Source organism: Pseudomonas sp. EggHat1 (assembly GCF_014892995.1).
Lineage (GTDB): Bacteria > Pseudomonadota > Gammaproteobacteria > Pseudomonadales > Pseudomonadaceae > Aquipseudomonas > Aquipseudomonas chaetocerotis.
This window is the reverse complement of sequence record NZ_JACKQK010000020.1, coordinates 1-57,317: the sequence shown is the minus strand read 5'-3', so window position 1 is coordinate 57,317 and position 57,317 is coordinate 1. Positions and strand designations below refer to the sequence as shown.

Sequence of the window (57,317 nt, the reverse complement as noted above, 5' to 3'; positions counted from 1 at the left end):
CCAGCGCTGCGGTCTTGGGTGCCTGGCCGGTCTTGCGAAAATAACTGGAGAGACGCTTCTTGAGGTTCTTTGCCTTGCCGACGTAGAGCAGACGGGTCTCGCCATCGAACATGCGATAGACACCAGGGCGACCGCTGCAGGTCGCCAGGAAGGCACTCGAATCGAATGGGGCGGACATTATTAGCTGACGGCGTCGACCATGCCGTGGCGAACCGCGAGCAGAGCCAACTCGACGTCGCTGGTGATGGAAAGCTTCTCGAAAATGCGGTAGCGGTAAGTGTTGACCGTCTTCGGCGACAGGCACAGCTTGTCCGAGATGTTCTGCACCTTGTGGCAGTTGGCGATCATCAGGGCGATCTGGATTTCACGCTCGGACAACAGGTCGAATGGCGAGCTATTGGTCTGCGGCTGGAAAGATTTCAGCGCCAGTTGCTGGGCGATCTGCGGATCGATGTAGCGCTGGCCGGCGAATACGAGGCGAATAGCCTGCACCATCTCATCCAGCGCCGCGCCCTTGGTCAGATAACCGGCGGCGCCCGCCTGCAGCAAACGCGTCGGGAAAGGATCTTCCTCGCACACGGTGACGGCGACGACCTTGATGTTGGGATGACTGCGCATCAGCTTGCGAGTGGCTTCCAGGCCGCCAATGCCGGGCATCTTGACGTCCATCAAGACGACATCAGGCTTGAGTTCGCGAGCCTTGAGCAGGGCTTCTTCGCCGGTGCAGGCTTCACCCACGACTTGCAGACCGTCGATATCGGACAGCATACGGGTGATGCCCGTGCGGACCAGATCGTGATCATCGACAACCAGGACCCTAATCAATCGCCACCTCGTTGCACCTTGTCAGCCACCGTGCAACGACGGTGAGATTGAACTTGCCGGTCACCTTAACAAAAAGCCAGGGCCTGACCTAGCTTGGCGCACGAGAGTCAAAAAGCAAGCGCCAGATTAAGATCAGCAATTGCGTCGTGGCAATTTAGAGAATTGGCGGAAGCGGTGAGATTCGAACTCACGGATAGTTGCCCATCGACGGTTTTCAAGACCGTTGCCTTAAACCACTCGGCCACGCTTCCAAATTCTGAGCGTGGAGGCCAGGACTGAAACCTCCACAGCAGTGCGGGCGGCAATCTTACCGGAACGCAACACACTGTCAAACTCTAAGTCTTGGCAGGCAATCCTGCTCTGTTATGATCCGATGCATCTAGATTTAAAGCCTCATAGCCACAGGAGCGTCGCCATGCAAGAGCGAGATTATGCACTCAACCATTCTCAGGTTGAGCAACAGGAAGTCAGCAGCGTTCTGCGCAATACCTACGGCCTACTGGCCATCACCCTGGCCTTCAGCGGTCTGGTTGCCTTCATCTCGCAGCGCGCCAACGTTCCTTACCCGAACATCTTCGTTGTGCTGATCGGCTTCTACGGTCTGTTCTTCCTCACTGCCAAGCTGCGCAACTCTTCGTGGGGCCTGCTTTCTACTCTCGCGCTGACCGGTTTCATGGGTTACACCCTGGGCCCGATCCTCAATCGCTACCTGGGCATGGCGAACGGCGCTGAAGTCATCAGCTCCGCCTTTGCCATGACCGCGCTGGTGTTCTTCGGCCTGTCTGCCTACGTGCTGACCACCCGCAAGGACATGAGCTTCCTCAGCGGCTTCATCACTGCAGGCTTCTTCGTCCTGCTGGGCGCCGTGGTTGCCAGCTTCTTCTTCCAGATCAGCGGCTTGCAACTGGCGATCAGTGCTGGCTTCGTGCTGTTCTCCTCGGCCTGCATCCTGTTCCAGACCAGCGCCATCATCCATGGTGGTGAGCGCAACTACATCATGGCAACCATCAGCCTGTACGTATCGATCTACAACCTGTTCGTCAGCCTGCTGCAGATCTTCGGCATCATGGGCGGCGACGACTGATAGCTTTCGTCCCCCTTCAAGCCCGCTTCGGCGGGCTTTTTCTTGTGCGCCTGTCTGCCTCCGCTGCAGTGATTCTTTGTTTACCAGCGGTCCTGGTCTTATCATTGGCATAGTTTTGCCTCGCCGGAAACGCCATGAAGTTTGCCATTGCCCTCTTCGCCGCCCCTCATCAGCCGGCCTCCCGCCGCGCCCTGCGCTTTGCCCAGGCGACATTGGCCGGCGGCCACGAAATCGTTCGCCTGTTCTTCTATCAGGACGGCGTGCACAGCGCTGCGAGCAACGTGGTCAGCCCTCAGGACGAGCTGGATCTACCCATGGAGTGGCGCGAGTTCGTCAGCGCCAACGGGCTGGACGCCGTGGTCTGTATTGCCGCTGCCCTGCGTCGCGGCGTGCTCAATGCCGAAGAAGCACAGCGCTATGCCAGGCCGGCTGCCAACCTCGGAGCTCCCTGGGAGCTATCCGGGTTAGGCCAACTGCATGAAGCGGCGCAACAGGCCGACCGACTGATCTGCTTCGGAGGCCAATAGTGAGCAAGTCCCTGCTGATCATCAGCCGCCAACCACCCTGGAGTGGCCCCGGCGCGCGCGAAGCGCTGGATATTGCCCTCGCCGGCGGCGCCTTCGACCTGCCAATCGGCATGCTGTTTCTCGACGACGGCGTATTCCAGCTGAGCAACTCCCAGCAACCTGGTGCGCTACAGCAGAAAGACCTTGGCGCGAATCTACAGGCTCTGCCGATGTTCGGCGTAGAACGTCTGTACGCCAGCCAACGCAGCCTGGCCGAGCGCGGCCTGAGCGATGCCGAACTGAACCTGGCGGTAGAGCGACTGGACGACAGCGCGCTGACCACCCTACTCGATCATTATGACCAGGTGATCACCCTCTGATGGCCACCCTGCACATGCTTTCCCATTCACCGTTTGCCGATAGCCGTCTGGCCAGCTGCCTGCGCCTGCTGGGCAATGCTGATGCCATACTGCTCAGCGGCGATGCGGTCTACGCGCTACAACCCGGCACAGCCAACCTGCAGGCGCTGCAATTGATGCCCGCCAGCGTTGCGCTATACGCCCTGGACGAAGATCTCACTGCCCGCGGCCTGCAGGCGCCCGAGCGCGCACAGGTCGTGGACTATCCAGGGTTCGTCGAGCTATGCACCCGCTACGCCAAGGTCAACAGCTGGTTATGAGCACGCTCAACGTCGCCGGACGTGAAATTGCCCTGGACAAGGACGGCTACCTGATCGACTTGCAGGATTGGTCACGCCCCGTAGCCGAGGCGCTGGCCGCAGCGGAAGCGTTGCAGCTGAGTGACGAGCACTGGGAAGTTCTCGAACTGCTGCGAGCCTTCTACGCCGAGTTTCAGCTATCGCCGGCCAACCGTCCGCTGATCAAGTACGCCGCCCTGAAATTGGGCACGGACAAAGGCAACAGCCTGCACCTCAATCGCCTGTTCAAGGGCACGCCCGCCAAACTCGCCGCCAAGCTAGCCGGCCTGCCGAAACCGACCAATTGCCTATGAACCTGATCACACCCGCCGAACACCCCTTCGCTCAATTCGTGCGTATTCTCGGCAAGGGTAAGCGCGGCGCACGCGGCCTGACTCGCGAGGAAGCCCGCGAAGCCATGGGCATGTTGCTCGCTGGCAAGGTCGAGGACACCCAGCTAGGTGCCTTTCTGATGCTGCTGCGGCACAAGGAAGAAAGCGCCGAGGAACTTGCCGGTTTCACCGAAGCCATCCGCTCCAGGCTCTCTGCCCCCGCCATCCAGGTCGACCTGGACTGGCCCAGCTATGCCGGCAAGAAACGCCACCTGCCCTGGTATCTGCTGGCGGCCAAGGCGCTGGCCGCCAGCGGCGTGCGCATCTTCATGCACGGCGGCGGCGCCCATACCGCAGGTCGTATGTATACCGAGCAATTGCTGGAGCAGCTGGATATCCCCAGCAGCGACGACTGGCAGGCAGTGGATGCAGCGCTCGCCAGGCGCAACCTGACCTACAGCTACCTGGGCAACTGGATGCCGGCGCTGCAACGCATGATCGACCTGCGTAACACCCTGGGCTTGCGCTCGCCTATCCATTCCCTGGCCCGCGTGATCAACCCGCTCGGCGCCCGCTGCGGGCTGCAGAGCATCTTCCACCCCGGTTATCAGGCCGTGCACCGCGAAGCCAGTCGCCTGCTGGGTGACCGCGTCATCGTGATCAAGGGTGAAGGCGGCGAGATCGAGGTCAATCCGGACGGAGCGTGCCATCTCCATGGCACCCTCGATGGCGAGGACTGGGACGAAGAATGGCCTGCGCTGTCAGCGCAGCGCCATGTCAAACCAGAACGACTCGACCCGGCCGTGTTGGGCGCATTCTGGCGCGGCGAGCACGATGATCCCTACGGTCGCCTGGCAGTGATCGCCACGATGGCCGTCGCATTGCGTGGCCTGGGTTTGGCCCGTGAAGAAGCGTTCCAGCAGGCCCAGCAGTACTGGGATGCACGCCTTCAATCTAGCCAGCCGATTATTTAAGCCAGCTTTTTCCACCGTTCAATCGAGTTCATGACGTTAGACTCCGGATTCACTCAAAACGGAGGCAAACGTCATGGGCTTGTTGATCGATGGACGCTGGCACGACCAGTGGTACAACACCGGCAACAGCGGCCGCTTCCAGCGCGAAAGCGCACAACGCCGCAACTGGGTAACCGCCGACGGCAGCACCGGGCCAAGTGGTGACGGCGGCTTCAAAGCCGAGGCCGGGCGTTATCACCTGTACGTCTCGCTGGCCTGCCCCTGGGCTCACCGCACCCTTATCCTGCGCAAGCTCAAAGGCCTCGAATCGCTGATCGATGTATCCGTGGTGAGCTGGCTGATGCGCGAACAGGGCTGGACCTTCGATCGCAACTTCGGCTCCAGCGGTGACCACCTCGACAACCTGAACTACATGCATCAGCGCTACACCGCCGATGATCGTCATTACACCGGCCGCGTCACTGTGCCCGTGCTATGGGACAAGCAGACTGGCGGTATCGTCAGTAACGAGTCGGCGGAAATCATCCGCATGTTCAACAGCGCATTCGATAGCCTCACCGGCAACGGCCTGGACTTCTACCCCGAGCCGCTACGCGAGCGCATCGACCAGCTCAATGAGCGCATCTATCCGGCGGTGAACAACGGCGTTTACCGCGCAGGCTTTGCCACCACCCAGGAAGCCTATGAAGAGGCCTTCGACGAGCTGTTCGCCATGCTCGATGAACTGGATGCGCTGTTGGGAGAGAATCGCTATCTGGCCGGCGAATACCTGACCGAAGCGGACATTCGCCTGTTCACCACGTTGATCCGCTTCGATGCCGTCTATCACGGGCACTTCAAATGTAACCTGCGACGCATCGAGGACTACCCGAACCTGTCCAACTGGCTACGCGAGCTGTACCAGTGGCCAGGCATCGCCGAGACGGTGGACTTCACCCACATCAAATCGCACTACTACGCCAGCCATGCCACCATAAACCCGACTGGCGTGGTTCCCAAAGGGCCGCAGCAGGATTTCACTCGCGCGCATGATCGCCAGCACCTGCCGGGTAAAGGTGTGTTTCAGCACTAGAGTGACGGCGGATGATGGCTGAAGCCCGATAACGAGGCTTCAGCCACAACGCGTCAGATGCGGTTCTGGGCGCCTTCGAACCAGGCCAGCTTGTCACGCAGGGTGACCACCTCCCCGACGATTACCAGCGTGGGCGCATGCACGTCGTGCTCCGCCACCAGTTGCGGCAAGGTTTCCAAGGTGCCGGTAAAAACCCGCTGATTCTGCGTGGTGCCTTGCTGCACCAGTGCCGCAGGCGTAGTGCCTGAACGGCCGTGAGCGATCAGCTGCTCGCAGATTCCCGGCAGGCCAACCAATCCCATGTAGAACACCAGTGTTTGCCCTGGCGCCACCAGGTCTTGCCACGGCAGGTTGCTGCTACCGTCCTTGAGGTGACCGGTGACGAAACGCACTGACTGCGCATGATCGCGATGGGTCAACGGGATGCCGGCATAGGCCGCGCAACCGGACGCAGCGGTGATGCCCGGCACTACCTGGAAGGGAATATCTTCCGCCGCCAGTTGCTCGATCTCCTCACCACCACGACCGAAGATGAACGGATCGCCGCCCTTCAGACGCAGCACACGCTTGCCCTGGCGGGCCAGGTCGATCAGCAACTGGTTGATCTGCTCCTGCGGCACGGCGTGATCGGAGCGGCGCTTGCCGACATAGATACGCTCAGCATCACGACGGCACAGCTCGATGATGGCGGGCGCTACCAGGCGGTCGTACAACACCACATCGGCTTGCTGCATCAGACGCAGGGCGCGGAACGTCAGCAGATCGGGATCGCCCGGCCCGGCACCGACCAGATAGACCTCGCCCAGCGCACGTGGCGCTGCGCCAGCCAGACGCTCCTCCAGCAAGCGCTCGCCCTCCTCCGGCTTGCCGGCAAACACGCTCTCGGCGATCTGCCCCTGGAAGACGTCTTCCCAGAACACGCGGCGCTGCTGCACATCGGGAAACAGCTGCTTGACCCGCTCACGGAAGCGCTTGCCCAGATTGGCCAATTGGCCGTAGGTAGCCGGAATCCAGGTTTCGATCTTGGCGCGGATCAGCCGTGCCAGCACCGGTGCATCGCCGCCACTGCTGACCGCGACGATCAAGGGCGAACGATCGACGATGGCCGGAAAGATCACGCTGCACAGCGCCGGCGCATCCACCACGTTGACGGGAATGCCCAGCGCCTGGGCCTCGGCAGAAATCTGTGCATTGAGCGGCACGTCATCAGTCGCGGCAATGACCAGGGCAATGCCCTGCAAATCGCTGCTCGCGTAGCCACGCAGGAAGATGCCGCCAGGGCCGGCCAGCTCCTGCAGCTCGCCACGGATCTCCGGGGCGACCACGCGCAAAACAGCACCAGCGTCGCTCAGCAGGCGCGCCTTGCGCAGCGCGACCTCACCACCGCCAATCACCAGTACCAGACGACCCTGCAGCTTGTGGAACAGCGGAAGGAATTGCATAAATCAGCCTCGAATGAGGTGGGAAGGCAAACGACGGGCTCGTAGGGTGCGCCATGCGCACCGAACCAGGCTGAAAGACCTTGGTGCGCACAGCGCACCCTACGCCCATCGCCAGGCGCGCCGCCTGTAAACGGGGCAGCCGCACTACCCCGCTTTAGTACCGGCTCAGCCGATCACTTCGATGCCGCCCATATAAGGCTTCAGAACCTCGGGCACGCGGATGCTGCCGTCGGCCTGCTGGTAATTCTCCAGTACCGCCACCAAGGTACGGCCGACCGCCAGGCCGGAGCCGTTGAGCGTATGCAGCAGCTCCGGCTTGCCGGTTTCCGGGTTGCGGTAGCGCGCCTGCATGCGGCGCGCCTGGAAGTCGCCGCAGTTGGAGCAGGAAGAAATCTCACGGTACTTGTCCTGGCTCGGCACCCAGACTTCCAGGTCATAAGTCTTCACCGCGGAGAAGCCCATATCACCGGTGCACAGGGCCAGCTTGCGATACGGCAGCTCCAGCAGTTGCAGCACGCGCTCGGCGTTTGCGGTCATGCCTTCCAGGGCCTCGAAGGACTGGGACGGCTCGACGATCTGCACCATCTCGACCTTGTCGAATTGGTGCTGGCGGATCATGCCGCGCGTATCGCGACCGGATGCACCCGCCTCACTGCGGAAGCACGGTGTGTGGGCGACGAACTTCAGCGGCAGCTGTTTGGCATCGAGAATTTCGCCGGCGACGATATTGGTCAGCGAGACCTCGGCAGTCGGGATCAGGTACAGATCGGCCTGGTCTTCACGGCCAATCTTGAACAGGTCTTCCTCGAACTTAGGCAACTGACCGGTGCCCTGCAGCGCCGGAGCTTGGACCAGGTACGGCGTGTAGACCTCTTCGTAACCGTGCTCGCCGGTGTGCAGGTTGATCATGAACTGCGCCAGGGCGCGATGCAGGCGGGCGATGGGGCCGCGCAACAGAGCAAAGCGTGCCCCGGAAAGCTTGGCAGCGGTCTCGAAGTCCAGCCAGCCGTGTTGCTCGCCCAGCGCGACGTGGTCCTTGATCTCGAAATCGAAGCTGCGCGGAGTACCCCAGCGCGCCACCTCGACGTTGTCGTCTTCATCCGCGCCGACCGGCACGGACTCGTGCGGCAGGTTGGGGATGTTCAGCAGCAGGTTGTCCAGTTCGTTCTGGATCGCGTCCAGCTCGCGCTTGCCGGCTTCCAGGTCGCTGCCCATCTGATCGACTTCCGCCAGCAACGGAGCGATATCTTCGCCGCGCGCCTTGGCCTGGCCGATGGACTTGGAACGGCTGTTGCGCTCGGCCTGCAGTTGCTCGGTGCGGACCTGCACCGACTTGCGCTGACTCTCCAGGGCCTCGAAGCGGGCGACGTCAAGGGCGAAGCCGCGGGTGGCGAGGCGCTCGGCGATTTCGGTGAGTTGCGTGCGGACAAGTTTGGAATCGAGCATGTTCGGGTCTCAATACATCGACGAAAAAAGTTGCGGCCACCAGCGTGACGCGGGTCGCCGAGTGTAAAGCTTTAGCGGGTCAGGATGCCAATCGGGCCAGGCTCAGACCAGCCCAGGCGGCCAGCAGCCCCCCCATGATACTGAGTGCCAGGTAGCCGAGCGCCTCAGGGGCGCGACCGCCCTCCATCAGCTTCATGATTTCCAGGCTGAAAGACGAAAAGGTGGTGAAGCCCCCCAGAACGCCAGTGATCAGTCCGGTACGCAGCTCCAGCGGCAGGTCGGTACGGGTGAGGAACAGACCGGACAGCAGACCAATCAGCAGGCACCCGATGATGTTTACCGCAAAGGTGCCCAGGTAGAAATGCCGGGGCCAGTTGCCCGCTACCCAGCTGGCAACCAGAAAGCGCATAACCGAACCAGCCGCGCCCCCCACAGCTACGGCAAGCGCCACACGAATCATCACGTTCTCCTCTGCTTAGGACTATTGGCGTCCAGACTACGCAGATGTTGCAATTTGTCGCGAATCTTCAACTCCAGGCCGCGTGGCACCGGGTCGTAATACTGACGCGGCTGCAGACTCTCCGGAAAATAATCCTCACCTGCGGCGTAAGCATCCGGCTCATCATGGGCGTAGCGGTATTCATCGCCGTAACCGAGTTGCTTCATCAGCTTGGTCGGAGCGTTGCGCAGGTGCAGCGGCACTTCCTGCGAACCCTGCTCAGCGGCATCACGCATGGCAGCCTTGAAGGCCATATACACCGCGTTGCTCTTCGGTGCGCAGGCCAGATAGACGATGGCCTGGGCGACGGCCAACTCGCCTTCCGGACTGCCCAGGCGCTCCTGCACGTCCCAGGCATTGAGGCACAAGGTCAGTGCGCGCGGATCGGCGTTGCCGATGTCCTCGCTGGCCATGCGCACCACACGGCGGGCGATGTACAGCGGGTCGCAGCCACCGTCGAGCATGCGTGCATACCAATACAGTGCGCCATCCGGGCTGGAGCCGCGTACCGACTTGTGCAGCGCGGAGATCTGGTCGTAAAAAGCCTCGCCACCCTTGTCGAAGCGACGCCGGCTATCGCCCAACAGGTTCTGCAGCAACTCCACGCCGATCTCGCCATTGTCCTCGGCAAGATCGGCGGCGTTCTCGAGAAAGTTGAGCAAGCGCCGGCCGTCGCCATCAGCAGCGGCCAGAAGAATCTGAAAGGCCTCGTCTGGCAGGCCGAGATGACGTTCGCCCAGGCCTTTCGGGTCGGTTAACGCGCGATTGACCAGTTTGCGCATGGCGGCTTCGTCGAGGCTCTTGAGCACGTAGACACGCGCACGCGACAGCAGTGCATTGTTCAGCTCGAATGAAGGGTTCTCGGTGGTGGCACCGATGAAGATCAGCGTGCCGTCTTCCACATAGGGCAGGAAGGCGTCCTGCTGGCTCTTGTTGAAGCGATGCACTTCGTCGACGAAGAGAATCGTGCGACGACCATATTGCGCAGCGTGCTGCTGGGCGACCTCGACCGCCTGACGAATCTCCTTGACCCCAGAAAGCACGGCGGAAATGGTTTCGAAATGCGCGTCGGTTACCTTGGCCAGCAGCCGCGCCAGGGTGGTCTTGCCCACCCCTGGCGGCCCCCAGAAGATCATCGAGTGCAAAGCCCCCTGCTCCAGCGCCTCACGCAACGGCTTGCCCGGCGCCAGCACGTGCTCCTGTCCGACGTATTCGTCCAGGCTGGTAGCACGTAAACGCGCAGCCAGGGGCTGCGCGACGGGTTGGCGACCGAACAGATCCACGCCTTACTCCTGGATGACGTCCGCGCCTTCCGGAATGTCGAAGGTGAACAGATGGTCTTCGACCGGCTCGTTCATCTTCACATTCAGGAAAAGGATGTTGGTGCGCTGGCCAATGCTGTCGATCAGTTGCATGTCGTTGAGGACGCGATTGCGGAACGACAGACGCAGGCTGTCGAACAAGCTGGCCTTGGCCTTGGGCTTGAGAATGAAGTCGACCACACTACCGCCTTCCTTGTAGTCGATCTCGAAGTTTTCGCGGATCTGCGAGACATCGCCAGAGAGCAACAACGCCGGGGTGTGGGTCAGGCGCTGATCGAGCGTCTGAATAGTGACCTGCTCCAGATCCGGATCGTAAAGCCAGACCTTCTCGCCATTGGAAACCAGCAATTGCTCCATGGGCTGGTCGGTGTGCCAACGGAACATGCCCGGACGCTTGAGCGCCAGTTGCCCTGAGGTTTCCTGCAGTTGAGTGCCGCTGGCGTCGAGGGTCAGCTGAGAGAAGCGCGCACTGATGGTTTGCGCCTGGCTGAGCAATTCGCTCAAGCGCTTGGTGGCCGCCTCTTCATCAGCCTGGGCGGTCAGCAGGGTAAAGCTCAAAGCAGCCAGCATCAGCAGGCGAATAACACGCATATAAACCCCTTGAGTCCGTATGAGAATGGCGAGGCGACTCCGTACCTCGCACTGCTCGGCAGCACCTTGGCTGCCGTGAATCCTGTAGACCGCGAATTCAGCGGTTTATCCACGAGGCGTAACACTCAGTCGCGGGATGAACCGGGTGCAAGCACCTCGCGAGATCCGTTGGTATTCATCGAGCTGACCACGCCAGCCATTTCCATCGCCTCGATCATCCGCGCGGCACGGTTGTAGCCGATCTTCAGCTTGCGCTGTACGGCGGAAATGGAAGCGCGACGGCTTTCCAGCACGAAGTTGACCGCTTCGTCGTACAACGGGTCTTCCTCGCTGCCCTCGCCGCCTTCACCACTGCCACCTTCGAAGCTGCCGCCACCCTCTTCGGCGCCGGCGAGAATGTCTTCGTTGTAATCCGGCGCACCGCGCAGCTTCCAGGCTTCGACCACGCGATGTACTTCATCGTCCGAGACGAAGGCGCCGTGAACACGAATGGGCAAGCTGGTACCCGGCGGCATGTAGAGCATGTCACCGTGACCGAGCAGCTGCTCGGCGCCACCCTGGTCGATGATGGTGCGCGAGTCGATCTTGCTCGACACCTGGAACGCCATACGGGTCGGGATGTTGGCCTTGATCAGACCCGTGATAACGTCCACGGATGGGCGCTGGGTGGCGAGAATCAGGTGAATACCCGCCGCACGCGCCTTCTGGGCGATACGGGCAATCAGCTCTTCGACCTTCTTGCCGACGATCATCATCATGTCGGCGAATTCGTCGACCACCACGACGATGGTCGGCAGAGGTTTGAGCAAGGGAGCTTCGTCGTCCATGCTTTCGCGGCGGAACAACGGATCAGTCAACGGCTCACCGGCCTCGATGGCGTCCTTGACCTTGCGGTTGAAGCCCGCCAGGTTGCGCACGCCCATTTTCGACATCAGCTTGTAGCGCCGCTCCATCTCGGCAACGCTCCAGCGCAGGGCGTTGGCCGCTTCCTTCATGTCGGTGACAACCGGGCAAAGCAGGTGCGGAATGCCTTCGTAGATCGACAACTCGAGCATTTTCGGGTCGATCATGATCAGCTTGGCGTCTTCCGGGCTCGACTTGAACAGAATCGACAGAATCATCGCGTTCACGCCCACCGACTTACCGGAACCGGTGGTACCCGCCACCAGTAGGTGCGGCATCTTGGCCAGATCGGTGATCACCGGTTTACCGCCAATGTCGTGCCCCAGCGCCAGGGTGACTGGCGACTTGGCATCGTCATATTCGGGCGTCGACAGCACTTCCGAGAAGCGCACGATCTGACGGTTCTCGTTGGGAATCTCGATACCGACAGTGGTCTTGCCCGGAATGACCTCCACGACCCGCACGCTGGTCACCGCCAGCGAACGCGCCAGGTCCTTGGCCAGGTTGGCAATGCGGCTGACCTTGACCCCGGCGGCCGGCTGGATTTCGTAGCGCGTGATCACCGGGCCCGGATGGATCGAGTCCACCGCGACCTCGACACCGAACTCCTTGAGCTTGATTTCCAGAAGGTGGCCGACGCCCTTGAGCGACTCAGGCGAGTACTCGACCTTCTTGGCCTCCGCCGGGTCGAGCAGGGAAATCGGCGGCAAGGTGCCTTCCACCGCGCTGTCGACGAACAGTGGCGCCTGCTTTTCCTTCTGCACGCGCTTGCTCGGCTCTGGCGCCTTGGCCACTGGCGGCGGCGCAATTACCGGCGCTGGACGTTTCTCGCGCTCGCTCATGTGCTTGCTCAGCGACTCTTCGCGTTCGAGCAGACGCTCCTTGACCTTGGCCTGCTCACGACGATCCGACACCACTGGCGCAGCCACCTCGGTGACCCGTTCGTCCAGCTCGCGCAGCTGAATCTTCATCTGTTTGCGCTCGCTACGGGCATTCCACCAGCCAGTGATGGCGCTATGAATCAGCTCGATCAGGTCGAGGGTGATCTTGCCGGTCAGATCCATCACGCGGAACCAGGACAGGTCGGTGAACACAGTCAGACCGAACAGGAACAGCGCCAGGAATAACAGCGTACTGCCCTGTACGTTCAGCGCATGCACGGCCAGATCGCCCAGGCTGGCACCGAGCATGCCGCCACCGGAGCCCTGCATGCCAGCGGCCGCTGCAAAATGAATATCGCCAAGCGCAGCACCGGAAAGAATCAGGAAGACCAGGCCGATGCTGTGCCAGGAAAACAGCCAGCCGTTCCAGTGCCAGGGTTGATTGCGGGTGCGAAACACCTGCCAGGTCTTGGCGGCCAGCAGGAGCGGGAAGATGTAGGCGAAGTAACCCAGCGCGCCGAACAGTGCGCTGGAGAGCCAGGCGCCAATGCTGCCGCCGGCGTTGATGATGCGCTCGACCTGCACACTGTTGTCCCAGGCCGGGTCGGCGATGTTATAGGTCAACAGTGCCATCAGCAGGTACAGGCACAGAGCGCCCAGGGCGATCAATGCGCCTTCCTTCAGTCGATACTGAAGCTTCTGACGCCAGTCGGTAATCTGGGTGGTGGAATTCTTCAAAACAGCCATTTCCTGCGCCCTTGGCGCGTCCATCTGATGGTTAACCGCGAAGCGGCCTATTGTAGGGCCAGCCTGACGCCCAGGCCAATTGCCAAGCTCCCGCACCCACCCCGCTTCGGTGTAGCATAGCCGCCAGCAGCTTCCATGCGGCTCAATTGGAGCACGCATTCTCTTTTGTGACAAAGGCTTATGGGGTTTTTTTATGAGCGAAGTCAAGCATTCCCGCCTGATCATCCTGGGTTCCGGCCCTGCCGGTTACAGCGCCGCCGTTTATGCTGCGCGCGCCAATCTCAAGCCCGTGGTCATCACCGGCATCCAGCCTGGCGGTCAGCTCACCACCACCACCGAAGTGGACAACTGGCCGGGCGACGTCGAAGGTCTCACCGGCCCGGCACTGATGGAGCGCATGCAGAAGCACGCGGAACGCTTCGACACCGAGATCATCTACGACCACATCCATACCGCCGAGTTGCAGAGCCGCCCCTTCGTGCTCAAGGGCGACAGTGGCACCTATAGCTGCGATGCCCTGATCATCGCTACCGGCGCCAGCGCCCAGTACCTTGGCCTGCCGTCGGAAGAGGCCTTCTCCGGCAAGGGCGTCTCCGCCTGCGCCACCTGCGATGGCTTCTTCTATCGCAACCAGGTGGTCGCCGTGATCGGCGGCGGCAACACCGCTGTGGAAGAGGCGCTGTACCTGTCGAACATCGCCAAGGAAGTGCATCTGGTGCACCGTCGCGACAAACTGCGCTCGGAGAAGATCCTGCAGGACAAACTGTTCGACAAGGTCGAGAACGGCAACATGCGTCTGCACTGGAACCACACCCTGGACGAAGTGCTGGGCGACCAAACCGGCGTGACCGGTATGCGCCTGAAAAGCACCCTGGACGACAGCACCAAGGAGCTGGATCTGGCTGGCGTGTTCATCGCAATCGGCCACAAGCCCAACACCGAGCTGTTCGTCGGCCAGTTGGACATGCATGACGGCTACCTGAAGATCAAGGGCGGCAGCGAAGGCAATGCCACTGCGACCAGCATCGAAGGAGTGTTCGCCGCTGGCGACGTGGCCGACCACATCTATCGCCAGGCCATCACCTCGGCAGGCGCAGGCTGCATGGCCGCCCTGGATGTCGAGAAGTTTCTCGACGGCAATTGATGAACAAGGGCGAGCGTCACCGCTCGCCCTACCCTCTTCCGCTGGACAAGCGCACATGCTGACCTGGCTGCAACGTGACTCACTGCAGTTTCCGCCACTGGCAAAAGCCATGCGTGAACCCAACGGCCTGCTGGCTGCCGGCGGCGACCTGAGCGCCGACCGCCTGATCAGCGCCTATCGGCACGGCTGCTTCCCCTGGTTTCAGGATGGCCAGCCGATTCTCTGGTGGTCGCCCGATCCGCGCACCGTTCTGTTCCCTGATGAGCTGCATGTTTCCCGCAGCCTGGCTAAACTGCTGCGCCAGCAGCGCTATCGCGTTACCTTCGACCAAGACTTCGCCGCTGTCATACAGGCCTGCGCCGAGCCACGCATTTACGCCGATGGGACCTGGATTACTCGCGACATGCAGGAGGCTTACCTACAGCTACATCAGCGCGGTATCGCCCACTCCGTGGAAGTTTGGAGTGGAGACGAGTTGGTCGGCGGACTTTACGGCCTGGCGATGGGGCAATTGTTTTTTGGTGAATCGATGTTCAGCCGCACCGACAACGCCTCCAAGGTCGGTTTCGCCACCTTGGCCGGCAAGCTGCGAGACTGGGGCTTCGTCCTCATCGACTGCCAGATGCCCACGCAGCACCTGCACAGCTTCGGCGCCAGGGCCATACCGCGCGCCAGCTTCGCCGAGTATCTGCAGCGTCATCTTGATCTGGCTTCCAGTGCAGACTGGCTCGCCTAGTCGATCTTCGCAGCCTGGCATACACTCTTATCAGGCTTCCCCGAGACACCGCCATGACCGAGCTGGCCCGCCTGAAGTTCTATGCCACTCAACCCCATCCATGCAGCTATCTGCCGGAAGAACAGGCCACCACCCTGTTTCTCGACCCCAGCCAGCCCATGGATGTGCTGGTTTATGCAGAACTTTCGGAAATGGGCTTTCGCCGCAGCGGCGACCATCTCTACCGACCGCATTGCCAGCAGTGCAGCGCCTGCATTCCTGCGCGCATTCCTGCTGCACGCTTCACACCTAACCGCCAGCAGCGACGCATCCTCAAACGCAATGAAGACATCGTCGTTCGCTGTGTGCGCCCGGTATTCACTGAAGAGTATTACGATCTCTACGTGGGCTATATCGAGCAGCGCCACGCTGACGGTGACATGTATCCACCGAGCCGCGACCAGTTCTCGACCTTTCTGATTCGCGATCTGCCGTTCTCACGTTTCTATGAGTTTCGTCTGCAGGGCAGACTGGTCGCCATCGCAGTCACTGACGTTCTGCCAAACGGCCTGTCGGCGGTTTATACCTTCTATGACCCCACCGAAGAACGCCGCAGCCTGGGGCGATTCGCCATCCTCTGGCAAATTGGCGAAGCCGAGCGCCTGGGGCTGGAGGCCGTCTACCTCGGCTACTGGATCAAGAATTGTCGCAAGATGAACTACAAGACCCAGTACCGCCCCATCGAACTCTTCGTCAATCAGCGCTGGACACTGCTCACCTAACCCCTCTGCCACCACCCCAGCCAGCTCGACACTCCAAGCCACTTGGCGCAGCCCCCTGTTTTCGGGCACAATGCACGCCGCTTTTGCCTGGCGCCAGTTGCACCGGGCCATTTCCTGGATACCGAGGGCTTTACTGCATGTCGAAAGAAGACAGCTTCGAAATGGAAGGCACTGTCGTCGACACCCTGCCCAACACCATGTTCCGCGTGGAGTTGGAAAACGGGCACGTCGTTACCGCGCACATCTCCGGCAAGATGCGCAAGAACTACATCCGCATTCTCACTGGTGACAAGGTGCGCGTTGAGCTGACACCTTATGACTTGAGCAAGGGCCGCATCACCTACCGCGCCCGTTAAGCCAAGCACCAAACGAAAACGCCCGGCATATGCCGGGCGTTTTCGTTGATTCACTGAAAGCCATCAAGGCTTTCAGTGAATCTGAGGCCATTCGATCAGGCGACTTCTGCCGCCGTCTCGAACTCGAAGCTGGGCTCACCATCCTTGACGTCGATGTGTACCACGCCGCCATGCTCGGCCAGTTCGCCAAAGAGGATCTCCTCTGCCAGCGGACGCTTGATCTTGTCCTGAATCAAACGCGCCATCGGCCGCGCGCCCATCATCACATCGTAACCACGCTCGGCCAGCCAGCCACGCGCCGCATCACTGACTTCCAGCGTGACACGCTTGTCTTCCAGCTGTGCCTGCAGTTCGGTGAGGAACTTGTCGACAATGCTCTTGATGGTCTCGTGACTCAGGCGGCCGAACTGGATGATGGTATCCAGACGGTTGCGGAACTCCGGCGTGAAGCTCTTCTTGATGACTTCCATGGCATCGGTGGAGTGATCCTGCTGAGTGAAACCGATCGACGCACGCGAGGCGGTTTCCGCACCAGCGTTGGTGGTCATGATCAGGATCACGTTGCGGAAGTCCGCCTTGCGCCCGTTGTTGTCAGTCAGCGTGCCGTGGTCCATGACCTGCAGCAGCAGGTTGAAGACTTCCGGGTGCGCTTTCTCGATTTCATCGAGCAGCAATACGCAGTGCGGCTGCTTGGTGATCGCCTCGGTCAGCAGGCCGCCCTGGTCGAAACCTACGTAACCGGGGGGCGCACCGATCAGGCGCGAAACGGTGTGGCGCTCCATGTACTCGGACATGTCGAAACGCACCAGTTCGATACCCATGGCCTTGGCCAACTGCCGTGCGGCCTCGGTCTTGCCCACACCAGTAGGGCCGGCGAACAGGAAGGAGCCGACCGGCTTGTCCGGCGCCTTGAGGCCCGCACGAGACAGTTTGATCGCGGTAGCCAGCGAATCGATAGCGGCATCCTGACCGAATACCGTGAGTTTCAGATCGCGCTCCAGATTACGTAGCAGCTCCTTGTCGGAGCTGGACACGTGCTTCGGCGGAATCCGTGCGATCTTGGCCACGATGTCCTCGACCTGCGCCACCTCGATACGCGCCACACGCTTTTCTTCCGGCTGCAGACGCTGGTAAGCCCCCGCCTCGTCGATCACGTCGATAGCCTTGTCCGGCATGTGACGGTCGTTGATGTAGCGCGCAGCCAACTCGGCCGCTGCACGCAGGGCTTCGTCGCTGTATTCGATGTGATGGTGCTGCTCGAAGCGCGCCTTGAGCCCCCTGAGAATACCCACAGTATCCTCCACCGAAGGCTCGACCACGTCGACTTTCTGGAAGCGCCGCGCCAGCGCGCGGTCCTTCTCGAAGATGCCGCGAAACTCCTGGAAGGTGGTCGAACCTATGCAGCGAATCTCACCGGACGACAGCATTGGTTTGAGCAGGTTGGATGCATCCATCACGCCGCCCGATGCAGCACCCGCACCGATGATGGTGTGAATCTCGTCGATGAAGAGGATGGCATGCGGCCTTTTGCGCAGCTCGTTGAGCAGCGCCTTGAAGCGCTTCTCGAAGTCACCACGGTACTTGGTACCCGCCAGCAGCGCACCGAGATCCAGCGAATACACCACGCTATCAGCCAGCAGGTCAGGTACCTGCTCGTCGACGATGCGCTTGGCCAGGCCTTCAGCGATTGCTGTCTTGCCAACACCGGCCTCACCTACCAACAGTGGGTTGTTCTTGCGCCGGCGAGCGAGAATCTGCGCAACGCGCTCGACCTCATGCTCGCGACCGACCAGTGGATCGATACGCCCCTGACGAGCCAACTCATTGAGGTTGCTGGCGTAGGCATCCAGCGGATTGCCAGAAGCGGATGACTCGCCGCCCTCATCATCCTGCATGTCCTGATCATTTTCGTGCTGATCGCCATGCCCAGGCACCTTGGAGATACCGTGGGCGATGTAGTTGACCACATCGATACGGGCCACGCTCTGCTGCTTGAGCAGGAACACGGCCTGGCTTTCCTGCTCGCTGAAGATCGCGACAAGCACGTTGGCGCCGGTCACTTCACGCTTGCCGGAGCTCTGCACATGGAATACCGCACGCTGCAGGACGCGCTGGAAGCCAAGCGTTGGCTGCGTTTCGCGGTCTTCATCATGCTGAGGAATCAGCGGCGTGGTGGAGTCGATGAACTCCTGCAAATCATGGCGCAGCTTGTCGAGGTTGGCCCCACAGGCCCTTAAAACGCTGGCCGCCGCTTCATTATCCAGCAAGGCGAGCAGCAGATGCTCGACCGTCATGAATTCATGACGCTTGGCACGGGCCTCCTTGAAAGCCAGATTGAGGGTGACTTCGAGCTCTCGATTCAACATAGCTTCACCTCATACCCAAGTGGCCGGCGTTAACCGTCCTTCTCTATTTCACAGAGTAGCGGATGCTGGCTCTCTCGCGCGTACTGGTTGACCTGCATTGCCTTGGTCTCCGCAATATCACGGGTGTACACACCGCACACCGCACGTCCTTCTGTATGGACGGCCAGCATGATCTTGGTCGCCAGCTCCCGGTTCATGCCGAAAAACGTTTCGAGCACTTCGACGACGAAATCCATCGGGGTGTAGTCGTCATTGAATAAGACCACCTTGTACATCGGTGGTGCCTGCAATGCTGGCTTGGATTCCTGAACAGCGATACCAGAGGAGTCATCCTCATGCTCTGCCGGGTGATCCTGATTGAATGTTAGTCGAATCTGGCTACTTGCATGCATGCTGAAATCAGAGGTTCAAGGCCGGGCGAACGGGGATGCTAGAGGGAGTTTGACTGAGTTCTCAGCCATCCGCCGTATAGCCTTGACTAACGGCAAAAGGGTGTTACAACAAATGAATACCCACTGGTGGGTATCAGGGATTCCACGCCTTCGCCCAGCCTGGTCGGTTATCGCGTGGAATCGAAGTGGATGATACTCCAGAGATGGAGTCCTTTGCAGAGGGATATCAGCATGCTCAGCGGTAAGGTCAAGTGGTTCAACAACGCCAAAGGCTATGGATTCATCCTGGCCGACGGCCGAGATGAGGACCTGTTCGCCCACTACTCGGCTATCCAGATGGACGGTTACAAGACATTAAAGGCCGGCCAGCCGGTCCGCTTCGAGATCGTGCAAGGCCCCAAAGGACTGCATGCCATCAATATCAGCGCGGTTACCGCCAACCAGGACGCCCCCGTGGCCGTACCCCAGGCGCAAAATATCGCGAGCACTGTCGAAGTCTGAGTCTCCTGCAGCCACAAAAACGCCGAGAGCGTTTTTGCGCGCAAGCCCCGCAGGGGCGAAGCACATGGATGTGCTGAACACAAAAAAGGCCGGTCATATGACCGGCCTTTTTCACACTGTCGATCAGCGAACTGATCACATATGGCTGATCATCGCATCGCCGAACTCGGAGCACGACATCAGCTTCGCACCCTCCATCAGACGCTCGAAGTCGTAGGTCACAGTCTTGGCGGCGATGGCGCCGTTGGTGCCCTTGATGATCAGATCAGCCGCTTCGGCCCAGCCCATGTGACGCAGCATCATCTCGGCGGAGAGAATGACAGAACCCGGGTTGACCTTGTCCTGACCGGCATACTTGGGCGCCGTGCCGTGAGTCGCCTCGAACATGGCCACCGAATCGGACAGGTTGGCGCCGGGCGCGATGCCGATGCCGCCAACTTCGGCCGCCAGAGCATCGGACAGATAGTCGCCATTGAGGTTGAGGGTGGCGATCACGTCATATTCGGCCGGACGCAGCAGGATCTGCTGCAGCATGGCGTCGGCAATCACATCCTTGACCACGATGTTCTTGCCGGTACGCGGATTCTTGAACTGCATCCACGGGCCACCGTCGAGCAGCTCGGCGCCGAATTCCTCGCGGGCAATCTCGTAGCCCCATTCCTTGAAGGCACCTTCGGTGAACTTCATGATGTTGCCTTTGTGCACCAGGGTCACCGAGCTGCGGTCGTTGTCCACGGCATATTGCAGCGCCTTGCGCACCAGGCGCTTGGTGCCCGCCTCGGAAACCGGCTTGATGCCGATACCGCACATATCGGTGAAACGGATCTTCTTGACGCCCATTTCCTCGGTGAGGAATTTGATGACCTTCTCGGCCTCGGGGCTGCCAGCTTTCCACTCGACGCCGGCGTAGATGTCCTCGGAGTTCTCGCGAAAGATCACCATATCGACGTCGCCCGGCTTCTTCACCGGACTTGGCACACCCTCGAACCAACGCACCGGGCGCAGGCAGACGTAGAGGTCGAGTTCCTGGCGCAAGGCCACGTTCAATGAGCGGATACCGCCGCCAACAGGCGTGGTCAGCGGGCCTTTGATCGAAACCACATAATCACGTACAGCCTCGAGGGTTTCTTTCGGCAGCCAGGTGTCCTGGTCGTAAACCTGAGTGGCTTTCTCACCGGCGTAAACTTCCATCCAGGAGATCTTGCGAGCGCCGCCGTAGGCTTTTTCAACGGCAGCGTCTACGACCTTGATCATCACCGGAGAAATATCGACGCCAATTCCATCACCCTCGATGAACGGGATGATCGGGTTATCCGGAACAGTCAGCGACATATCGGCGTTGACGGTGATTTTGTCACCGCTGGCTGGCACCTGGATCTTTTGGTATCCCATGCTGGACTCCATCTTGTGGTTAGACAGGCACTCCCGAGAGTAGCGCAAACCGCTCGCGGAGACACATGTGCAAAGGTCTTATGCAACTGGGCATTCTGTGGCGAGGTGTCGCAGTGGTATACTGCTTAGGTGACTAACGAGTCATAAGGGGTGACCTGTCTGGAACCAGGCAGCAACCTCTTGAAACCGGTTAACGGCCACCACTGTCTGCCGGCTCGAAATGCTCGACACTCTACGGGTGCATCCAACATCACCGCGGCGAGTCCTCGACCCGGCCCCGCCATCATGGGGCTCAAGCGCCTACCCGCGCAGGTCGAGTTTCTATGCGCGCTCAGCAAAGAAGAGAGTTAACCCTAAATGTCCACCCCTTCGAAGATCATCTACACCTTCACCGACGAAGCTCCGGCCCTCGCTACCTATTCGCTTCTGCCAATTGTAGAAGCCTTTGCCGCCTCGGCTGACATCTCCGTTGAAACCCGCGACATCTCTCTTGCTGGACGGATCCTGGCAAGCTTTGCCGACCGCCTGGACGCCGACAAGCGCATCGATGACGACCTGGCCAAACTGGCCGAGCTGACCCTGCTGCCGGACGCCAACATCATCAAACTGCCGAACATCAGCGCTTCCGTCCCTCAGCTCAAGGCAGCCATCGCCGAGCTGCAGGCTCAGGGCTACAATATTCCGGATTTCCCGGAAGATCCGCAGAACGACGAAGACAAGGAAGTTCGCGGCCGCTACGCCAAGATCCTGGGCAGCGCCGTGAACCCGGTTCTGCGTGAAGGCAACTCTGACCGACGCGCTCCAGCCGCAGTCAAGGCCTATGCCCGCAAGCACCCGCACAGCATGGGCAAGTGGAGCATGGCTTCGCAGTCCCACGCCGACTACATGCGCGGCGGCGACTTCTTCTCCAGCGAGCAATCGATCACCATGGCCAAGGCCGGTGACGTGCGCATCGAATTCGTCGGCAAGGACGGCAAGGTCGAAGTCAAGAAACAACTCGCCCTGCAGGAAGGCGAAGTGTTCGACAGCATGTTCATGAGCTGCCGCAAGCTGCGTGACTTCTTCGAGAAGACCCTGCAGGACTGCAAGGAAACCGGCGTGATGTGGTCCCTGCACGTCAAGGCGACCATGATGAAGGTCTCCCACCCGATCGTCTTCGGCCACGCTGTCAGCGTTTACTACAAGGACGTGTTCGACAAGTACGGCGATCTGTTCAAGGAACTGGGCGTCAACCCGAACAACGGTATCAGCAGCGTCTACGACAAGATCAAGTCTCTGCCAGCCTCGCAGCAGGAAGAAATCCTGCACGACATCCACGAGGTCTATGCCCATCGCCCGGAAATGGCCATGGTCGACTCGGTCAAGGGCATCACCAACCTGCACATCCCGAGCGACGTCATCGTTGACGCCTCGATGCCGGCGATGATCCGCAACTCCGGCCAGATGTGGGGCAAGGACGGCAAGCAGAAAGACACCAAGGCCGTCATGCCTGAGAGCACCTACGCTCGCATCTATCAGGAAATGATCAACTTCTGCAAAACCAATGGCGCCTTCGACCCGACCACCATGGGCACCGTGCCGAACGTCGGCCTGATGGCGCAGAAGGCCGAAGAATATGGCTCCCACGACAAGACCTTCGAAATGACCGCCGACGGCACCATGCGCGTCGTGGCTGCCGACGGCACCGTGCTGATGCAGCACCAGGTCGAAGCCGGCGACATCTGGCGCGCCTGCCAGACCAAGGACGCGCCGATTCGCGACTGGGTCAAGCTGGCCGTTACCCGCGCCCGTCAGTCCGAAACCCCGGCCATATTCTGGCTGGACCCGGAACGCGCCCACGACCGCGAACTGCAGAAGAAGGTCGAGCGGTACCTCAAGGATTACGACCTGACCGGTCTGGACATCCGCATGATGGGCTACAACGAAGCCATCCGCGTATCCATGGAGCGCATGATTCGTGGCCAGGACACCATCTCTGTGACCGGCAACGTGCTGCGTGACTACCTGACCGACCTGTTCCCGATCATGGAGCTGGGCACCTCGGCCAAGATGCTGTCCATCGTTCCGCTGATGGCTGGCGGCGGCATGTACGAAACCGGCGCCGGCGGCTCGGCACCCAAGCACGTGCAGCAGCTGGTCGAAGAGAACTACCTGCGCTGGGACTCCCTGGGTGAGTTCCTGGCCCTGGCCGTGTCGCTGGAAGAAACCGGTATCAAGACCAACAACGCCAAAGCCAAGGTACTGGGCAAGACCCTGGATCAAGCCACCGGCAAGCTGCTGGACAACAACAAGTCCCCGGCGCGCAAGGTCGGCGAGATCGACAACCGCGGCAGCCACTTCTACCTGGCCCTGTACTGGGCGCAAGCTCTGGCCGAGCAGAATGACGATGCCGAACTGAAAGCCCGCTTCGCCCCGCTGGCCAAGCAACTGACCGAGCAGGAAGCGACCATCGTCGGCGAACTGGCTGCCGTACAAGGCAAGCCGGTCGAAATCGGTGGCTACTACCGCTCCAACCCCGAGCTGACCAGCAAGGTGATGCGCCCCAGCGCCACCTTCAACGCCGCTCTGGCCGCACTGAATGCCTGATAAGGCCTTTGCGTGAAAAGAACCCCGGCCTCGTGCCGGGGTTTTTCTTTAGGCCAGGCCCCTTGTTTGATGGTTACAGACATAAAGATGGTGATAGTCGGTGCGCGCGGCGCACCCTACCCCGGAGGATTTCAGATGGTGTGGCAACCCCATATCACCGTGGCGACAGTGATCGAAGATGATGGCCGTTTCCTGTTCGTCGAAGAGTTCAAGGCCGGCCGCATGGTACTCAACCAGCCGGCCGGGCACCTGGAAGCCAATGAATCGCTACGCGAAGCCGCGCTGCGCGAAACACTCGAGGAAACCGGCTGGGACGTCGAGCTCACCGCCCTGCTCGGCATTTACCTCTATAGCGCGCCGAGCAATGGTGTGACCTATCAACGCGTGTGCTTCAGCGCCCGCCCCGTGCACCATGACCCAAAGCGCGAGCTGGACAGCGATATCAGCAGCATCATCTGGCTGACACGCGATGAACTGGCCGTACAGTCCGAGCGCTTGCGCAGCGAGTTGGTGCTGCGTTGCGTCGACGACTACCTGACCGGTATCAGCGGGCCATTGGAGTTGGTGCGCGATTGATCGCGAGCGTACGCCTTTGCGTAGAATGCGCCGTGCGCACCATCGATACCGTGCCGCCCACCTGGTGCGCACGGCGCAACCTACCTGAGGCGGGCTTTCTGGTAGACTCGGCAACTTTTCAGGCTTCACTCGCAGACTCCCATGCAAGCACCTAGCACCCAACGCGTGATCGTCGGCATGTCCGGCGGTGTCGATTCGTCCGTTTCCGCCCTGCTGCTCATCGAGGCGGGCTACCAGGTCGAAGGCCTGTTCATGAAGAACTGGGACGAAGACGACGGCACCGAATACTGCACCGCCATGGACGACCTGGCCGACGCCCAGGCCGTATGCGATCGCATCGGCATCAAGCTGCACACCGCCAACTTCGCCGCCGAGTACTGGGACAACGTGTTCGAGCACTTCCTGGCCGAATACCAGGCCGGACGCACGCCGAACCCGGACATCCTGTGTAACCGCGAGATCAAGTTCAAAGCTTTCCTCGACTACGCCCTGTCGCTGGGTGCCGATTTGATCGCCACCGGCCACTACGTGCGTCGCCGCGATATCGACGGCCGCACCGAACTGCTCAAGGGCCTGGACCCGAACAAGGACCAGAGCTATTTCCTGCATGCCGTCGGCGGCGAGCAGATCGCCCGGACCCTGTTCCCGGTCGGCGAGCTGGAAAAGCCACAGGTGCGCGCCATTGCCGAGAAATACGAGCTGGCCACCGCGAAGAAGAAAGACTCCACGGGTATCTGCTTCATCGGCGAACGCCGCTTCAGCGACTTCCTCAAGCAGTACCTGCCGGCCCAGCCGGGCGATATCGAAACCACTGACGGCCAGGTCATCGGCCGCCATCATGGCCTGATGTACCATACCATCGGCCAGCGCCAGGGCCTGGGTATCGGTGGTCTCAAGGACGCCGGCGACGATCCCTGGTACGTGCTGCGCAAGGACCTGACGCGCAACGTGCTGATCGTCGGCCAGGGCAACGAGCACCCCTGGCTGTTCTCTCGCGCCCTGCTCGCCTCGGACATCTACTGGGTCAACCCACTGGATCTGAGCAGCCCGCGCCGCCTGACCGCCAAGGTGCGTTACCGCCAGAGCGACCAGCGCTGCATCCTGGAGAAGACCGAGAACGGCTATCGTGCCGTGTTCGACGAGCCACAGCGTGCCGTCACGCCCGGTCAGTCCGTGGTGTTCTATGACGGCGAGGTCTGCCTGGGTGGCGGCGTGATCGAAACCGCAGAAGCCTGGTACGAGGACGCGCAATGAACCCGCTGCAGGAGCAACTGGTTGCGCTCGGCGCCGTCTTCGAAGCGGCCTCCCTGGCCGACAAGATCGCCCGTACCGGCCAGGTCAGCGAAGCCTCGATGGGCTGTATGCTCGGCAGCCTGCTGGTGCGCGACCCGAAAAGCACGCTGGACGTATACGGCGGCGATGACCTCAACCTGCGCGACGGTTATCGCGCGCTGATCAGCTCGCTGGAGCGCAATCCGTCTGCCTTGCAGCGCGAGCCCCTACGCTATGCACTGGCGATGATCGGTCTGGAGCGCCAACTGGACAAGCGCAGTGACATGCTACAGGTCATGGGCAGCCGCCTGGATCAGATCCAGCAGCAGGTCGAACATTTCGGACTGGTCCATGACAACGTCATTGCTGCGTGCGGCGGCCTGTATCAGGACACCATCAGCACCTTCCGCCAGCGGATTCAGGTGCATGGCGACATGCGCTTTCTGCAGCAGCCGAACAACGCCGCGAAAATCCGCGCCCTGCTGCTCGCCGGCATCCGCTCGGCGCGTCTGTGGCGCCAACTCGGCGGCCACCGCTGGCAGTTGGTATTCAGCCGCAGCAAGCTGCTCAAAGAACTCTACGAACTGACGCGAAGCTGACATGGAGCCCGCCAGCCGCAGTGTCAAACCCCTTCAGGGTGCCCTGCTGCTGGCACTGTCGGCCTTGTTGTTCGCCTTCACTGGGGTCGGCATTCGTGAGATATCCGTCAGCGTCAACAACGAGTCGGTGGTGTTCTTCCGCAACCTGGTCGGCGTGCTGTTCTTTTTGCCGTTGCTGCTGGTGCGCGGTGTGCGACCGCTGCGCACGACCCGACTGAAATCCCATCTCTGGCGCACCACCTACGGCCTGGCGGCGATGTACTGCTTCTTCTACGCCATCGCCCACCTGCCGCTGGCAGACGCCATGCTGTTCACCTATTCGGCGCCGGTGTTCACACCACTGATCGCACACATCTGGCTCAAGGAGCCGCTGACTCGGCGCATGCTGGTCTGCAGCCTGATCGGCCTGTGCGGTGTGCTGCTGGTGGCCAAGCCCAGCGCCGCCCTGTTCGAGGGGCCCGCGCTATTCGGCCTGGCAGCCAGCCTGCTGGCGGCCTTCGCCTTCGTTTCCATACGCGAAATGAGCGACAGCGAACCAGCCACCCGCATCGTCTTCTATTTCTCTCTGTTCAGCGCGCTGTTTTCCGCCATCCCGCTGACCTGGAGCTGGCAACCGCTCGACTCCACACAACTGAGCTGGCTGCTGGGCATCGGCCTGCTGGCCACCGCCAGCCAGGTGATCATGTCACGCGCCTACGGCCTGGCACCGCCAGGGCTGATCGGTCCAGTCGCCTACCTGGCCATCGTCTTCGCCGGTATCATTGCCTGGCTGCTCTGGGGCGAGACGCCGGACACCCTGTCGCTGCTCGGTGCGGCATTGATCTTCGCCGCCAGTCTGTTATCGGTCGCAAGACGCAGGGCATAGGCGGCCAAGAGCTGGTTTTCATGTATGATATGCGCCCTTTTCGTCAGAGGTCGTCCAGGCACCTGAGCCAGCGCCCGCTTCATCCAAGCCGGCACGATGCGCAGCGCCCCCGGATGGCTTTTCAGCCCGACAGCCCGAGAACGCCTACATGCAGCTTTCCTCGCTCACCGCGGTTTCCCCCGTCGACGGCCGCTACGCCGGCAAAACCAGCGCCCTGCGCCCCATCTTCAGCGAATACGGTCTGATCCGCAGCCGTGTACTGGTCGAAGTGCGCTGGCTGCAGCGCCTGGCTGCCCACGAAGGCATCCCGGAAGTCGCACCCTTCTCCGCCGAAGCCAACACCCTGCTCAACGAGCTGGCCGAGAACTTCGCCATCGAGCACGCCGAGCGCGTCAAGGAAATCGAGCGCACCACCAACCACGACGTCAAGGCCGTGGAGTACCTGCTCAAGGAACAGGCTGCCAAGCTGCCGGAGCTGGACAAGGTCAGCGAGTTCATCCACTTCGCCTGCACCAGCGAGGACATCAACAACTTGTCCCACGCCCTGATGCTGCGCGAAGGCCGTGACAGCGTGCTGCTACCGCTGATGAAGCAACTGGCAGGCGCAATCCGCGAGCTGGCGGTGAAGTTTGCCGATGTGCCGATGCTGTCGCGCACCCATGGCCAGCCGGCATCGCCGACCACCCTGGGCAAGGAACTGGCCAACGTCGTCCACCGCCTGGAGCGCCAGATCGCTCAGGTCGCTGCCGTGCCGCTGCTGGGCAAGATCAACGGCGCCGTGGGCAACTACAACGCCCACCTGTCCGCCTACCCGAGCATCGACTGGGAAGCCAACGCGCGCCAGTTCATCGAAGGTGACCTGGGCCTGACCTGGAACCCCTACACCACCCAGATCGAGCCGCACGACTATATTGCCGAGCTGTTCGACGCCATCGCCCGTTTCAATACCATCCTGATCGACTTCGACCGCGATGTGTGGGGCTATATCTCTCTCGGCTACTTCAAGCAGAAGACCGTGGCTGGCGAGATCGGCTCCTCGACCATGCCGCACAAGGTCAACCCGATCGACTTCGAGAACTCCGAAGGCAACCTGGGTATCGCCAACGCGATCTTCCAGCACCTGGCCAGCAAGCTGCCGATCTCCCGCTGGCAGCGCGACCTGACCGACTCCACCGTGCTGCGCAACCTGGGTGTCGGCTTCGCTCACAGCGTCATCGCTTATGAAGCCAGCCTCAAGGGAATCAGTAAGTTGGAGCTCAATGCTCAGAAAATTGCTGAAGACCTGGATGCCTGCTGGGAAGTGCTCGCCGAGCCGATCCAGACCGTCATGCGTCGCTACGCCATCGAGAACCCGTACGAGAAGCTCAAGGAGCTGACCCGCGGCAAGGGCATCAGCCCCGAGGCCCTGCTGGCCTTCATCGACGGCCTGGATATGCCGGCCGCCGCCAAGGAAGAGCTCAAGCAACTGACTCCGGCGCGCTACATCGGTAACGCCGTGGCCCAGGCCAAGCGCATTTAAGCGCGATCAGCCTCTCGGACGCCCGGCTGAGCCGGGCGTTTTTGTTTTAAGGTTTTTATCAATTTCAAGGGCTTACTGATGAATCCTGATACTCCGCTGCAATTGCTGGGTGGCCTCACAGCCCGTGAATTCCTGCGCGACTACTGGCAGAAGAAACCCCTGCTGGTGCGCCAGGCGGTCCCCGACTTCGAAAGCCCGATCAGCCCTGACGAACTGGCCGGTCTGGCACTGGAAGAAGAAGTCGAATCGCGCCTGGTGATTGAGCACGGCGAGCGCCCCTGGGAGCTGCAGCGCGGCCCGTTCAACGAGGACACCTTCCAGGACCTGCCAGAGCGCGACTGGACGCTACTGGTACAAGCCGTCGACCAGTTCGTCCCGGAAGTGGCCGAACTGCTGGAAGGCTTCAAGTTCCTGCCCAAATGGCGCATCGACGACCTGATGATCAGCTTCGCTGCGCCCGGTGGCGGTGTCGGCCCGCATTTCGACAACTACGACGTATTCCTGCTGCAGGCGCACGGTCATCGCCGCTGGCAAATCGGCCAGATGTGCGATGCCGACAGCCCGCTGCTCCCCCACGCCGATCTGAAGATCCTGGCTCAATTCGAACCAACCGATGAATGGGTGCTGGCACCCGGCGACATGCTTTACCTGCCGCCATGCCTCGCCCACTGTGGCACCGCTGAGGATGATTGCATGACCTATTCCGTGGGCTTCCGCGCGCCGAGCGCCGCTGAAGTACTGACCCATTTCACCGATTTCCTCGGCCAGTTCCTGCCCGACGAAGAGCGTTACAGCGACGCCGACATCCAGCCGAGCGAGGATCCCAACCAGATCCAGCGCGACGCCCTGGAGCGCCTCAAGGCCCTGCTCAACGAACACATGAGCGACGAGCGCCTGCTGATGACCTGGTTCGGCCAGTTCATGACCGAACCCAAGTACCCGGAGCTGGTTGCCGGCATCGAGATCGAGGAGGAAGACTTCCTTGGCGCCCTGGAAGATGGCGCGATCCTCATCCGCAACCCCAGCGCCCGCATGGCCTGGTCGGAGGTCGGTGAGGACCTGGTGTTGTTCGCCAGCGGTCAGAGCCGCCTGGTCTCGGCTCGCCTGCGCGAACTGCTGAAGCTGATCTGCAGCGCCGATGCGTTACATGTGGAAAACCTCGGCGCCTGGCTGGCCGACGACGAGGGGCGTACCCTGCTGTGGGAACTGGTCAAGCAAGGCAGCCTGGGATTTGCCGATGAGTGAAATCACCGTCCGTGTCGCGGACTGGCATAGGGACAATGCCGAGCTTCGCCGTATCCGCGACAGCGTGTTCGTCGCCGAGCAATCGGTACCGCCGGAACTGGAATGGGATGCCGAGGATACCGACGCCGTGCACTTTATTGCCGAGGAAGGCGATTACCCGGTGGGCACAGCGCGCCTGCTGCCCGACGGCCATATCGGTCGCGTTTCGGTGCTCAAGGACTGGCGCGGCCTGAAAGTGGGCGAAAAACTGATGCAGGCGGTGATCGCCGAAGCGGAAAAACGCGGCCTGCATCAGCAAATGCTCACCGCTCAGGTGCACGCCACACCGTTCTATGAAAGGCTAGGCTTCAGGATTGTCAGCGACGAGTACCTCGACGCCGGTATTTCGCACGTGGACATGGTGCGCAGCAGCCAGTAGAGGCATCGATGAACGACAAACACGCCCCGGTCGAAACGATCGATACGCCAGAGCCCAGCGAACTGGCGGCCATCGAATTCGAGTCGCCGGGGCGTTTTGCTGTGCACAATCCAGAATCCGTTACGCCCGATGTGGCGCAATGGGAGCCCGCCCCGTTCATACTCGGTCAGCACGAGCACCTGGAGCGTTTCAGCCAGCCTCAGCAGGCTCGCGCCCACATCCTGGCGTTGATCCAGCAGGCCCAGCGCAATCTGTGCCTGTACAGCGATGATCTGGAGCCATGGCTCTATCACCACAGCAGCGTGCAGCAGGCCTGCACGCGGTTCTTGCTGAACAGCCCACGGGCGCGCCTGCGCATCCTCCTGCGTGACCCGACCCGTGCCGTGAAGGAAGGCCATCGCCTGCTCGCCCTGTCACGCCGGTTGTCCTCCAACCTGCATATCCGCAAACTCAACCCGGACTACGCAAGCATCGATCAGGCCTACCTGATCGCCGATGACACAGGCCTGTTCCTGCGGCCTGAGCTCGATCAACAATCCGGCTACGCCCTGTACAACGATCCGGCGCGCGTGCGCCAACGCCAAACCCAGTTCGACCAGGCCTGGGATACCAGCATCACCGACCCTGATCTGCGGAGCTTTCTGCTATGACCCTGCGCACGCTGTTCGCCGCCCTGCTTCTCGGCCTGTGCCTGCCGCTGCATGCGGCCACCGAGGTAATCCCGCTGAATTACCGCACCGCTGATGACGTGCTCGGCGTGGTGCAATCGATGCTCGGCAACGAGGGCAAGGTCAGCGCTTACGGTAATCAGCTGATCATCAATGCGTCCCCAGCCAAGATCGGTGAGGTGCGCGTACTGCTGCAGCAACTCGACACTCGCCCTCGTCGCCTGCTGATCACCGTGGAAAGCGCTGACAGCAACTACCAGAACGACCGTGGCTATCGCGTCGACGGCACGCTCAGCGCCGGCAATGCCGAAGTACAGGTCGGCCGCGGCGAAGTGAACGGTCGCGACCAGGTGCGCATCATTCGCCGCAGCACCGACAGCCGTGGTGGCGGCACCCAGCAGGTACAGGCTACCGAAGGCTATCCGGCACTGATTCAGGTCGGCCAGAGCGTACCGCTGACCACCACCAGCACCGGCCCCTACGGCCAGGTCTACCAGGACACTCAATATCGCGACGTGACTCGCGGCTTCTACGTGACAGCCAGTCTCTCCGGCGAGCTGGTACATGTTTCCATCAGCAGCCAGCGTGATCGCGTCAGCAACAGCCGCCCCGGCGTGATCGACGTGCAAAGCACCGATACCCGCGTCAGCGGTCGTCTCGGCGAGTGGATTACCCTGGGCGGCGTCAGCGAGCAAACCAGCTCCAGCGGCCGCGACGTGTTGCGTCGGCACACCACTCAGGGGCGCGAAGACATGTCGCTGCGGGTCAAAGTCGAAGCCCTCGACTGACCCCCCCGACCAAAGTCGAAGTCTTTAACTCCACAAGAACGATGGACAGCTCGTGCAGCCCGCGAAATGCCTGAAACGCCCGCCTCATGGGCTACCAAGCGTGACCAGGCAGTCGCCTACTGAATATGTAGTAGTTTTAAAAAAGCACTACAAAACGTTTGACGAAGCATTTTCCCAGAGGCATGATGGCCTCGCTCCCGCTAGCCAGGGGTCCTGAAAAGGATCTCCAGACCGTCCGCGAAGTACTTCGCAACGGTCCGTGTCCCAACAGCCCACAAGGCCGTACGACGAGGTTGCGACTGGAACGAAGTTGTCCTGAGGGACGGGGAAGCGTTTAGCGTCAGACAGATCGAAAGCCCAGCAGGTGCCCAAGGTTTCCACGAGCCAACCGGCCCAAGCGAAGTTCTCGAACTGTTCGCCACATCCCCCCCTCGCGGTCAATCCTCGCCCAGCCGTATTCTCGCCGTCAAAGTGGAAGCCTCCCGCAGCCGCTGCATCCGTGCACGCATTGTGTGGGTAGTCGGTGCTCAACCAACACATTTTTTGAAGGATTGACCATGTCCGCATATCAAAACGACATCAAGGCTGTAGCCGCTCTGAAAGAGAAGTTCGGCAGCAGCTGGAGCGCTATCAACCCCGAGTCCGTCGCCCGTATGCGCGCTCAGAACCGCTTCAAGACCGGTCTGGAAATCGCTCAGTACACCGCTGACATCATGCGCAAGGACATGGAAGAGTACGACGCCGACTCCTCCGTCTATACCCAGTCGCTGGGTTGCTGGCACGGCTTCATCGGTCAGCAGAAGCTGATCTCGATCAAGAAGCACCTGAAGACCACCAACAAGCGCTACCTCTACCTGTCCGGCTGGATGGTTGCCGCTCTGCGCTCCGACTTCGGCCCGCTGCCGGACCAGTCGATGCACGAGAAGACCGCCGTCTCCGACCTGATCGAAGAGCTCTACACCTTCCTGCGTCAGGCCGACAGCCGCGAACTGGATCTGCTGTTCACCGCTCTGGACGCAGCTCGCGCAGCTGGCGATCAGGCCAAGGCTGCCGAGATCCAGAACCAGATCGACAACCACGAAACCCACATCGTGCCGATCATTGCCGACATCGATGCTGGCTTCGGTAACCCGGAAGCCACCTACCTGCTGGCCAAGCGCATGATCGAAGCCGGTGCGTGCTGCATCCAGATCGAGAACCAGGTTTCCGACGAGAAACAGTGCGGCCACCAGGACGGTAAAGTGACCGTTCCTCACGCCGACTTCCTCGCCAAGATCGCTGCCGTTCGCTACGCCTTCCTCGAACTGGGTATCGACAACGGCGTAATCGTTGCGCGTACCGACTCCCTGGGCGCCGGCCTGACCAAGCAGATCGCCGTAACCAACGAGCCGGGCGACCTGGGCGACCTGTACAACAGCTTCCTCGATTGCGAAGAAGTTTCCGCTGCTGACCTGGGCAACGGTGACGTCGTGATCAACCGTGGCGGCAAGCTACTGCGTCCGAAGCGCCTGCCGTCCAACCTGTTCCAGTTCCGTGCTGGCACCGGCGAAGCACGCTGCGTACTGGACTGCATCACCAGCCTGCAGAACGGCGCCGACCTGCTGTGGATCGAAACCGAGAAGCCGCACGTTGGTCAGATCGCGGCCATGGTCAACGAAATCCGCAAGACCATCCCGAACGCCAAGCTGGTTTACAACAACAGCCCATCGTTCAACTGGACCCTGAACTTCCGTCAGCAGGTGTTCGATGCCATGGTTGCCGAAGGCAAGGACGTTTCCGCCTACGACCGCGCCAAGCTGATGAGCGTCGAGTACGACGAAACCGAACTGGCCCAGATTGCCGACGAGAAGATCCGCACCTTCCAGCGCGACGGTTCGGCTCAGGCTGGCATCTTCCACCACCTGATCACCCTGCCGACCTACCACACTGCGGCGCTGTCCACCGACAACCTGGCCAAGGGCTACTTCGCCGACCAGGGCATGCTGGCCTACGTGAAAGGCGTGCAGCGTCAGGAACTGCGCCAGGGTATCGCCTGCGTCAAGCACCAGAACATGGCTGGCTCCGACATCGGCGACAACCACAAGGAGTACTTCGCTGGCGAAGCAGCTCTGAAGGCGAGCGGTAAAGACAACACCATGAACCAGTTCCACTAAGAACGGTTCTCCTGCTGCGGACCACGCATCCGCAGCAGTCTGTTTGCCTAATCCGCCCCGGCTTTGCCGGGGCTTTTTTTATGCCTGCCGCAGCTTGCGTCCTGCGCACCAATACCGCCGCAAATGCCTACCCTCCTGGCCTGCACAGACTCGCCGCACCCGATGAAACGATGTCAACCTGATGGGTGGCCATCACCCCCTCCGTGCAGTTTTGTGCGACAGCGCACAGGCACTGTCACTATTCCGTCGTTTTCCTTGGTTAGCGTCATGGTTCCGTCGATCAGCCTCACCAGGAGCCCTCCATGCGCAACGAACAAGAGCAAGACGTGCTATTCGGCAATGGCGATGAACCGCTCAGCAACGCCTCCAGCAATCCCCATATCAACGACCTGATCGATGCCGGCCTGAGCCGTCGTCAGGTGGTCGCCGGCGGCGCTGCGCTCGGCGTAATGGGCTTTCTCGGCGTAGCCATGCCCGGCAGCGCCGAAGCCGCCGGCAACCCGGTCAAGGACCTGCTCGACCGCCTGAAGAAACGCAGCAAACGCCTGCCGTTCAGTCCGGTGGCGGTGACTCGCGCCGACACCATCAGCGTGCCTGCCGGTTACAAGGCCACCACCTTCATACCCTGGGGCACGCCCATTCGTGGCAGCTTCCCGGCCTTTCTCGACAACGCCGGAAACAGTGCCGCCGACCAGGCCGACCAGATCGGCATGCACCATGACGGCATGCACTTTTTCCCCATCGACGGCCAGCGCGGCGGCGGTCGCAAGAGCGACCACGGCCTGCTGGTACTCAACCACGAGTACATCGACGCTCCACTGCTGCACCCCAACGGCCCCACATTGGTCGGTGGCAAGCGCAGCAGTGCCGATGAAGTGCTCAAGGAAATCAACGCCCATGGCGTTTCAGTGGTGGAAGTGCGCCGTGTGCGCGGCCAATGGGAAGTGCTGCCCAGTGCGCGCAACCGCCGCATCACGGGTGCGACACCGATGCAGATCAGCGGCCCGGCGCGCGGTCACGCCCTGCTACGGACTCGCTACAGCCCCGACGGCACTGCCACTCGCGGCACGCTGAACAACTGCGCCAATGGCTTCACACCCTGGGGCACCTACCTGACCTGCGAGGAAAACTGGGCCGGCTATTTCGCCAGCGGCGATTTCGAGCGCCCGCGTGAAATGACCCGCTACGGTGTCGGCAGCGCCAGCCGCTACGGCTGGGATCACCTGGCCGGCGACGAATTCCAACGTTTCAACGCCACCCGCCTGGCCGCCGAAGCCGCAGGCGACTATCGCAACGAGCCGAACCACTTCGGCTGGATCGTCGAGATCGATCCCTTCGCGCCGGAATCCGCGCCGATCAAGCGCACCGCTCTGGGCCGTTTCGCTCACGAAGGCCTGGTGTTCGCCCCGGTCAAACCGGGCCGCCCGGTGGTCTGCTATTCCGGCGACGACTCGCAGAACGAGTACATCTACAAATTCGTCAGCCGCGGCAGGTACGTACCGGGTCGCAGCAACGGCAGCCTGCTCGATGAAGGCACGCTCTACGTGGCGCGCTTCAAGGCCAACGGCAAGGGCGAGTGGCTGGCGCTGGACATCAAGGACAAGGCCTTCCAGGCCGCCTGCAGGGTTGCCGGGGTGAGCTTCGCTGATCAGGGCGAGGTGCTGATCAACACCCGCCTGGCTGCCGACATCGTCGGCGCCACCAAGATGGATCGTCCGGAATGGGGGGCAGTGAACCCGAACAACGGCGACGTCTACTTCACCCTCACCAACAACAGCTCGCGTACCGTCGCCGATGCGGCCAACCCGCGCCCAGCCAACGCCTACGGCCACATCATCCGCTGGCGCGAGCAGAGCCGCGACTATGGCGGCCGTGAGTTTGTCTGGAGCCTGTTCCTGCTGGCTGGGCCGGAGAACGACAGCCTCGACCCCAACGGCAGACCGCTGACCGCCGACAACCGCATGGCCAGCCCGGACGGTTTGTGGTTCGACGACGATGGCCGTCTGTGGATCCAGACCGACATGAGCGGCAGCCAGCTCGCCAGCGGCCCGTTCGGCAACAACCAGATGCTGGTTGCCGAGCCCAGCACCGGCGAAGTCAAGCGCTTCCTGGTCGGCCCCGTGGGCTGCGAAGTTACTGGCATCACCGCCACGCCGGACTTCCGCACGCTGTTCGTCAATATCCAGCACCCGGGCGAAGGCTCGACCCCGACGGATTTTCGCAGCACCTGGCCGGACGGCCCCGGCCGCCGCCCGCGCTCGTCCACCGTGATCGTCACGCGCGAAGACGGCAAACCGCTGCTCTGATCCACACGCCTGCACCTTCTCGCTCCTGACGAGAAGGTGCAGGCCCCCAATTCGATGCTTGGACAGGCAAGGCGCGGCAGCAGCTTCTACGCTGGAAGGCAGTCGACTCGCGCAAGGATTGCCCATGCCCCGCTCCACCCTGCTGTTCGGCAGTTGCATCGTGATAGGCAGCCTGACACTCACCTGGTACTGGCAACGCCCGAACGCCGGAGAGCCTGCTATCTCGCCGCCAGAGCAAGCGCCAGCGCTGCCATTCGCGCAAGGCAGCGCCGTGTCAGCACCAATCGACCTCAGCCCCGAGCAGATGTACCTGCTGAGCAGGCCGGAAGTCCAGCAACAGGAACGGCGCCTGGATTTTCATCAGCGCTACAGAGGCTTCATCGAGCATGCCACGGAACTCGACAGCAGCAGTCGCGAAGCTCAGGCGCAGACGCTGAGCGAGGGTATTGATGCACTGGAGCGCCAAGGTGAAGTGGCGCTGAGCGAGGCCCTGTTGTTGCAGATCGCCCTGATCAAGGCAGTCAGCGAAGACGAAGATGAGCAGAAGAGACGCGCTGAAGCGCTGATCAAGCGTTACCAGGCAATCAGCGCTGAGCGTGAGGCCAAACTGGCGCAACGATCTGATCCGAACTTCGAACGCTACAAGGCCGAGGAAAAAATTATCGTCGAAGAGGTGCTCGGCCTGCAGAACATTCCCGAAGGACTCACTCGCGACCAATACCTCAGACAACGCCTGCAAGAGGCTCGCGAGCGCAATTACCAACAAGCCCCGGATAGCTGAACGCGGCGACAACCCAAGCTGTCGCCGCGTTGCTTTCGCACCTGTTCAGAGCAACTGGTCCAACAGGTAATAGAGCAGATTGAATGGTTTGTTGCGGTCGGCCACATCGCTGCTTTCCGACGCATCCAGTACCTGCCCACCTCCATCGAGAACACTGTTGACGAAGTTGTCCAGCTGCAAATTCTGCTCCTGGATATCGGAGTTGGCGAACTCGATGATGCTGGTGCAGTGGCTTTCGTTGACGTTACGGAACTGCGGGAAATAACCGCCGACATTGCCCAGACTGGCCAGTTGACTGCGCAGGCGCGTGGTGTCCGTCGCCCAGCGCTGCTTGATCAGTGCTTCCTTGGCGGCCTGATTCGGCGCATTGACGATCTCAGGGTAGAAGCGCTCGTAGGAATAGGACGAATAGTTCAGGTCCTGCCAGAAATGCGTATGCCCCATGCGATCACCCGGCAGATTGCTCGAAAGCGCCGGATACAGGCTACCCAGATCGTTGCTGTTGAAGCCGGGCAGACGCGCCTGCAAGTACTGCAACGGCCCCTGAGCGGCATCGAGGCCCCAGGCCTGACGGATCAGCGTCTGCAACGGATAGGAAGGATAGGCCTGGTTGTCGCCAGCCAGCGCGGTATAGACAGGCCCGGAATCATTGATCAGGTAACCTCGGTTTGGTGCGATGTCCTGGCGCAGATTGGCGTAGTTGGTCAGGCTGCCCGCGCCGCCTGCACTGCATCCCGTGGTGAGCATCTGGGTCGGCCGCGGCAGATTGTCCTTCAGCCACCCCACCACCGCGCGCATGTTACGCAAGCCGTTGTGGTGCCACACCAGCGGAGGATTTTCCCCCTGCGGGTCTTCGTAGATCGCCACCTTGTCGCCGGAGTAGATGTCGCCTGTGCAATACGGCACATAGACCATGTTCCAGTTCTGCGTCTTGACGCGCGTCCAGGGATGCAGACGCACGACGAAGGGACTCACCAGGCTGGCGCCGGGGTTGAGCAGCGACATGTAGTCATTGGCAATTCCATCAGGATTACGCGCCCCGCGTATGCCACTTTGCCCGCTGCAACTGGCGTAATCCCAGCAGGCACCGCCACCTTCCAGATAAACGATGGTGTTGCGCGTGTTCGGCACACGATTGATGAAGAACTTGTAGGGCGAGCCATTGCCGCACACCGCACCGGTCTGTGGCGCCATCTGAATCGTTTGCCAGCCGTAGTAATTGCCGGGGTTGAAGCCGCTGTTGAAACCACTCGGATTGGCCAACAGCGGGTAGGGCCCCACACGCTGCGCGGGCGTCACCGGATTATCGGCCCTGGGCGGCGCCACCAGATTGCTCAAGCTCTGCCAGAAACTGTAATCCCCCAGTTCCGCGCTGGCAGGCGCGCTCAGGGCTAGCAACAGAACGGTGGGGACAATACGCGGCAAGGACTGGGCAACAGGCATGGCAAAACCCCTCATGTTGTTATTCGTACGAAGGGTCGGCATACCCAGGCAGGGGCAACTTCGCAGACCCAGCGGATGGTGGGCACTGCTCGATCGATGACATATCGCGCTTTGGCGATTCATGCACGCTAGTACAAAATCAGCTTGACAGCCTCGCTGAATGAATAAAATTTGGTGATAGAGCAAACCTTTCGATATGCGCTATTGGAATTTAACGCGATGCCCTGCTGCTTTGGCCTTAACACCAAAGTGGCAATGAATTGCTTATCTCGCCGAAGCTCATCAGAGCTCGAAATGAGGCAGATTAGTCAGGTGAATGGCTGTTGGAAATTGCCAGAAGAGAGCTGTCAGCTATAGTCCTGAAACGTCGGGCCATGCAGTTCGACGCAGAATTGCATCGATGCGACAAGTCAATCAGAAGCTCGACAGAAATGATCAAACTGCGCGAATAATTTTTCTCTGAAAAATTTACTTACAGTTGGCCTGCACATAGTATTGTATACACACTTCGCGCCAGCGCCCTCGACGGTGCCTGGCAGCTACTAGATTAAAAGCCGTTCCTTAATTCAAGGAGTACCGGCATGCCTGATGCGGTAACGACCATGTCCCATAACTGGGCTTTCGCTGTGTTCTTGCTGGGTGTCTGTGGGCTCATCGCCTTCATGCTCGGCGTTTCCAGTCTGCTCGGCAGCAAAGCCTGGGGACGTAGCAAGAACGAGCCTTTCGAGTCGGGCATGCTTCCTACCGGCAGCGCGCGTCTGCGCCTGTCAGCCAAGTTCTATCTGGTCGCGATGCTCTTCGTGATCTTTGACGTTGAAGCCCTCTATCTCTTCGCTTGGGCAGTCTCGGTACGCGAAAGCGGCTGGGCGGGCCTGATCGAAGCTACAGTTTTCATAGCAATTCTGTTGGCAGGTCTTGTCTATCTTTGGCGTATCGGGGCGCTCGATTGGGCTCCTCAGGGACGTCGTGAACGGCAGGCGAAGCTGAAACAATGAGGCTTTGGCGATGCAATACAAACTTACTCGGGTCGACCCGGATGCGCCCAACGAGGCGTATCCGATCGGCCAGCGGGAGGTCGTCTCCGACCCGCTGCTAGAGGATCAGGTTCACAAGAACATCTACATGGGCAAGCTCTCGGACGTGCTCAACGGCGCGGTCAACTGGGGGCGCAAGAATTCCTTGTGGCCTTACAATTTCGGCCTGTCCTGCTGCTATGTGGAAATGACCACCGCCTTCACCGCCCCGCACGACGTGGCGCGCTTCGGTGCGGAAGTCATTCGCGCATCACCCCGCCAGGCCGACTTCATGGTCATCGCCGGCACCTGCTTCATCAAGATGGCGCCGGTCATCCAGCGCCTCTATGAGCAGATGCTGGAGCCCAAGTGGGTCATCTCCATGGGTTCATGCGCCAATTCAGGCGGCATGTACGACATCTACTCGGTCGTTCAGGGCGTGGACAAGTTCCTCCCCGTGGACGTCTACATTCCCGGCTGCCCGCCCCGTCCGGAGGCGTTCCTGCAAGGCTTGATGCTGCTGCAGGAATCCATCGGCCAGGAGCGCCGCCCGCTATCCTGGGTCGTTGGCGATCAAGGCATCTACCGTGCCGAAATGCCTTCGCAGAAGGAACAGCGGCGCGAGCAGCGAATCGCCGTTACCAACCTGCGTAGCCCCGACGAAGTCTGAGCCGATGCTTGCCTGCGCAAGCGTCACGCCCACTTTCTACGTTGATCGACAGCGACCGAGACCATGACTCAAGACACCGTTGTGTCCATACCGCCTTACAAGGCTGACGACCAGGACGTCGTCGCCGAACTGCGCGCCCGTTTTGGCGACGACAGTTTCACTCTGCAATCGACCCGCACCGGCATGCCGGTACTCTGGGTCGCCCGTGAGCGACTGATCGAAGTCCTCACATGCCTGCGCAACCTGCCGCGCCCCTATGTGATGCTCTTTGATCTGCACGGGGTCGACGAGCGCCTGCGAACCCAGCGTCGCGGCCTGCCGGACGCCGACTTCACGGTGTTCTATCACTTGATGTCGCTGGAGCGTAACAGCGACGTGATGATCAAGGTCGGCCTGAGCGAGCGCGACCTCAACCTGCCCACCGCCACCAGTATCTGGCCCAACGCCAACTGGTACGAGCGCGAAGTCTGGGACCTGTACGGCATCATCTTCACCGGTCACCCGCACCTGAGCCGCATCATGATGCCGCCGACCTGGGAAGGTCATCCGCTGCGCAAGGACTACCCGGCGCGCGCCACCGAATTCGACCCGTTCAGCCTGACCCTGGCCAAGCAGCAACTGGAAGAAGAAGCCGCGCGCTTCCGCCCCGAAGACTGGGGCATGAAGCGTGGCGGTGAGCACGAGGACTACATGTTCCTCAACCTTGGCCCCAACCACCCCTCTGCGCACGGTGCCTTCCGCATCATCCTGCAGCTCGACGGCGAAGAGATCGTCGATTGCGTACCGGAAATCGGCTACCACCACCGTGGCGCCGAGAAGATGGCCGAGCGTCAGAGCTGGCACAGCTTCATCCCCTACACCGACCGTATCGACTACCTCGGCGGGGTAATGAACAACCTGCCCTACGTGCTGGCCGTGGAGAAGCTCGCTGGCATCAAGGTGCCGCAGAAGGTCGACGTGATTCGCATCATGCTCGCCGAGTTCTTCCGCATTACCAGCCACCTGCTGTTCCTCGGCACCTACATCCAGGACGTCGGCGCCATGACGCCGGTGTTCTTCACCTTCACCGACCGCCAGCGCGCCTACAAGGTGATCGAAGCCATCACCGGTTTCCGCCTGCACCCGGCCTGGTATCGCATCGGCGGCGTCGCCCACGACCTGCCGCGCGGCTGGGACAGGCTGGTCAAGGAATTCGTCGACTGGCTGCCCAAGCGCCTCGACGAATACGAGAAAGCGGCGCTGAAGAACAGCATCCTCAAGGCCCGTACCATTGGCGTTGCGCAGTACAACACCAAGGAAGCGCTGGAATGGGGCACCACCGGTGCCGGCCTGCGCGCCACCGGTTGCGACTTCGACCTGCGCAAGGCTCGGCCCTACTCCGGCTACGAGCACTTCGATTTCGAGGTGCCGCTGGCCGTCAATGGCGATGCCTATGACCGCTGCATGGTTCGCGTGGAGGAGATGCGCCAGAGCATCCGCATCATCGACCAGTGCCTGAGGAACATGCCGGAAGGCCCGTACAAGGCCGATCACCCGCTGACCACGCCGCCGCCGAAAGAGCGCACGCTGCAGCACATCGAAACCCTGATCACCCACTTCCTGCAGGTTTCCTGGGGTCCGGTCATGCCGGCCAACGAAGCCTTCCAGATGATCGAGGCGACCAAGGGCATCAACAGCTACTACCTGACGAGCGACGGCAGCACCATGAGCTACCGCACCCGGATTCGCACCCCCAGCTTCCCCCATCTGCAGCAGATCCCCTCGGTGATTCGCGGCAGCATGGTGGCGGACCTGATCGCGTACCTGGGCAGTATCGACTTCGTCATGGCCGACGTGGACCGCTGACATGATCCAGACAACCAATAGCAGCACGCTCATTCAGACCGATCGTTTCACCCTCAGCGAAACCGAGCGCTCGGCCATCGAGCACGAGATGCATCACTACGAAGACCCGCGCGCCGCCAGCATCGAAGCGCTGAAGATCGTGCAGAAGGAACGCGGCTGGGTGCCGGACGGCGCCGCTGACGCCATTGGCGAGATCCTCGGCATTCCGGCCAGCGACGTCGAGGGCGTGGCTACCTTCTATAGCCAGATATTCCGCCAGCCAGTTGGCCGCCACATCATCCGCGTGTGCGACAGCATGACCTGCTACATCGGCGGCCATGAATCCGTGGTCGCCGAGATGCACAAGCAACTCGGCATCGGCCTGGGCCAGACTAGCGCCGACGAGCGCTTCACCCTGCTACCGGTGTGCTGCCTGGGCAACTGCGACAAGGCCCCGGCGGTGATGATCGACGACGACACCTTCGGCGATATCCAGCCCGACGACGTCGCCAAGTTGCTGGAGGCCTATCAATGAAAGCACTCACCTCCATTGGCCCGGCCAACCGCGTTGCCCGCAGCGAAGAAACCCATCCGCTGACCTGGCGCCTGCGTGACGACGCCCAGCCGGTATGGCTGGCCGAATACCAGGCCAAGAACGGCTACGCTGCCGCGCGCAAGGCGCTGACCGAGATGGCCCAGGCCGATATCGTGCAGACCGTCAAGGAATCCGGCCTCAAGGGCCGTGGCGGCGCAGGCTTCCCCACGGGCGTGAAGTGGGGCCTGATGCCGGCCGACGAATCCATGAACATCCGCTACCTGCTGTGCAATGCGGATGAAATGGAGCCCAATACCTGGAAAGACCGCATGCTGATGGAACAGCTGCCGCACCTGCTGGTGGAAGGCATGCTGATCTCGGCGCGCGCGCTCAAGGCCTATCGCGGCTACATCTTCCTGCGTGGCGAGTACGTCGACGCCGCCGCCAACCTCAACCGCGCCATCGACGAAGCCAAAGCCGCCGGCCTGCTCGGCAAGAACATCTTCGGCTCAGGCTTCGATTTCGAGCTGTTCGTGCACACCGGCGCTGGCCGCTACATCTGCGGCGAAGAAACCGCCCTGATCAACTCGCTGGAAGGCCGCCGCGCCAACCCGCGCGCCAAGCCGCCCTTCCCCGCCGCCGTCGGCGTCTGGGGCAAGCCGACCTGCGTCAACAACGTCGAGACCCTGTGCAACGTGCCGGCCATCGTCGGCCAGGGCGTGGACTGGTACAAGAGCCTCGCCCGCCCCGGCAGCGAAGACCACGGCACCAAACTGATGGGCTTCTCCGGCAAGGTGAAAAACCCCGGTCTGTGGGAACTGCCGTTCGGTGTCACCGCGCGTGAACTGTTCGAGGAGCATGCCGGCGGCATGCGCGACGGCTACCGGCTCAAATGCTGGCAGCCCGGCGGCGCCGGTACCGGTTTTTTGCTGCCTGAGCACCTCGACGCACAGATGTATGCCGGCGGCATCGCCAAGGTCGGCACGCGCATGGGCACCGGCCTGGCGCTGGCGGTCGATGACTCGATCAACATGGTGTCACTGCTGCGCAACATGGAGGAGTTCTTCGCTCGCGAGTCCTGCGGGTGGTGCACGCCATGCCGCGACGGCCTGCCCTGGAGCGTGAAGATCCTCCGTGCGCTGGAGCGCGGGCAAGGCACCGCCGAAGACATCCGCACCCTGCTCGGCCTGGTCAATTTCCTCGGTCCGGGCAAGACCTTCTGCGCTCACGCGCCAGGCGCCGTGGAGCCATTGGGCAGTGCCATTAAATATTTCCGTGAAGAGTTCGAGGCCGGCGTGGCCAAGGTGGCGAACACGCCCCGCATGCCGGCAAGCGCGAGCTGAACAGACGAATTCCCTTAGCCAGCCGCTTTAGCAAGCGGGTAAACGAAGACTTGAAGAAATGGCCACTATCCACGTAGACGGCAAAGATTTCGAAGTCGATGGTGCAGACAACCTCCTGCAGGCCTGCCTGTCCCTCGGACTCGATATCCCCTACTTCTGCTGGCACCCGGCGCTTGGCAGCGTCGGGGCGTGCCGGCAGTGCGCGGTCAAGCAGTACAACGACGAGAACGACACCCGTGGTCGTATCGTCATGTCCTGCATGACGCCTGCCACCGACAACACCTGGATCAGCATCGACGACGAGGAGTCCAAGGCGTTCCGCGCCAGCGTCGTCGAATGGCTGATGACCAACCACCCGCATGACTGCCCGGTGTGCGAGGAAGGCGGTCACTGCCACCTGCAGGACATGACGGTGATGACCGGGCATAACGCCCGCCGCTACCGCTTCACCAAGCGCACCCACCAGAACCAGGAACTCGGCCCCTTTATCGGCCACGAGATGAACCGCTGCATCGCCTGCTACCGCTGCGTGCGCTACTACAAGGACTACGCTGGCGGAACCGACTTGGGTGTGTTCGGCGCGCATGACAACGTGTACTTCGGCCGTGTCGAGGACGGCACGCTGGAAAGCGAGTTCTCCGGCAACCTGGTCGAGGTCTGCCCGACCGGCGTGTTCACCGACAAGACCCACTCCGAGCGCTACAACCGCAAGTGGGACATGCAGTTCGCTCCTAGCATCTGCCATGGCTGCTCCAGCGGCTGCAACATCAGCCCCGGTGAGCGCTACGGCGAGCTGCGTCGCATCGAAAACCGCTTCAACGGTTCGGTGAACCAGTATTTCCTCTGTGACCGCGGCCGCTTCGGTTATGGCTACGTCAATCGCGAGGATCGCCCGCGTCAGCCTTTGCTGGCCGGCCAGGCCATCGGCATCGATGCCGCGCTGGACAGGGCCGCCGAACTGCTCAAGGGCAAGCGCGTGATCGGCATCGGCTCGCCACGCGCCAGCCTCGAATCCAACTTCGCCCTGCGCGAACTGGTCGGTGCCGAGAATTTCTATAGTGGCATCGCTGCCTGCGAACTGGACAACATCGGCCTGATCCGCGACATCCTGCGAAACGGCCCGCTGCCGACACCGACCCTGCGCGACGTCGAACTGCACGACGCCATCTTCGTCCTCGGCGAGGACCTGACCCAGACCGCCGCGCGCCTGGCCCTGGCCCTGCGCCAGGCGGTCAAGGGCAAGGCCACCGAAATCGCTGCCGGTGCACGCATTCAGGACTGGCACATGGCGGCGGTGCAGAACGTTGCCCAGCACGCCCTGCACCCGCTGTTTATCGCCAGCGTCGCGGAAAACCGCCTGGATGATGTGGCCGCTGAAAGCGTGCATGCCGCCCCCGCGGACCTCGCCCGAATCGGTTTCGCCGTGGCCCACGCCATCGACCCGAGCGCACCGGCCGTCGACGGCCTGGACGCCGAGGCTCAAGCGCTGGTACAGCGCATTGCCGACTCCCTGCTGGCAGCCCAACGCCCGCTGATCGTCTCCGGCGCCTCGCTGGGCGACAAAGCGCTGATCGAAGCCGCCGCCAATATCGCCAGCGCGCTGAAGAACCGTGAGAAGAACGGTTCGCTTAGCCTGGTGGTGCCCGAGGCCAACAGCCTGGGCCTGGCGCTGCTTCTGGGTGAAGAGCTTGCTAGCAAGTCCGTCGATGCCGCACTGGATGCCTTGAGCAGCGGTAAGGCCGATGCCCTGATCGTGCTGGAAAATGATCTGTATCGCCGCGCCGATGCCGCCAGGGTCGACGCGGCGCTCAGCGCTGCGCAGACGGTGATCGTCGCCGATCACCAGCGTACCGCTACCAGCGAACGCGCCCATCTGCTGTTGCCGGTGGCCTCCTTCGCCGAAGGCGACGGCACCCTGGTCAGCTTCGAGGGCCGTGCCCAGCGTTTCTTCCAGGTCTATGAGCCGAGCTACTACGACGCCGGCATCCTGATCCGCGAAGGCTGGCGCTGGCTGCACGCGCTGCACAGCACCCTGCTGGGCAAGACCGTGGACTGGACGCAACTGGACCAGGTCACCGAGGCCTGCGCCGCCAGCAATCCATTGCTGGCCGGCATCAAGGATGCCGCACCGAGCGCCTCGTTCCGCATCAAGGGCCTCAAGCTTGCGCGCGAACCGCACCGTTACAGCGGCCGCACGGCCATGCGCGCCAACATCAGCGTGCACGAACCGCGTCAGCCGCAGGATAAGGATTCGGCCTTCGCCTTCTCCATGGAAGGCTACGCCGGCAGCAAGGAAGACCGTCAGCAAATTCCGTTCGCCTGGTCGCCGGGCTGGAACTCGCCACAGGCCTGGAACAAGTTCCAGGATGAAGTCGGTGGTCACCTGCGCGCAGGCGACCCCGGTGTGCGTCTGCTCGAAGCGGCCGGTAACGTCCTGCCCTGGTTCGCTGCGAATGCAGCGTTCAACCCGGCAGCCGGCACCTGGCAGGTGGCGCCGCTGCATCACCTGTTCGGCAGCGAGGAAAACTCCGCGCGCGCCAAACCGATTCAGGAACGCATGCCCGAGCCCTACGTGGCCCTGGCCCGCGATGAAGCGGCACGTCTGGGCGTGAACGACGGTGCGCTGCTGGCCCTACGCGTCAACGGCCAGGCGCTGCGCCTGCCGCTGCAGGTGCGTGATGATCTGGCCGTTGGCCTGGTCGGCCTGCCGGTTGGTTTGCCAGGCATTCCGGCAGCAGTCGCCGGTGCCAGCGTGACCCTGCTGCAGGAGGCCGCACAATGAGCTGGTTGACGCCCGAACTGATCGAGATCGTCGTCGCGGTGCTCAAGGCCATCGTCATCTTGCTGGTGGTGGTGGTCTGCGGCGCGCTGCTGAGCTTCGTCGAGCGCCGCCTGCTCGGCTGGTGGCAGGATCGCTACGGTCCCAACCGTGTGGGGCCGTTCGGCATGTTTCAGATCGCCGCCGACATGATCAAGATGTTCTTCAAGGAGGACTGGACGCCGCCGTTCGCCGACAGGTTCATCTTCATCCTGGCGCCGATGATCGCCTTCTCGGCGATGCTGATGGCCTTCGCCATCATCCCGATCACCCCAACCTGGGGCGTGGCGGACCTGAACATCGGCATCCTGTTCTTTTTCGCCATGGCGGGCCTGTCGGTCTACGCGGTGCTGTTCGCCGGCTGGTCGAGCAACAACAAGTTCGCCCTGCTCGGCAGCCTGCGTGCCTCGGCCCAGACCATCTCCTACGAGGTGTTCCTGGCCCTGGCGTTGATGGGCGTGGTGGCGCAGGTTGGCTCGTTCAACATGCGTGACATCGTCGATTACCAGGCGCAGAACCTGTGGTTCATCATTCCGCAGTTCTTCGGTTTCTGTACCTTCTTCATCGCTGCCGTCGCCGTGACCCACCGTCACCCGTTCGACCAGCCAGAAGCCGAGCAGGAGCTGGCCGATGGTTACCACATCGAATACGCCGGGATGAAATGGGGCATGTTCTTCGTTGGCGAATACGTGGCCATCGTCACCGTATCCGCGCTGCTGGTGACCCTGTTCTTCGGTGGCTGGCATGGCCCGTTCGGCATCCTGCCGCAGATTCCGTTCTTCTGGTTCGCACTGAAAACGGCCTTCTTCATCATGATCTTCATTCTGTTGCGCGCGTCTATCCCACGCCCGCGCTATGACCAGGTCATGGCCTTCAGCTGGAAGTTCTGCCTGCCGCTGACCCTGATCAACCTGCTGGTGACCGGCGCCGTCGTGCTGGCCACGGCCCAGTAAGGAGAACCACAGAATGTTCAAATACATATGGGACGTGCTGGTCGGTACCGGCACCCAACTGCGCAGCCTGGCCATGGTCTTCAGCCATGGCTTTCGCAAGCGCGACACCCTGCAATACCCGGAAGAGCAGGTCTACCTGCCACCGCGCTACCGTGGCCGCATCGTCCTGACCCGCGACCCTGACGGCGAGGAACGCTGCGTGGCCTGCAACCTGTGCGCCGTGGCCTGCCCGGTGGGCTGCATCTCGCTGCAGAAGGCCGAGACCGACGACGGTCGCTGGTATCCGGAGTTCTTCCGCATCAACTTCTCGCGCTGCATCTTCTGCGGCCTGTGCGAGGAAGCCTGCCCGACCACCGCGATCCAGCTCACTCCCGATTTCGAGATGGGCGAGTTCAAGCGTCAGGATCTGGTGTACGAGAAGGAAGACCTGCTGATCAGCGGCCCCGGCAAGAACCCGGACTACAACTTCTACCGCGTGGCCGGTATGGCCATCGCCGGCAAGCCCAAGGGCGCCGCGCAGAACGAGGCCGAGCCGATCAACGTGAAGAGTCTGTTGCCATGACTCGTTCTTACCCTCTCCCCCAGCCCCTTTCCCGTAAGCGGAAGATGGGCGCCATGAGGAGCTTCTGATGGAATTTGCGTTCTACTTCGCCGCCGGTGTGGCGGTGGCAGCAACGGTCGGGGTGGTTACCAACACCAACCCGGTGCATGCCTTGCTTTACCTCATCGTCTCGCTGCTGGCGGTGTCGATGGTGTTCTTCGCCCTCGGTGCACCCTTTGCCGGCGCGCTGGAAATCATCGTCTACGCCGGCGCCATCATGGTGCTGTTCGTGTTCGTGGTAATGATGCTCAACCTAGGCCCTGCCGCAGCCGAGCAGGAACGCACGTGGCTGACGCCCGGTATCTGGGTCGGCCCGGCGATTCTCAGCGCCCTGCTGCTTGGCCAGTTGCTCTACGTGCTGCTCAACCATGTCAGCGACGCCCACATCGGCCACACCACGGTCGAAGCCAAGGCCGTCGGCATCAGCCTGTTCGGCCCCTACCTGCTGGCCGTGGAGCTGGCCTCCATGCTGCTGCTCGCCGCATTGGTCGCCGCCTACCACCTGGGCCGCCATGACGCCAAGGAGCCAACCGTATGACCGGCATCCCTCTGGAGCACGGCCTGGCCCTGGCCGGCGTGCTGTTCTGCATCGGCCTGGTCGGCCTGATGGTGCGACGCAACATCCTGTTCATCCTGATGAGCCTGGAAGTGATGATGAACGCCGCTGCGCTCGCCTTCGTCGTCGCCGGTGCCCGCTGGGGCGCGGCTGACGGCCAGGTGATGTTCATTCTGGTGATCACCCTGGCGGCCGCAGAGGCCAGCATCGGCCTGGCGATCCTGCTGCAGCTGTATCGCCGCTTCAACACTCTGGATATCGACGCTGCCAGCGAGATGCGCGGATGAATCTTCTAGCCCTGACTCTATTCTTTCCGCTGCTCGGCTGGTTGCTGCTGGCCTTCTCGCGCGGACGTCTCTCGGAAAACACCAGTGCCGTGATCGGTGTCGGCTCCATTGGCCTGGCGGCCGCCAGCGCAGCCTGGGCCATCGCAGCATTCCTTGGCAATCCGCCAGCCGGCGGCGCCTACAGCCTGACCCTGTGGCAATGGATGAGCGTCGAAGGCCTGGCGCCGAGCTTCACCCTGCACCTGGACGGCCTGTCCGCCACCATGCTCGGCGTAGTCACCGGCGTGGGTTTCCTGATCCACCTGTTCGCCAGCTGGTACATGCGCGGCGAGGAAGGCTATTCGCGCTTCTTCGCCTACACCAACCTGTTCATCTTCAGCATGTTGCTGCTGGTACTGGGCGACAACCTGCTGGTGCTGTTCTTCGGCTGGGAAGGCGTGGGCCTGTGCTCATACCTGCTGATCGGCTTCTACTACAAGCACGTGCCCAACGGTAACGCGGCGCTCAAGGCGTTCATCGTCACCCGTATCGGCGACGTGTTCCTGATGATTGGCCTGTTCCTGCTGTTCCTCAACCTCGGCACCCTGAACATTCAGGAGCTGATGGTACTGGCACCGCAGAAATACGTGGCCGGCGACACCTGGCTGTGGCTCGCCACGCTGATGCTGCTTGGCGGCGCGGTGGGTAAATCCGCCCAGTTGCCGCTGCAAACCTGGCTGGCCGACGCCATGGCCGGCCCGACCCCGGTGTCGGCGCTGATCCACGCGGCGACCATGGTCACCGCCGGCGTGTACCTTATCGCCCGTACCCACGGTCTGTTCCTGCTGACCCCGGAGATTCTCGAGCTGGTCGGCATAGTCGGCGGCGTGACCCTGGTGCTGGCCGGTTTCGCTGCGCTGGTACAGACCGACATCAAGCGCATCCTCGCCTACTCGACCATGAGCCAGATCGGCTACATGTTCCTGGCCCTCGGCGTCGGTGCTTGGGACGCGGCGATCTTCCACCTGATGACCCATGCCTTCTTCAAGGCCCTGCTGTTCCTCGCGTCCGGTGCGGTGATCCACGCCTGCCACCACGAGCAGAACATCTTCAGGATGGGCGGCCTGTGGAAGAAGCTGCCGCTGGCATACGCCAGCTTCGTCGTCGGTGGCGCGGCGCTGGCCGCCCTGCCGCTGCTGACCGCCGGCTTCTACTCCAAGGACGAAATTCTCTGGGAAGCCTTTGCCAGCGGCCATGGCGAGTTGCTCTACGCGGGCCTGGTCGGCGCCTTCCTGACCTCGATCTACACCTTCCGCCTGATCTTCATCGCCTTCCACGGCGAGCAGAAGACCGAGGCGCACGCCGGTCATGGCATCGCCCACAACCTGCCGCTGATGGTGCTGATCGTGCTGTCGACCTTCATCGGTGCCTGGATCACCCCGCCGCTGGCCGGCGTGCTGCCGCAAAGCGTCGGCCACGCCGGTGGCGAGGCCAAGCACAGCCTGGAACTGCTCTCCGGCCTTATCGCGGTATCCGGCATCGTCATCGCGGCCCTGCTCTTCCTTGGCCAGCGCCGCGTCGCTTCGGCCGTGGCGCAGAGCGCGCCGGGTCGCCTGCTGAGCGCCCTGTGGTTCGCCGCCTGGGGCTTCGACTGGCTCTACGACAAGCTGTTCGTCCGCCCTTACCTGGCGCTCTGCCACCTGCTGCGCCGCGACCCCATCGACCGCAGCATCGGCCTGATTCCGCTGCTTGCACGTGGTGGCAACGCCGCGCTGGTGCGCAGCGAAAACGGCCAGGTGCGCTGGTACGCCGCCTCGATCGCCGGGGGCGCCGTACTGGTGCTCGCCGCCATCCTCTTTTTGAGTTAAGGAAAACAGCCTGATGATTCTGCCCTGGCTAATCCTGATTCCCTTCATCGGCGGGCTTCTGTGCTGGCAAGCCGAGCGTTTCGGCCACGTCCTGCCACGCTGGATCGCCCTGATCACCATGGCTCTGCTGTTCGGCCTGAGCCTGTGGCTGTGGGTCAGCGGTGACTTCACCCTGGCCCCGGCACCCGGCAGCGAGCCGCGCTGGGCCCACGAGTTCGTCATCGACTGGGTCCCGCGCCTGGGGATCACCATCCACCTGGCGATGGACGGTCTGTCGGTGCTGATGGTGACGCTAACCGGCCTGCTCGGTGTGCTGTCGGTACTCTGCTCGTGGAACGAGATCCAGAACCGCGTCGGCTTCTTCCACCTCAACCTGATGTGGATTCTCGGCGGCGTGGTCGGCGTGTTCCTCGCGGTCGACTTGTTCCTGTTCTTCTTCTTCTGGGAAATGATGCTGGTGCCGATGTACTTCCTCATCGCGCTCTGGGGTCATAGCGGCAGCGACGGTCGTACCCGCATCACCGCCGCCACCAAGTTCTTCATCTTCACTCAGGCCAGCGGCCTGATCATGCTGGTGTCGATCCTGGCCCTGGTGTTCGTGCACTTCAACCAGACCGGCGTGCTGACCTTCAACTACGCCGACCTGCTGAAGACCGAGCTGGCGCCGGGCACCGAGTACCTGCTGATGCTCGGTTTCTTCGTCGCCTTCGCGGTGAAGTTCCCGGTGGTGCCGGTGCACTCCTGGTTGCCGGACGCTCACGCCCAGGCACCGACCGCCGGCTCCGTCGACCTGGCCGGCATCCTGCTGAAGACCGCCGCCTACGGCCTGCTGCGCTTCGCCCTGCCGCTGTTCCCCAACGCTTCGGCGGAGTTCGCGCCGATCGCCCAGTGGCTCGGCGTGTTCGCCATCCTCTACGGCGCCCTGCTGTCGTTCGCGCAGACCGACATCAAGCGTCTGGTGGCCTACTCCAGCGTCTCGCACATGGGCTTCGTGCTGATCGCCATCTATTCGGGCAGCCAGATCGCCCTGCAGGGTGCAGTGGTGCAGATGGTCGCCCACGGCCTGTCGGCCGCCGCGCTGTTCATCCTCTGCGGCCAGCTCTACGAGCGCGTGCACACCCGTGATCTGCGCCAGATGGGCGGCATCTGGGCGCGCATGCCCTGGTTGCCAGCCATCAGCCTGTTCTTCGCCGCTGCCGCGCTGGGTCTGCCGGGTACCGGCAACTTCGTCGGTGAATTCCTCATTCTGCTGGGCAGCTTCCCCGGCGCGCCCTGGGTCGTGGTGCTGGCCGCCACCGGCCTGGTGCTCGGCTCGGTGTACGCCCTGGCGATGATCCACCGTGCCTATTTCGGTCCGGTGCAGCAGGACGCGCCGCTGCCGGGCCTTAAAGCCCGCGAGCTGGCCATGGTGCTCGGCCTTGGCGCCCTGCTGATTCTTCTTGGCGTTTACCCGCAACCGGTGCTCGACACCTCCGCGGCCAGCATGCATGGCGTGCAGCAGTGGATGGCTGACGCCCTCGATCAACTCGCTTCGGGCCGCTAAGGGTAAGGATTAGAGACTCATGGAACATCACGCTGTCGAATTCAGCCTGCAACACCTGATCGCCCTGCTGCCGCTGCTGGTGACCAGCCTCACCGTGGTCGTAGTGATGCTGGCCATTGCCGCCAAGCGCAATCACGCCCTGACCTTCATCCTCTCGGTGGTGGGCCTGAACCTGGCGCTGCTGTCGTTGATCCCGGCTCTGGAGGTGGCGCCACTTGAGGTCACCCCGCTGCTGCTGATCGATAACTTCGCCTGCTACTACATGGCCCTGGTGCTGGCTGCCAGCCTGGCCTGCGTCACGCTGATCCACGCCTACCTGGGCGGCAAGTCCGGCAAGGGCTACCCGGGCAACCGCGAGGAGCTGTACCTGCTGGTGCTGCTCTCCGCCGCGGGCGGCCTGGTGCTGGTCAGCGCCCAGCATCTGGCGGGCCTGTTCATCGGTCTGGAACTGCTGTCGGTACCGACCTACGGCATGATCGCCTACGCCTTCTTCAACAAGCGTTCGCTGGAAGCCGGCATCAAGTACATGGTGCTGTCGGCCGCAGGCTCCGCCTTCCTGCTGTTCGGCATGGCGCTGCTGTACGCTGAATCGGGCAACCTGGGCTTCGCCGATATCGGTATCAGCCTGGCGCGGGAAAGCAGCCAGTTGGTGCAGATCGGCATCGGCATGATGCTGATCGGCCTGGCCTTCAAACTGTCGCTGGTGCCCTTCCACCTGTGGACGCCGGATGTCTACGAAGGCGCACCGGCACCGGTCGCCGCCTTCCTCGCCACCGCCAGCAAGGTGGCGGTGTTCGCCGTGCTGCTGCGCCTGTACCAGATCTCTCCGGCCATGAGCGGCGGCTGGCTGAGCGACCTGCTGACGCTGATCGCCATTGCCTCGATCCTGTTCGGCAACCTGCTGGCACTGCTGCAGAACAACCTCAAACGCCTGCTCGGCTACTCCTCCATCGCCCACTTCGGCTACCTGCTGGTGGCGCTGATCGCCAGCAAGGGCCTCGCCGTGGAGGCCGTGGGCGTGTACCTCGCTACCTATGTGCTGACCAGCCTCGGCGCATTCGGCGTGATCACCCTGATGTCCACGCCCTACAGCGGCCGCGATGCCGATGCGCTGTACGAGTACCGCGGCCTGTTCTGGCGCCGTCCGTACCTGACTGCCGTGCTCACGGTGATGATGCTGTCGCTGGCGGGCATTCCGCTGACCGCGGGCTTCATCGGCAAGTTCTACGTGATCGCTGCCGGTGTCGAGGCGCAGCTATGGTGGCTGCTCGGCGCCATGGTGCTGGGCAGCGCCATCGGCGTGTTCTATTACCTGCGAGTGATGGTCACGCTGTTCATGCGCGAGCCCAACATGCACCGCCACGACGCTCCCTTCGACTGGGGTCAGCGTGCTGGCGGCATCATGCTGCTGGTGGTCGCCCTGCTCGCCTTCATCATCGGCGTGTATCCGCAGCCGCTGCTGGAGCTGGTGCAGCACGCTGGACTGGTGGCCCTGACGCAGTAAATGTAGATGAATTGGGTGGCGTTGTTCGCCGCCTGCAGGTAAGCCTTCTCCATATCGTGCGTACCCACCTGGAGCTGAGTGCGTAGCAGTTGAGCCAGCAGTTGGGTGGTGCCTTTGCCGCACTTGAGCTGCTTGCCGACCTCCTTGGCCTTGCGCAGGATGAGCAGGTCTTCGCCGGTTTCCTTTTGCCAGGCCTGGGCGAATTTCTTGTGCAGATACTCCAGGATCGGGCCGGTGACACGGCTGGAAATGTCCTGGCGCTGCAAGGCACCACGCGGACCGCGATCTGGATCATGGGTGCCGGGGCGAGGATTGGGCTGCTTGGGGTCGGGGCGCATCAGCGCCGAGTGGGCGTCGGTATCCCAATACTCGTCGAGCATGTTGTGGCCCATGACGAACCCAACGGCCTGGTCCGGTAGCTCATAGTCGACCAGCACGCTTTTCTGATGGTGACTGGGCGCCGCCATCATAGCGATCCGTGATTTCTTGCTGAGCCCCCTGTCCGGTCCGTTGTCCCTGACATCGTCCCCGATACGTGCTCGCTCTTTTCTGCTGAAACCACGCGTGACGAGCACTGGAACATTTTCATGGACGCGCTGGGCGGCCTTGTCATCGTCCGTACTGAAGGTATCGAACCACCACTCGTCATAGTGATGCTGTTTGTCGGTGGCTGTCTGCCCGGTGCGATGCCAGAGGTTCGGCGACTTGCCCGGCAGGTTCGCCTCCCCTGCCATGCCTGTGCCGTTTAACGGCATTTCCCAAGCCAGCACACGGACTTGCACGCCCTTGCGCGCCTTCTCCTGCAACAGCGCACCGATTGAAAGATGTGCGCCATCACGAATGAAATACATCGAGGGCTGGAATCCCCAGCAGATGATGTCGATGGATTTCTGCGCAGCGTCGATGGCTTTGTAGATGGCCTTGAAGGCGGCTTCGCCATTGATCAGCGGTTCGTAGCTGGCCATTGTCGGCACGTACTCGGCATCCTGAACCCACCAAGGGGACGTACAAACACTCTCATTTGTATGCTGCAGGGCGATGGGAACGACGACTTCACACTGGCTCATGGTGTCTCTCCTTGACGTTGAGCATGTACTGCCATAGGCCTGCCATTACGCTCGCCTCCATAGGTTCCAGGCTTTGAACATCTCCGAGCCGATGGTCAGTGCCAGCATCAGAAGGCCCGGCAGGTGGCCCGCCAGCAACAAGAGCGGTGACAGGGAGGGAAGAATGAAAAACAGCCGTAGCGGAATCTGCGCCATGCCCAGGTATCGGGTGGGGCGATAGGCCAGAAGAAAGCCCACGGCGGTAATGGCGATGGAGAGTTGCAAAGACCAGGCAACCAGGCCGACCACTCAAGAGTGGCGCGCCCACTTGTTCACCCAGAGCCTGCAAATCGAATAGATCGCTGAGATAGGGTGTGCGGCCTGTTCAGCCAAGCTGGAACAGATCCAACGCGCCCCAGATTCGCAGAGTCTGCTTGCTCGTGAGCGTCACAGGGGCATTCCTTCGAACTCGTAGACGGTATTGGCCGTCACCGGCTGCCAGTGCCAGGACTTGCCGGATACCTGCCTGCTATCAGGCCCCTCCAGGAACGTCTGCTTGATTCGCCTGACCTCGCCGTAACGACGCACAACAGAACGTACCCTGAGATGCTCTTCCTCCGCCGACAGCGGCACCCACTCCTGGATCAAGGTGCGCTGGGTGTTTTCGTAGTCCTTTCCTTCCGAGCCAAAGAGCCGCCCCTCGTCTCCCAGGGAGAAGAGACGGTTGAGAAACATTTGGCCGGTGTTCTGGATACCGTGATAGTCGGTTTCCTGTGTCACCCATTTGCCTGGCCCATCCTCGCCGGGGCCTGTGCTTGTGCCGTCCGCCTGATCTGCGCTTTCCGCGTCTTTGAATAAGGACGCGTAGAGCTTGCGGATATCGGTTTGGGAGGATGGCTGGTTGACCTGCGGCGGGGAGTTGGGTGTCTGCGGAATGCGCAGGCGCAAGCGCTGCGCGGATTCGAGCTTCGGATACTCGGGATGCGTAGCCGGCATGCTGGCCGGCCCTTGATGATCGAACTGCGCCGACTTGATCAGGTAGTCACCCTCGGTGCCGGACTCGATACCGTGCTGGTCAAGGGCGATGTAGGTGCCAGCGGCGTTGAGGAGGATTTTCTTCTTCGCGGTGATGTGGATTTCATCCTCGCTGCTGACGATGTCCAGCCCCATGCGCGCGAGAATTTCCATGCGGTCGTTCTGCGCCTGAATCTGTACCGCGCCCTGGTTGGCGATGAGCTTCATGCCCAGCTTGCGCACGAACAGGCTCAGGCCTTCGCCCACGCCAATGAACAGGCGCCTGACCACGCTGATGTCGGCTTCGTTGCCGGCGTTGAGCATCAGATTGCGCTCGGCGGCCAGTTGCAGGTGGTGGCCGCTGGTCACGGCAATACCTTGCGGGGCGCTGATCAGCGCCACCGAGGCTTGCAGTTTGTCCAGGCGTTCGCTGAGCAGGGTCAACTGCGCCTGAACATCCGCCGGGTCGGCTTTGGCGGTTTCAGCGTCGGCGGAGAGCTTCCGGATTTCATCGCCGGCCTGCTTGAGCCGAGCGACGGCTTCCTGCATGGCGAGTACTTGCCCCTGCGCTCCGGGCTGCACATCGGCGCTGATGAACACACCCTTGCCGGCGCGCACCGCGCCCCAGCCATCGGTGCGCAGCTCGAAGCCTTCGCCGCGCTTCTGCTTCTTGGCATCCACCAGATGCCCCAGGTTGAGCTGGCTCTTGCCGGAATACTCGGTGCTGACCTTGATGTGTTCCTGCCCGCGCGTGTCGTCCAGGCGAATTTTGTTGTTGGTGGGCGTTCTCAGTACGTTGCGCTTGTGGTTGTGGATGGTGACGTGGTCAGGCTCGAGGTTGGTGTGCAGGGCATGGGCGATGAACGGCCTATCCGGGTCGCCCTGCTCGAAGGCCACCGCCACTTCGGTGCCGGCCAGCAAGGGCATGTGCAAGCCGTAGGTGTCGCCGGCATAGGGCCGCGCCAGGCGCAGCCACATGCTTTCGCGGCCAGCTGGCCAGGTATCCCGGTCGAACAGGAAGTTGACGCGTTAGCGCCCTTCTCCATCGATATGGCTGTAGGGGTCGTTGCGCTGCGGGCTGGTGATGCGCGCGGGCACGGTGCCGGCGATGCGCGGCTTGGTCGGTACCGGCGGGCGGAAGGCGATGTTGCCATCGGGGATGGCTTCGAAGCGAACGTCGAAGCTGCGATCGCGGGCAGCCGTGCAGTGGGTACGGACGATCAGCGCGCCTTGCCTGAACGCTGCCGGTGCACCGCCTGTCACCTTGAGCACCCAGCCGGGGGCCAGGGCGGCGTCGCTGCTGGTGCCGCTCAGGCGGAGCTGGTCATTCAGGTAGCGCTCGTGGGCCAGTTGCGCGTAGAAAACGCCGCTCTCGGCGTGGCCTTCCTCATCGCCACGGGCCAGCGGATCGCCGAGGCTCTGGTAGTGCTCGTCGGCGTAGTGGTAGGCCTCGCCGTAGGTGGTGGCGGCGCCACGCGTCAGGTCGGCCTGGCCGTCAAGGTTGGCGCCGGCATCGCGCGAGTAGTAGGCGCGGGTGCTGACCAGTTGCTGGACGACCTGGTGGCTGGCCTGCAG

51 protein-coding genes, 1 tRNA gene and 1 pseudogene (1 of these 53 running past the window's edge) are annotated in these 57,317 nt (G+C 62.0%); 38 read left to right on the top strand and 15 right to left on the bottom strand.

The annotated features are described in order from the left end of the window. The 3 genes from uvrC to INS93_RS23040 form a co-directional block, all read right to left on the bottom strand. On the bottom strand, positions 1-178 hold the 5' portion of the coding sequence (gene uvrC / locus INS93_RS23050) for an excinuclease ABC subunit UvrC (protein ID WP_192985672.1). 1,646 nt of this gene lie to the left of the window's left edge; the window shows 178 of its 1,824 coding nt (coding positions 1-178); it begins with the start codon at positions 176-178; its stop codon lies beyond the left edge, outside the window. Positions 179-180: 2 nt separating this feature from the next. After that, positions 181-825, bottom strand: a complete 645-nt coding sequence (uvrY, locus tag INS93_RS23045) for a UvrY/SirA/GacA family response regulator transcription factor (protein WP_192985671.1) — start codon at positions 823-825, stop codon at positions 181-183. A gap of 163 nt (positions 826-988) precedes the next feature. After that, positions 989-1,076 (bottom strand) — tRNA-Ser (locus INS93_RS23040). Between the two features lie 164 nt (positions 1,077-1,240). Between INS93_RS23040 and INS93_RS23035 the strand changes: the two genes are divergently transcribed. The 7 genes from INS93_RS23035 (at position 1,241) to INS93_RS23005 (ending at position 5,490) form a co-directional block, all read left to right on the top strand. Further along, on the top strand, positions 1,241-1,909 hold the full coding sequence (locus INS93_RS23035) for a Bax inhibitor-1/YccA family protein (RefSeq protein ID WP_160018101.1): 669 nt from the start codon (positions 1,241-1,243) through the stop codon (positions 1,907-1,909). A gap of 134 nt (positions 1,910-2,043) precedes the next feature. Further along, on the top strand, positions 2,044-2,436 hold the full coding sequence (gene tusD, locus INS93_RS23030) for a sulfurtransferase complex subunit TusD (RefSeq protein WP_192985670.1): 393 nt from the start codon (positions 2,044-2,046) through the stop codon (positions 2,434-2,436). After that, positions 2,436-2,795, top strand: a complete 360-nt coding sequence (gene tusC / locus INS93_RS23025; RefSeq protein WP_192985669.1) for a sulfurtransferase complex subunit TusC — start codon at positions 2,436-2,438, stop codon at positions 2,793-2,795. The genes tusD and tusC overlap by 1 nt, the downstream gene beginning before the upstream one ends. Then, positions 2,795-3,094 carry a sulfurtransferase complex subunit TusB gene (tusB, locus tag INS93_RS23020; protein ID WP_192985668.1) on the top strand — a complete coding sequence of 100 codons (300 nt, stop codon included), beginning with the start codon at positions 2,795-2,797 and terminating at the stop codon, positions 3,092-3,094. The genes tusC and tusB overlap by 1 nt, the downstream gene beginning before the upstream one ends. After that, positions 3,091-3,426 (top strand): TusE/DsrC/DsvC family sulfur relay protein, encoded by a 336-nt coding sequence (locus INS93_RS23015; RefSeq protein WP_160018105.1) that lies wholly within the window; start codon positions 3,091-3,093, stop codon positions 3,424-3,426. The genes tusB and INS93_RS23015 overlap by 4 nt, the downstream gene beginning before the upstream one ends. After that, positions 3,423-4,418: a glycosyl transferase family protein gene (locus INS93_RS23010; protein ID WP_192985667.1), complete on the top strand. Its 996-nt coding sequence runs from the start codon at positions 3,423-3,425 to the stop codon at positions 4,416-4,418. Before INS93_RS23015 ends, INS93_RS23010 begins: the two co-directional genes overlap by 4 nt. Positions 4,419-4,491: 73 nt before the next feature. After that, positions 4,492-5,490 carry a glutathione S-transferase family protein gene (locus INS93_RS23005; protein WP_192985666.1) on the top strand — a complete coding sequence of 333 codons (999 nt, stop codon included), beginning with the start codon at positions 4,492-4,494 and terminating at the stop codon, positions 5,488-5,490. Between the two features lie 53 nt (positions 5,491-5,543). Here the strand turns inward: INS93_RS23005 and cysG are convergent, their stop codons facing one another. The 6 genes from cysG to ftsK form a co-directional block, all read right to left on the bottom strand. Continuing rightward, positions 5,544-6,932: a siroheme synthase CysG gene (cysG, locus tag INS93_RS23000; RefSeq protein WP_192985665.1), complete on the bottom strand. Its 1,389-nt coding sequence runs from the start codon at positions 6,930-6,932 to the stop codon at positions 5,544-5,546. Between the two features lie 165 nt (positions 6,933-7,097). After that, a complete protein-coding gene (gene serS, locus INS93_RS22995) occupies positions 7,098-8,378 on the bottom strand; it encodes a serine--tRNA ligase (RefSeq protein WP_192985664.1) in 1,281 nt (426 codons plus the stop codon). 79 nt (positions 8,379-8,457) lie between these two features. Continuing rightward, positions 8,458-8,838, bottom strand: coding sequence for a fluoride efflux transporter CrcB (gene crcB, locus INS93_RS22990; RefSeq protein ID WP_192985663.1), 381 nt, complete (start codon positions 8,836-8,838; stop codon positions 8,458-8,460). Further along, positions 8,838-10,160, bottom strand: a complete 1,323-nt coding sequence (locus INS93_RS22985) for a replication-associated recombination protein A (RefSeq protein ID WP_192985662.1) — start codon at positions 10,158-10,160, stop codon at positions 8,838-8,840. Before INS93_RS22985 ends, crcB begins: the two co-directional genes overlap by 1 nt. Positions 10,161-10,163: 3 nt before the next feature. After that, complete coding sequence (lolA, locus tag INS93_RS22980; protein WP_192985661.1) at positions 10,164-10,790, bottom strand: outer membrane lipoprotein chaperone LolA; 627 nt, start codon at positions 10,788-10,790, stop codon at positions 10,164-10,166. A 125-nt stretch (positions 10,791-10,915) separates the two neighbouring features. Beyond that, a complete protein-coding gene (gene ftsK, locus INS93_RS22975) occupies positions 10,916-13,321 on the bottom strand; it encodes a DNA translocase FtsK (RefSeq protein ID WP_420707349.1) in 2,406 nt (801 codons plus the stop codon). A 193-nt stretch (positions 13,322-13,514) separates the two neighbouring features. On the opposite strand from ftsK, the gene trxB reads away from it, so the two are divergent. The 4 genes from trxB to infA all read left to right on the top strand — a co-directional run bounded on the left by trxB (position 13,515) and on the right by infA (position 16,318). Then, complete coding sequence (trxB, locus tag INS93_RS22970) at positions 13,515-14,465, top strand: thioredoxin-disulfide reductase (protein WP_192985659.1); 951 nt, start codon at positions 13,515-13,517, stop codon at positions 14,463-14,465. A 55-nt stretch (positions 14,466-14,520) separates the two neighbouring features. After that, complete coding sequence (gene aat / locus INS93_RS22965; protein ID WP_192985658.1) at positions 14,521-15,201, top strand: leucyl/phenylalanyl-tRNA--protein transferase; 681 nt, start codon at positions 14,521-14,523, stop codon at positions 15,199-15,201. Positions 15,202-15,254: 53 nt separating this feature from the next. Continuing rightward, positions 15,255-15,962 carry an arginyltransferase gene (locus INS93_RS22960; RefSeq protein WP_192985657.1) on the top strand — a complete coding sequence of 236 codons (708 nt, stop codon included), beginning with the start codon at positions 15,255-15,257 and terminating at the stop codon, positions 15,960-15,962. 137 nt (positions 15,963-16,099) lie between these two features. Beyond that, the gene (gene infA / locus INS93_RS22955) at positions 16,100-16,318 is read left to right on the top strand and encodes a translation initiation factor IF-1 (protein ID WP_002553999.1); all 219 of its coding nucleotides are present in this window, start codon (positions 16,100-16,102) and stop codon (positions 16,316-16,318) included. A gap of 95 nt (positions 16,319-16,413) precedes the next feature. On the opposite strand, the gene clpA is transcribed toward infA, so the two are convergent. Next, positions 16,414-18,684 (bottom strand): ATP-dependent Clp protease ATP-binding subunit ClpA, encoded by a 2,271-nt coding sequence (gene clpA, locus INS93_RS22950; protein WP_074678625.1) that lies wholly within the window; start codon positions 18,682-18,684, stop codon positions 16,414-16,416. 29 nt (positions 18,685-18,713) lie between these two features. Further along, complete coding sequence (gene clpS / locus INS93_RS22945; RefSeq protein ID WP_003460431.1) at positions 18,714-19,076, bottom strand: ATP-dependent Clp protease adapter ClpS; 363 nt, start codon at positions 19,074-19,076, stop codon at positions 18,714-18,716. A 231-nt stretch (positions 19,077-19,307) separates the two neighbouring features. On the opposite strand from clpS, the gene cspD reads away from it, so the two are divergent. Beyond that, complete coding sequence (gene cspD, locus INS93_RS22940) at positions 19,308-19,577, top strand: cold shock domain-containing protein CspD (protein WP_072424088.1); 270 nt, start codon at positions 19,308-19,310, stop codon at positions 19,575-19,577. Between the two features lie 135 nt (positions 19,578-19,712). Here the strand turns inward: cspD and icd are convergent, their stop codons facing one another. Further along, complete coding sequence (gene icd, locus INS93_RS22935; RefSeq protein ID WP_160018116.1) at positions 19,713-20,969, bottom strand: NADP-dependent isocitrate dehydrogenase; 1,257 nt, start codon at positions 20,967-20,969, stop codon at positions 19,713-19,715. A gap of 357 nt (positions 20,970-21,326) precedes the next feature. On the opposite strand from icd, the gene INS93_RS22930 reads away from it, so the two are divergent. From INS93_RS22930 to INS93_RS22870, 13 genes are all read left to right on the top strand, one after another. Further along, positions 21,327-23,555 carry an NADP-dependent isocitrate dehydrogenase gene (locus INS93_RS22930; protein WP_192985656.1) on the top strand — a complete coding sequence of 743 codons (2,229 nt, stop codon included), beginning with the start codon at positions 21,327-21,329 and terminating at the stop codon, positions 23,553-23,555. A 135-nt stretch (positions 23,556-23,690) separates the two neighbouring features. Next, on the top strand, positions 23,691-24,131 hold the full coding sequence (locus INS93_RS22925) for an NUDIX hydrolase (protein WP_192985655.1): 441 nt from the start codon (positions 23,691-23,693) through the stop codon (positions 24,129-24,131). A gap of 141 nt (positions 24,132-24,272) precedes the next feature. Further along, on the top strand, positions 24,273-25,385 hold the full coding sequence (gene mnmA / locus INS93_RS22920; protein WP_160018119.1) for a tRNA 2-thiouridine(34) synthase MnmA: 1,113 nt from the start codon (positions 24,273-24,275) through the stop codon (positions 25,383-25,385). Continuing rightward, positions 25,382-26,002, top strand: a complete 621-nt coding sequence (hflD, locus tag INS93_RS22915; RefSeq protein WP_192985654.1) for a high frequency lysogenization protein HflD — start codon at positions 25,382-25,384, stop codon at positions 26,000-26,002. Before mnmA ends, hflD begins: the two co-directional genes overlap by 4 nt. Before the next feature lies 1 nt (position 26,003). Beyond that, on the top strand, positions 26,004-26,867 hold the full coding sequence (locus INS93_RS22910; protein WP_192985653.1) for a DMT family transporter: 864 nt from the start codon (positions 26,004-26,006) through the stop codon (positions 26,865-26,867). A 148-nt stretch (positions 26,868-27,015) separates the two neighbouring features. Further along, entirely contained in the window at positions 27,016-28,386 is a 1,371-nt protein-coding gene (gene purB, locus INS93_RS22905; RefSeq protein ID WP_192985652.1) for an adenylosuccinate lyase, read from the top strand. Between the two features lie 78 nt (positions 28,387-28,464). After that, positions 28,465-29,631, top strand: coding sequence for a cupin domain-containing protein (locus tag INS93_RS22900; protein WP_192985651.1), 1,167 nt, complete (start codon positions 28,465-28,467; stop codon positions 29,629-29,631). Then, a complete protein-coding gene (locus tag INS93_RS22895) occupies positions 29,624-30,049 on the top strand; it encodes a GNAT family N-acetyltransferase (RefSeq protein ID WP_160018124.1) in 426 nt (141 codons plus the stop codon). The genes INS93_RS22900 and INS93_RS22895 overlap by 8 nt, the downstream gene beginning before the upstream one ends. An 8-nt stretch (positions 30,050-30,057) precedes the next feature. Continuing rightward, entirely contained in the window at positions 30,058-30,699 is a 642-nt protein-coding gene (locus INS93_RS22890) for a histone acetyltransferase HPA2 (protein WP_192985650.1), read from the top strand. Next, the gene (locus INS93_RS22885) at positions 30,696-31,505 is read left to right on the top strand and encodes a secretin N-terminal domain-containing protein (RefSeq protein WP_192985649.1); all 810 of its coding nucleotides are present in this window, start codon (positions 30,696-30,698) and stop codon (positions 31,503-31,505) included. The genes INS93_RS22890 and INS93_RS22885 overlap by 4 nt, the downstream gene beginning before the upstream one ends. Positions 31,506-32,062: 557 nt before the next feature. Further along, the gene (locus INS93_RS22880; RefSeq protein ID WP_160018127.1) at positions 32,063-33,658 is read left to right on the top strand and encodes an isocitrate lyase; all 1,596 of its coding nucleotides are present in this window, start codon (positions 32,063-32,065) and stop codon (positions 33,656-33,658) included. 302 nt (positions 33,659-33,960) lie between these two features. Continuing rightward, positions 33,961-35,964 carry a PhoX family protein gene (locus INS93_RS22875; protein ID WP_192985648.1) on the top strand — a complete coding sequence of 668 codons (2,004 nt, stop codon included), beginning with the start codon at positions 33,961-33,963 and terminating at the stop codon, positions 35,962-35,964. Between the two features lie 124 nt (positions 35,965-36,088). Then, complete coding sequence (locus INS93_RS22870; protein ID WP_192985647.1) at positions 36,089-36,745, top strand: hypothetical protein; 657 nt, start codon at positions 36,089-36,091, stop codon at positions 36,743-36,745. A gap of 45 nt (positions 36,746-36,790) precedes the next feature. Here INS93_RS22870 and INS93_RS22865 read toward each other — a convergent pair whose 3' ends face one another. After that, on the bottom strand, positions 36,791-38,188 hold the full coding sequence (locus INS93_RS22865) for a pectin acetylesterase-family hydrolase (RefSeq protein WP_192985646.1): 1,398 nt from the start codon (positions 38,186-38,188) through the stop codon (positions 36,791-36,793). A gap of 581 nt (positions 38,189-38,769) precedes the next feature. Between INS93_RS22865 and INS93_RS22860 the strand changes: the two genes are divergently transcribed. The 13 genes from INS93_RS22860 to nuoN all read left to right on the top strand — a co-directional run bounded on the left by INS93_RS22860 (position 38,770) and on the right by nuoN (position 53,682). After that, the gene (locus INS93_RS22860) at positions 38,770-39,183 is read left to right on the top strand and encodes an NADH-quinone oxidoreductase subunit A (protein WP_013715479.1); all 414 of its coding nucleotides are present in this window, start codon (positions 38,770-38,772) and stop codon (positions 39,181-39,183) included. Positions 39,184-39,193: 10 nt separating this feature from the next. Next, on the top strand, positions 39,194-39,871 hold the full coding sequence (locus tag INS93_RS22855; protein ID WP_037055875.1) for a NuoB/complex I 20 kDa subunit family protein: 678 nt from the start codon (positions 39,194-39,196) through the stop codon (positions 39,869-39,871). 63 nt (positions 39,872-39,934) lie between these two features. After that, positions 39,935-41,716 carry an NADH-quinone oxidoreductase subunit C/D gene (gene nuoC / locus INS93_RS22850; protein ID WP_192985645.1) on the top strand — a complete coding sequence of 594 codons (1,782 nt, stop codon included), beginning with the start codon at positions 39,935-39,937 and terminating at the stop codon, positions 41,714-41,716. Position 41,717: 1 nt separating this feature from the next. After that, entirely contained in the window at positions 41,718-42,230 is a 513-nt protein-coding gene (gene nuoE, locus INS93_RS22845; RefSeq protein WP_192985644.1) for an NADH-quinone oxidoreductase subunit NuoE, read from the top strand. After that, complete coding sequence (gene nuoF / locus INS93_RS22840; RefSeq protein ID WP_192985643.1) at positions 42,227-43,573, top strand: NADH-quinone oxidoreductase subunit NuoF; 1,347 nt, start codon at positions 42,227-42,229, stop codon at positions 43,571-43,573. The genes nuoE and nuoF overlap by 4 nt, the downstream gene beginning before the upstream one ends. A 58-nt stretch (positions 43,574-43,631) precedes the next feature. Continuing rightward, positions 43,632-46,355 carry an NADH-quinone oxidoreductase subunit NuoG gene (gene nuoG, locus INS93_RS22835; protein WP_192985642.1) on the top strand — a complete coding sequence of 908 codons (2,724 nt, stop codon included), beginning with the start codon at positions 43,632-43,634 and terminating at the stop codon, positions 46,353-46,355. Then, complete coding sequence (gene nuoH, locus INS93_RS22830) at positions 46,352-47,344, top strand: NADH-quinone oxidoreductase subunit NuoH (protein WP_192985641.1); 993 nt, start codon at positions 46,352-46,354, stop codon at positions 47,342-47,344. Before nuoG ends, nuoH begins: the two co-directional genes overlap by 4 nt. A 13-nt stretch (positions 47,345-47,357) precedes the next feature. Beyond that, the gene (gene nuoI, locus INS93_RS22825; protein ID WP_003460474.1) at positions 47,358-47,906 is read left to right on the top strand and encodes an NADH-quinone oxidoreductase subunit NuoI; all 549 of its coding nucleotides are present in this window, start codon (positions 47,358-47,360) and stop codon (positions 47,904-47,906) included. A gap of 67 nt (positions 47,907-47,973) precedes the next feature. Then, positions 47,974-48,483, top strand: coding sequence for an NADH-quinone oxidoreductase subunit J (nuoJ, locus tag INS93_RS22820; RefSeq protein ID WP_192985640.1), 510 nt, complete (start codon positions 47,974-47,976; stop codon positions 48,481-48,483). After that, entirely contained in the window at positions 48,480-48,788 is a 309-nt protein-coding gene (nuoK, locus tag INS93_RS22815; RefSeq protein ID WP_003460477.1) for an NADH-quinone oxidoreductase subunit NuoK, read from the top strand. The genes nuoJ and nuoK overlap by 4 nt, the downstream gene beginning before the upstream one ends. Continuing rightward, positions 48,785-50,635, top strand: coding sequence for an NADH-quinone oxidoreductase subunit L (nuoL, locus tag INS93_RS22810; RefSeq protein ID WP_192985639.1), 1,851 nt, complete (start codon positions 48,785-48,787; stop codon positions 50,633-50,635). Before nuoK ends, nuoL begins: the two co-directional genes overlap by 4 nt. A gap of 13 nt (positions 50,636-50,648) precedes the next feature. Further along, entirely contained in the window at positions 50,649-52,178 is a 1,530-nt protein-coding gene (nuoM, locus tag INS93_RS22805) for an NADH-quinone oxidoreductase subunit M (protein ID WP_192985638.1), read from the top strand. A 19-nt stretch (positions 52,179-52,197) separates the two neighbouring features. Beyond that, positions 52,198-53,682 (top strand): NADH-quinone oxidoreductase subunit NuoN, encoded by a 1,485-nt coding sequence (nuoN, locus tag INS93_RS22800; protein ID WP_192985637.1) that lies wholly within the window; start codon positions 52,198-52,200, stop codon positions 53,680-53,682. Positions 53,683-54,794: 1,112 nt separating this feature from the next. On the opposite strand, the gene INS93_RS22795 is transcribed toward nuoN, so the two are convergent. Further along, a complete protein-coding gene (locus tag INS93_RS22795; RefSeq protein WP_192985636.1) occupies positions 54,795-55,013 on the bottom strand; it encodes a hypothetical protein in 219 nt (72 codons plus the stop codon). Between the two features lie 162 nt (positions 55,014-55,175). After that, positions 55,176-57,317: pseudogene (locus INS93_RS22790) on the bottom strand (DUF2345 domain-containing protein); the annotation flags it as partial.

What these genes read in the sequence shown, in the direction of transcription:
- INS93_RS23035 (WP_160018101.1), top strand. Translation starts at nt 1,241, where the DNA reads ATGCAAGAGCGAGATTATGCACTCAACCATTCTCAGGTTGAGCAACAG.
- tusD (WP_192985670.1), top strand. Translation starts at nt 2,044, where the DNA reads ATGAAGTTTGCCATTGCCCTCTTCGCCGCCCCTCATCAGCCGGCCTCC.
- tusB (WP_192985668.1), top strand. Translation starts at nt 2,795, where the DNA reads ATGGCCACCCTGCACATGCTTTCCCATTCACCGTTTGCCGATAGCCGT.
- INS93_RS23015 (WP_160018105.1), top strand. Translation starts at nt 3,091, where the DNA reads ATGAGCACGCTCAACGTCGCCGGACGTGAAATTGCCCTGGACAAGGAC.
- INS93_RS23010 (WP_192985667.1), top strand. Translation starts at nt 3,423, where the DNA reads ATGAACCTGATCACACCCGCCGAACACCCCTTCGCTCAATTCGTGCGT.
- INS93_RS23005 (WP_192985666.1), top strand. Translation starts at nt 4,492, where the DNA reads ATGGGCTTGTTGATCGATGGACGCTGGCACGACCAGTGGTACAACACC.
- cysG (WP_192985665.1), bottom strand. Translation starts at nt 6,932, where the DNA reads ATGCAATTCCTTCCGCTGTTCCACAAGCTGCAGGGTCGTCTGGTACTG.
- serS (WP_192985664.1), bottom strand. Translation starts at nt 8,378, where the DNA reads ATGCTCGATTCCAAACTTGTCCGCACGCAACTCACCGAAATCGCCGAG.
- crcB (WP_192985663.1), bottom strand. Translation starts at nt 8,838, where the DNA reads ATGATTCGTGTGGCGCTTGCCGTAGCTGTGGGGGGCGCGGCTGGTTCG.
- lolA (WP_192985661.1), bottom strand. Translation starts at nt 10,790, where the DNA reads ATGCGTGTTATTCGCCTGCTGATGCTGGCTGCTTTGAGCTTTACCCTG.
- ftsK (WP_420707349.1), bottom strand. Translation starts at nt 13,321, where the DNA reads ATGGCTGTTTTGAAGAATTCCACCACCCAGATTACCGACTGGCGTCAG.
- trxB (WP_192985659.1), top strand. Translation starts at nt 13,515, where the DNA reads ATGAGCGAAGTCAAGCATTCCCGCCTGATCATCCTGGGTTCCGGCCCT.
- aat (WP_192985658.1), top strand. Translation starts at nt 14,521, where the DNA reads ATGCTGACCTGGCTGCAACGTGACTCACTGCAGTTTCCGCCACTGGCA.
- INS93_RS22960 (WP_192985657.1), top strand. Translation starts at nt 15,255, where the DNA reads ATGACCGAGCTGGCCCGCCTGAAGTTCTATGCCACTCAACCCCATCCA.
- infA (WP_002553999.1), top strand. Translation starts at nt 16,100, where the DNA reads ATGTCGAAAGAAGACAGCTTCGAAATGGAAGGCACTGTCGTCGACACC.
- clpA (WP_074678625.1), bottom strand. Translation starts at nt 18,684, where the DNA reads ATGTTGAATCGAGAGCTCGAAGTCACCCTCAATCTGGCTTTCAAGGAG.
- clpS (WP_003460431.1), bottom strand. Translation starts at nt 19,076, where the DNA reads ATGCATGCAAGTAGCCAGATTCGACTAACATTCAATCAGGATCACCCG.
- cspD (WP_072424088.1), top strand. Translation starts at nt 19,308, where the DNA reads ATGCTCAGCGGTAAGGTCAAGTGGTTCAACAACGCCAAAGGCTATGGA.
- icd (WP_160018116.1), bottom strand. Translation starts at nt 20,969, where the DNA reads ATGGGATACCAAAAGATCCAGGTGCCAGCCAGCGGTGACAAAATCACC.
- INS93_RS22930 (WP_192985656.1), top strand. Translation starts at nt 21,327, where the DNA reads ATGTCCACCCCTTCGAAGATCATCTACACCTTCACCGACGAAGCTCCG.
- INS93_RS22925 (WP_192985655.1), top strand. Translation starts at nt 23,691, where the DNA reads ATGGTGTGGCAACCCCATATCACCGTGGCGACAGTGATCGAAGATGAT.
- mnmA (WP_160018119.1), top strand. Translation starts at nt 24,273, where the DNA reads ATGCAAGCACCTAGCACCCAACGCGTGATCGTCGGCATGTCCGGCGGT.
- hflD (WP_192985654.1), top strand. Translation starts at nt 25,382, where the DNA reads ATGAACCCGCTGCAGGAGCAACTGGTTGCGCTCGGCGCCGTCTTCGAA.
- INS93_RS22910 (WP_192985653.1), top strand. Translation starts at nt 26,004, where the DNA reads ATGGAGCCCGCCAGCCGCAGTGTCAAACCCCTTCAGGGTGCCCTGCTG.
- purB (WP_192985652.1), top strand. Translation starts at nt 27,016, where the DNA reads ATGCAGCTTTCCTCGCTCACCGCGGTTTCCCCCGTCGACGGCCGCTAC.
- INS93_RS22900 (WP_192985651.1), top strand. Translation starts at nt 28,465, where the DNA reads ATGAATCCTGATACTCCGCTGCAATTGCTGGGTGGCCTCACAGCCCGT.
- INS93_RS22895 (WP_160018124.1), top strand. Translation starts at nt 29,624, where the DNA reads ATGAGTGAAATCACCGTCCGTGTCGCGGACTGGCATAGGGACAATGCC.
- INS93_RS22890 (WP_192985650.1), top strand. Translation starts at nt 30,058, where the DNA reads ATGAACGACAAACACGCCCCGGTCGAAACGATCGATACGCCAGAGCCC.
- INS93_RS22885 (WP_192985649.1), top strand. Translation starts at nt 30,696, where the DNA reads ATGACCCTGCGCACGCTGTTCGCCGCCCTGCTTCTCGGCCTGTGCCTG.
- INS93_RS22880 (WP_160018127.1), top strand. Translation starts at nt 32,063, where the DNA reads ATGTCCGCATATCAAAACGACATCAAGGCTGTAGCCGCTCTGAAAGAG.
- INS93_RS22875 (WP_192985648.1), top strand. Translation starts at nt 33,961, where the DNA reads ATGCGCAACGAACAAGAGCAAGACGTGCTATTCGGCAATGGCGATGAA.
- INS93_RS22870 (WP_192985647.1), top strand. Translation starts at nt 36,089, where the DNA reads ATGCCCCGCTCCACCCTGCTGTTCGGCAGTTGCATCGTGATAGGCAGC.
- INS93_RS22865 (WP_192985646.1), bottom strand. Translation starts at nt 38,188, where the DNA reads ATGCCTGTTGCCCAGTCCTTGCCGCGTATTGTCCCCACCGTTCTGTTG.
- INS93_RS22860 (WP_013715479.1), top strand. Translation starts at nt 38,770, where the DNA reads ATGCCTGATGCGGTAACGACCATGTCCCATAACTGGGCTTTCGCTGTG.
- INS93_RS22855 (WP_037055875.1), top strand. Translation starts at nt 39,194, where the DNA reads ATGCAATACAAACTTACTCGGGTCGACCCGGATGCGCCCAACGAGGCG.
- nuoC (WP_192985645.1), top strand. Translation starts at nt 39,935, where the DNA reads ATGACTCAAGACACCGTTGTGTCCATACCGCCTTACAAGGCTGACGAC.
- nuoE (WP_192985644.1), top strand. Translation starts at nt 41,718, where the DNA reads ATGATCCAGACAACCAATAGCAGCACGCTCATTCAGACCGATCGTTTC.
- nuoF (WP_192985643.1), top strand. Translation starts at nt 42,227, where the DNA reads ATGAAAGCACTCACCTCCATTGGCCCGGCCAACCGCGTTGCCCGCAGC.
- nuoG (WP_192985642.1), top strand. Translation starts at nt 43,632, where the DNA reads ATGGCCACTATCCACGTAGACGGCAAAGATTTCGAAGTCGATGGTGCA.
- nuoH (WP_192985641.1), top strand. Translation starts at nt 46,352, where the DNA reads ATGAGCTGGTTGACGCCCGAACTGATCGAGATCGTCGTCGCGGTGCTC.
- nuoI (WP_003460474.1), top strand. Translation starts at nt 47,358, where the DNA reads ATGTTCAAATACATATGGGACGTGCTGGTCGGTACCGGCACCCAACTG.
- nuoJ (WP_192985640.1), top strand. Translation starts at nt 47,974, where the DNA reads ATGGAATTTGCGTTCTACTTCGCCGCCGGTGTGGCGGTGGCAGCAACG.
- nuoK (WP_003460477.1), top strand. Translation starts at nt 48,480, where the DNA reads ATGACCGGCATCCCTCTGGAGCACGGCCTGGCCCTGGCCGGCGTGCTG.
- nuoL (WP_192985639.1), top strand. Translation starts at nt 48,785, where the DNA reads ATGAATCTTCTAGCCCTGACTCTATTCTTTCCGCTGCTCGGCTGGTTG.
- nuoM (WP_192985638.1), top strand. Translation starts at nt 50,649, where the DNA reads ATGATTCTGCCCTGGCTAATCCTGATTCCCTTCATCGGCGGGCTTCTG.
- nuoN (WP_192985637.1), top strand. Translation starts at nt 52,198, where the DNA reads ATGGAACATCACGCTGTCGAATTCAGCCTGCAACACCTGATCGCCCTG.